The organism is Streptomyces sp. NBC_01334 (assembly GCF_035983595.1).
GTDB classification, from domain to species: domain Bacteria; phylum Actinomycetota; class Actinomycetes; order Streptomycetales; family Streptomycetaceae; genus Streptomyces; species Streptomyces coriariae.
Window position 1 is genome coordinate 4974508 of sequence record NZ_CP130718.1, and the last position, 57671, is coordinate 5032178.

Annotated in this window: 49 protein-coding genes, 2 tRNA genes and 1 pseudogene (2 of these 52 only partly in view); 32 read left to right on the forward strand and 20 right to left on the reverse strand. The window is 68.7% G+C overall.

Annotated features, from left to right (window positions below):
• On the reverse strand, positions 1-1710 hold the 5' portion of the coding sequence (locus OG736_RS22305) for a transglycosylase domain-containing protein (RefSeq protein ID WP_327184010.1). 969 nt of this gene lie to the left of the window's left edge; only the first 1710 of its 2679 coding nucleotides appear in the window; it begins with the start codon at positions 1708-1710; its stop codon lies off the left edge, out of view.
• A 353-nt stretch (positions 1711-2063) separates the two neighbouring features.
• On the opposite strand from OG736_RS22305, the gene OG736_RS22310 reads away from it, so the two are divergent.
• From OG736_RS22310 to OG736_RS22325, 4 genes are all read left to right on the forward strand, one after another.
• Positions 2064-2747 (forward strand): PadR family transcriptional regulator, encoded by a 684-nt coding sequence (locus OG736_RS22310; protein ID WP_020130665.1) that lies wholly within the window; start codon positions 2064-2066, stop codon positions 2745-2747.
• 44 nt (positions 2748-2791) lie between these two features.
• Positions 2792-3874 (forward strand): inositol-3-phosphate synthase, encoded by a 1083-nt coding sequence (locus OG736_RS22315; protein WP_020130664.1) that lies wholly within the window; start codon positions 2792-2794, stop codon positions 3872-3874.
• Positions 3875-3970: 96 nt separating this feature from the next.
• Complete coding sequence (locus tag OG736_RS22320; RefSeq protein ID WP_327184011.1) at positions 3971-5248, forward strand: MFS transporter; 1278 nt, start codon at positions 3971-3973, stop codon at positions 5246-5248.
• Positions 5249-5362: 114 nt separating this feature from the next.
• Positions 5363-5872, forward strand: coding sequence for an LppU/SCO3897 family protein (locus tag OG736_RS22325; protein WP_327184012.1), 510 nt, complete (start codon positions 5363-5365; stop codon positions 5870-5872).
• Positions 5873-5983: 111 nt separating this feature from the next.
• Here the strand turns inward: OG736_RS22325 and OG736_RS22330 are convergent, their stop codons facing one another.
• Positions 5984-7450, reverse strand: coding sequence for a CCA tRNA nucleotidyltransferase (locus OG736_RS22330; protein ID WP_327184013.1), 1467 nt, complete (start codon positions 7448-7450; stop codon positions 5984-5986).
• Positions 7451-7707: 257 nt separating this feature from the next.
• Between OG736_RS22330 and OG736_RS22335 the strand changes: the two genes are divergently transcribed.
• The 7 genes from OG736_RS22335 (at position 7708) to trxA (ending at position 17494) form a co-directional block, all read left to right on the forward strand.
• Positions 7708-10140, forward strand: coding sequence for a DUF6049 family protein (locus tag OG736_RS22335; RefSeq protein WP_327184014.1), 2433 nt, complete (start codon positions 7708-7710; stop codon positions 10138-10140).
• A gap of 44 nt (positions 10141-10184) precedes the next feature.
• Positions 10185-12458: a murein biosynthesis integral membrane protein MurJ gene (gene murJ / locus OG736_RS22340; RefSeq protein WP_327184015.1), complete on the forward strand. Its 2274-nt coding sequence runs from the start codon at positions 10185-10187 to the stop codon at positions 12456-12458.
• Positions 12459-12596: 138 nt separating this feature from the next.
• The gene (locus OG736_RS22345; protein WP_327184016.1) at positions 12597-14312 is read left to right on the forward strand and encodes a protein kinase family protein; all 1716 of its coding nucleotides are present in this window, start codon (positions 12597-12599) and stop codon (positions 14310-14312) included.
• A gap of 28 nt (positions 14313-14340) precedes the next feature.
• Positions 14341-15066: an RNA polymerase sigma factor SigM gene (gene sigM, locus OG736_RS22350; protein WP_327184017.1), complete on the forward strand. Its 726-nt coding sequence runs from the start codon at positions 14341-14343 to the stop codon at positions 15064-15066.
• Positions 15063-15974, forward strand: coding sequence for an anti-sigma factor family protein (locus tag OG736_RS22355; RefSeq protein ID WP_327184018.1), 912 nt, complete (start codon positions 15063-15065; stop codon positions 15972-15974). The genes sigM and OG736_RS22355 overlap by 4 nt, the downstream gene beginning before the upstream one ends.
• A gap of 177 nt (positions 15975-16151) precedes the next feature.
• Positions 16152-17120, forward strand: a complete 969-nt coding sequence (trxB, locus tag OG736_RS22360) for a thioredoxin-disulfide reductase (RefSeq protein WP_327184019.1) — start codon at positions 16152-16154, stop codon at positions 17118-17120.
• A gap of 41 nt (positions 17121-17161) precedes the next feature.
• Positions 17162-17494: a thioredoxin gene (trxA, locus tag OG736_RS22365; protein WP_020130654.1), complete on the forward strand. Its 333-nt coding sequence runs from the start codon at positions 17162-17164 to the stop codon at positions 17492-17494.
• Between the two features lie 91 nt (positions 17495-17585).
• Here the strand turns inward: trxA and OG736_RS22370 are convergent, their stop codons facing one another.
• From OG736_RS22370 to rpmH, 9 genes are all read right to left on the reverse strand, one after another.
• Positions 17586-18203: a GNAT family N-acetyltransferase gene (locus tag OG736_RS22370; RefSeq protein WP_054242119.1), complete on the reverse strand. Its 618-nt coding sequence runs from the start codon at positions 18201-18203 to the stop codon at positions 17586-17588.
• 327 nt (positions 18204-18530) lie between these two features.
• On the reverse strand, positions 18531-19631 hold the full coding sequence (locus OG736_RS22375; protein WP_327184020.1) for a ParB/RepB/Spo0J family partition protein: 1101 nt from the start codon (positions 19629-19631) through the stop codon (positions 18531-18533).
• Complete coding sequence (locus OG736_RS22380; RefSeq protein WP_171402114.1) at positions 19628-20701, reverse strand: AAA family ATPase; 1074 nt, start codon at positions 20699-20701, stop codon at positions 19628-19630. The genes OG736_RS22375 and OG736_RS22380 overlap by 4 nt, the downstream gene beginning before the upstream one ends.
• A gap of 250 nt (positions 20702-20951) precedes the next feature.
• Entirely contained in the window at positions 20952-21668 is a 717-nt protein-coding gene (rsmG, locus tag OG736_RS22385; protein ID WP_327184021.1) for a 16S rRNA (guanine(527)-N(7))-methyltransferase RsmG, read from the reverse strand.
• Between the two features lie 119 nt (positions 21669-21787).
• Positions 21788-22300 carry a Jag family protein gene (locus OG736_RS22390; RefSeq protein ID WP_020130649.1) on the reverse strand — a complete coding sequence of 171 codons (513 nt, stop codon included), beginning with the start codon at positions 22298-22300 and terminating at the stop codon, positions 21788-21790.
• Positions 22301-22315: 15 nt separating this feature from the next.
• Positions 22316-23602 carry a membrane protein insertase YidC gene (gene yidC, locus OG736_RS22395; RefSeq protein ID WP_327184022.1) on the reverse strand — a complete coding sequence of 429 codons (1287 nt, stop codon included), beginning with the start codon at positions 23600-23602 and terminating at the stop codon, positions 22316-22318.
• Positions 23603-23605: 3 nt separating this feature from the next.
• On the reverse strand, positions 23606-23965 hold the full coding sequence (gene yidD / locus OG736_RS22400) for a membrane protein insertion efficiency factor YidD (protein ID WP_078615782.1): 360 nt from the start codon (positions 23963-23965) through the stop codon (positions 23606-23608).
• Positions 23962-24333, reverse strand: coding sequence for a ribonuclease P protein component (gene rnpA / locus OG736_RS22405; RefSeq protein ID WP_078615780.1), 372 nt, complete (start codon positions 24331-24333; stop codon positions 23962-23964). The genes yidD and rnpA overlap by 4 nt, the downstream gene beginning before the upstream one ends.
• A gap of 21 nt (positions 24334-24354) precedes the next feature.
• On the reverse strand, positions 24355-24492 hold the full coding sequence (rpmH, locus tag OG736_RS22410; protein WP_020130646.1) for a 50S ribosomal protein L34: 138 nt from the start codon (positions 24490-24492) through the stop codon (positions 24355-24357).
• Between the two features lie 377 nt (positions 24493-24869).
• Between rpmH and dnaA the strand changes: the two genes are divergently transcribed.
• From dnaA to OG736_RS22460, 10 genes are all read left to right on the forward strand, one after another.
• A complete protein-coding gene (dnaA, locus tag OG736_RS22415; protein ID WP_327184023.1) occupies positions 24870-26891 on the forward strand; it encodes a chromosomal replication initiator protein DnaA in 2022 nt (673 codons plus the stop codon).
• 1165 nt (positions 26892-28056) lie between these two features.
• Entirely contained in the window at positions 28057-29187 is a 1131-nt protein-coding gene (dnaN, locus tag OG736_RS22420) for a DNA polymerase III subunit beta (protein ID WP_020130644.1), read from the forward strand.
• Positions 29188-29388: 201 nt separating this feature from the next.
• Positions 29389-30264, forward strand: a complete 876-nt coding sequence (gene gnd, locus OG736_RS22425; protein WP_327184024.1) for a phosphogluconate dehydrogenase (NAD(+)-dependent, decarboxylating) — start codon at positions 29389-29391, stop codon at positions 30262-30264.
• Positions 30265-30316: 52 nt separating this feature from the next.
• On the forward strand, positions 30317-31438 hold the full coding sequence (gene recF, locus OG736_RS22430; protein WP_020130642.1) for a DNA replication/repair protein RecF: 1122 nt from the start codon (positions 30317-30319) through the stop codon (positions 31436-31438).
• The gene (locus OG736_RS22435) at positions 31435-31968 is read left to right on the forward strand and encodes a DciA family protein (protein ID WP_327184025.1); all 534 of its coding nucleotides are present in this window, start codon (positions 31435-31437) and stop codon (positions 31966-31968) included. The genes recF and OG736_RS22435 overlap by 4 nt, the downstream gene beginning before the upstream one ends.
• A gap of 374 nt (positions 31969-32342) precedes the next feature.
• Entirely contained in the window at positions 32343-34427 is a 2085-nt protein-coding gene (gene gyrB, locus OG736_RS22440; RefSeq protein ID WP_267019402.1) for a DNA topoisomerase (ATP-hydrolyzing) subunit B, read from the forward strand.
• Between the two features lie 42 nt (positions 34428-34469).
• On the forward strand, positions 34470-37064 hold the full coding sequence (gene gyrA / locus OG736_RS22445) for a DNA gyrase subunit A (protein WP_327184026.1): 2595 nt from the start codon (positions 34470-34472) through the stop codon (positions 37062-37064).
• 18 nt (positions 37065-37082) lie between these two features.
• Positions 37083-37874 (forward strand): DUF3566 domain-containing protein, encoded by a 792-nt coding sequence (locus tag OG736_RS22450; RefSeq protein WP_054242107.1) that lies wholly within the window; start codon positions 37083-37085, stop codon positions 37872-37874.
• A 123-nt stretch (positions 37875-37997) separates the two neighbouring features.
• A tRNA-Ile gene (locus tag OG736_RS22455) sits at positions 37998-38074 on the forward strand.
• 143 nt (positions 38075-38217) lie between these two features.
• Positions 38218-38571 (forward strand): VOC family protein, encoded by a 354-nt coding sequence (locus OG736_RS22460; protein ID WP_327184027.1) that lies wholly within the window; start codon positions 38218-38220, stop codon positions 38569-38571.
• A gap of 143 nt (positions 38572-38714) precedes the next feature.
• On the opposite strand, the gene OG736_RS22465 is transcribed toward OG736_RS22460, so the two are convergent.
• Complete coding sequence (locus OG736_RS22465; protein WP_327184028.1) at positions 38715-39080, reverse strand: DUF6344 domain-containing protein; 366 nt, start codon at positions 39078-39080, stop codon at positions 38715-38717.
• Between the two features lie 349 nt (positions 39081-39429).
• On the opposite strand from OG736_RS22465, the gene OG736_RS22470 reads away from it, so the two are divergent.
• The gene (locus OG736_RS22470) at positions 39430-39558 is read left to right on the forward strand and encodes a DLW-39 family protein (RefSeq protein ID WP_003999697.1); all 129 of its coding nucleotides are present in this window, start codon (positions 39430-39432) and stop codon (positions 39556-39558) included.
• Positions 39559-39740: 182 nt separating this feature from the next.
• Positions 39741-41141: a hypothetical protein gene (locus OG736_RS22475; protein ID WP_327184029.1), complete on the forward strand. Its 1401-nt coding sequence runs from the start codon at positions 39741-39743 to the stop codon at positions 41139-41141.
• A 1256-nt stretch (positions 41142-42397) separates the two neighbouring features.
• Here OG736_RS22475 and OG736_RS47300 read toward each other — a convergent pair.
• Together OG736_RS47300 and OG736_RS22485 are read right to left on the reverse strand one after the other, a co-directional pair.
• Positions 42398-43291, reverse strand: a pseudogene (locus OG736_RS47300) (serine/threonine-protein kinase); the annotation flags it as partial.
• A gap of 166 nt (positions 43292-43457) precedes the next feature.
• The gene (locus tag OG736_RS22485; RefSeq protein ID WP_020130633.1) at positions 43458-44006 is read right to left on the reverse strand and encodes a helix-turn-helix domain-containing protein; all 549 of its coding nucleotides are present in this window, start codon (positions 44004-44006) and stop codon (positions 43458-43460) included.
• 180 nt (positions 44007-44186) lie between these two features.
• Here OG736_RS22485 and OG736_RS22490 point away from each other — a divergent pair.
• A tRNA-Ala gene (locus tag OG736_RS22490) sits at positions 44187-44259 on the forward strand.
• Positions 44260-44345: 86 nt separating this feature from the next.
• On the opposite strand, the gene OG736_RS22495 is transcribed toward OG736_RS22490, so the two are convergent.
• Positions 44346-45050 (reverse strand): DUF5324 family protein, encoded by a 705-nt coding sequence (locus tag OG736_RS22495; RefSeq protein ID WP_327184031.1) that lies wholly within the window; start codon positions 45048-45050, stop codon positions 44346-44348.
• 331 nt (positions 45051-45381) lie between these two features.
• On the opposite strand from OG736_RS22495, the gene OG736_RS22500 reads away from it, so the two are divergent.
• Both OG736_RS22500 and OG736_RS22505 read left to right on the forward strand, forming a co-directional pair.
• Complete coding sequence (locus OG736_RS22500) at positions 45382-45915, forward strand: peptidylprolyl isomerase (protein ID WP_327184032.1); 534 nt, start codon at positions 45382-45384, stop codon at positions 45913-45915.
• Positions 45916-46081: 166 nt separating this feature from the next.
• Positions 46082-46972, forward strand: coding sequence for a rhomboid family intramembrane serine protease (locus tag OG736_RS22505; protein ID WP_327184033.1), 891 nt, complete (start codon positions 46082-46084; stop codon positions 46970-46972).
• A gap of 277 nt (positions 46973-47249) precedes the next feature.
• Here the strand turns inward: OG736_RS22505 and crgA are convergent, their stop codons facing one another.
• Entirely contained in the window at positions 47250-47504 is a 255-nt protein-coding gene (gene crgA / locus OG736_RS22510) for a cell division protein CrgA (RefSeq protein WP_054242100.1), read from the reverse strand.
• A 140-nt stretch (positions 47505-47644) separates the two neighbouring features.
• On the opposite strand from crgA, the gene OG736_RS22515 reads away from it, so the two are divergent.
• From OG736_RS22515 to OG736_RS22540, 6 genes are read left to right on the forward strand one after another with little or no spacing between them, the layout of a single operon-like run.
• A complete protein-coding gene (locus OG736_RS22515; protein ID WP_327184034.1) occupies positions 47645-48460 on the forward strand; it encodes a DUF881 domain-containing protein in 816 nt (271 codons plus the stop codon).
• Positions 48461-48493: 33 nt separating this feature from the next.
• Positions 48494-49171, forward strand: a complete 678-nt coding sequence (locus tag OG736_RS22520) for a class E sortase (RefSeq protein ID WP_327187680.1) — start codon at positions 48494-48496, stop codon at positions 49169-49171.
• 52 nt (positions 49172-49223) lie between these two features.
• The gene (locus tag OG736_RS22525; RefSeq protein WP_020130626.1) at positions 49224-49385 is read left to right on the forward strand and encodes a hypothetical protein; all 162 of its coding nucleotides are present in this window, start codon (positions 49224-49226) and stop codon (positions 49383-49385) included.
• Positions 49382-50020: an aminodeoxychorismate/anthranilate synthase component II gene (locus OG736_RS22530; protein WP_020130625.1), complete on the forward strand. Its 639-nt coding sequence runs from the start codon at positions 49382-49384 to the stop codon at positions 50018-50020. Before OG736_RS22525 ends, OG736_RS22530 begins: the two co-directional genes overlap by 4 nt.
• Entirely contained in the window at positions 50017-51072 is a 1056-nt protein-coding gene (locus OG736_RS22535; RefSeq protein WP_327184035.1) for a class E sortase, read from the forward strand. The genes OG736_RS22530 and OG736_RS22535 overlap by 4 nt, the downstream gene beginning before the upstream one ends.
• A 22-nt stretch (positions 51073-51094) precedes the next feature.
• The gene (locus OG736_RS22540; protein ID WP_327184036.1) at positions 51095-51856 is read left to right on the forward strand and encodes a class E sortase; all 762 of its coding nucleotides are present in this window, start codon (positions 51095-51097) and stop codon (positions 51854-51856) included.
• 100 nt (positions 51857-51956) lie between these two features.
• Here OG736_RS22540 and OG736_RS22545 read toward each other — a convergent pair whose 3' ends face one another.
• The 4 genes from OG736_RS22545 to OG736_RS22560 all read right to left on the reverse strand — a co-directional run.
• On the reverse strand, positions 51957-53006 hold the full coding sequence (locus tag OG736_RS22545) for a restriction endonuclease (protein WP_327184037.1): 1050 nt from the start codon (positions 53004-53006) through the stop codon (positions 51957-51959).
• Between the two features lie 220 nt (positions 53007-53226).
• On the reverse strand, positions 53227-55209 hold the full coding sequence (gene pknB, locus OG736_RS22550) for a Stk1 family PASTA domain-containing Ser/Thr kinase (RefSeq protein ID WP_327184038.1): 1983 nt from the start codon (positions 55207-55209) through the stop codon (positions 53227-53229).
• A gap of 169 nt (positions 55210-55378) precedes the next feature.
• The gene (locus OG736_RS22555; RefSeq protein WP_327184039.1) at positions 55379-56848 is read right to left on the reverse strand and encodes a peptidoglycan D,D-transpeptidase FtsI family protein; all 1470 of its coding nucleotides are present in this window, start codon (positions 56846-56848) and stop codon (positions 55379-55381) included.
• Positions 56845-57671: the 3' portion of an FtsW/RodA/SpoVE family cell cycle protein gene (locus tag OG736_RS22560; protein ID WP_327184040.1), read on the reverse strand. Its footprint extends 613 nt past the window's final position; only the last 827 of its 1440 coding nucleotides appear in the window; its start codon lies beyond the right edge, outside the window — the gene reads right to left on this strand; the stop codon is at positions 56845-56847. The genes OG736_RS22555 and OG736_RS22560 overlap by 4 nt, the downstream gene beginning before the upstream one ends.

Sequence of the window (57671 nt, forward strand, 5' to 3'; positions counted from 1 at the left end):
CAGAGAGACGTTGCCGTCATTGGTCTGAAGCCACTCCTCGCCCTTCTCGTTCTTCCAGACCGAACCGTCGTAGTTCTCGATCTTGAGCTTGTTCTTGCCGCTGAACAGGCTCTTGGGCGACACGATGGTGCGTTCGTCCTGCGCCTGCGACGACCCAAGATCCGGATCCCGTACACCCCACGTCATCGCGGCGGCCAGCACGAACGGCTTGAACGTCGAACCGACCTGGGCACCGGTCTGGTCGGCGTTGTCGGTGAAGTGCTTGGTCGCGTCCTCACCGCCGTAGATGGCCCGGATGGCACCGGTGTCCGGTTCCACGGACGCCCCGCCGAACTGGACGTGCGTGTCCGTGTCCGGTCGTTCCTTCGGCTTGATGTTGGCCTTCTGAACCTTCGTGACCGACTCCTCGAGCTCCTTGACCTTGTTCTTGTCGAAGGTCGTGTAGATCGAGTAGCCGCCCTGCTGGAGCAGGTCCTGGGTGATCCCGGTCTTCTTGCTGTTGGTGACCAGGTAACCGTTGGCGAGGTCGACGAGGTAGCCGACCTGGCCCTTCAGGTCGGTGTTGGAGCGGGGGTTCTGCCAGTCGGGGAGGGCGGTGTACCCGGCCCGCACCGAGGCCTTCAGATGGCCGTACTCGACCATCTTGTCGAGGGTGTCCTGCATCTGGAGCAGGGCACGCTTGCTGTTGGCCGCGGGCGTGGCGCCGACCGGGTCGACCGACGTCGAGCCGGCGGGGTCGTAGTACGTGGCGCCCTTCAGCATGGCGGCCAGGAACGCGCACTCGCCGGGGTTGAGCTTGATCGCGTCCTTGTTGAAGTACGCGCGGGAGGCGGCCTGGATTCCGTAGGCGTTGCGCCCGTAGTACGCGGAGTTCAGGTAGCCGGCCATGATCTGGTCCTTGTCGACCTCGGCGCCCACCTTGATGGACACGAAGATCTCCTTGAACTTCCGGGAGATCGTCTGCGACTGGTCGTTCAGCATGGCGTTCTTGACGTACTGCTGGGTGATCGTCGATCCACCCTGCGTCTGGCCGCCCCTCGCCATGTTGAACACGGCACGGGCGATGCCCTTGGGGTCGATGCCGCTGTCGTCGTAGAAGGTCTTGTTCTCCTGCGAGATCACCGCCCAGCGCATCTCCTCCGGGATCTGCGAGAGGTCGATGTTCTGCCGGTTCGTCTCACCACCGGTGGCAACCATCTGGCTGCCGTCCTTCCAGTAGTAGACGTTGTTCTGCGCCGTCGCCGTCTTGGCGACATCCGGGATGCCCACCATGGCGTACCCGATGCCCGCAACGGCCACCAGGCTGCCCACGAAGCCGACGAACAGGCCGGCGACGAGCTTCCAGGACGGCATCCAGCGCTGCCAGCCGTACTTGCCGGCGCGCGGGTAGTCGATCAGGCGCTTGCTGTCGGGCGCAGGGCGCCCTCTGCCCCGTCCGGGGCCGGTCGGGGCTCCGCGGCGGCCCCCTGTGGGCTCGGCCGCTCTGCGCCGCCCGCCCGAGTCCCTCTGGGACGCGCGCCGGGCGTCGGCACGGCTGCCGTGCGACTGCTCCTCGCCTCCGGCCCCGTGACCCAGCCCGTAGTCGGCAGGAGATCCGGTGGCGCCTCGCGGTGCCGCGCGGCGGCCGGAGGACGGACCGGACTGGCCGCGTCGGGCCGCGGCACGTCCGCCTCCCTGCGGCTGCGGCGGTTTGCGACGGTGCTCGCTCATCGAACGATTACTCCTCGGGCAGGCGCATCCGTGCGCGCCTGGAAAAGGCGGCTGGTTTCCTGTCCCCCCGAAGTACGGATGCGGTCGGTCGCGCATTCACCCGTACTGCACCGAGGACCTCGACGCCCCCCGGCGTCTCATGGGTCCCGGTGGTGTGCATGGCGCACAGACTACGCACCGTCAAAACCCGCCTAGCCCCGAAGTTCATCCCAAACCAGGCAACTTGCCCTCAATGAATCGGTGATGTGATCCCGTTCACCTTCTCCCCTCTTGTCGCATCCGGAACGCCGTTCTATCGTCGTGATGTATCGAGTCGATACATCAGCGCGACATAAGGCCGAGAGGAGGCGACGATGAGCCGGCGTGCCGGGATCCTCGAGTTCGCCGTCCTCGGCCTTCTCCGCGAGTCTCCGATGCACGGCTATGAGCTGCGCAAACGGCTCAATACGTCACTGGGTGTGTTCCGTGCGTTCAGCTACGGCACGCTCTACCCCTGCCTCAAGACGCTGGTCACCAACGGCTGGTTGATCGAGGAACCGGGAAACACCCACGAGGACGCCCTCGCCGCTCCACTCGCAGGGCGTCGCGCCAAGATCGTCTACCGGTTGACGGCGGAGGGTAAGGAGCACTTCGAGGATCTGCTCTCGCAGACGGGTCCCGACGCGTACGAGGACGAACACTTCGCCGCTCGTTTCGCCTTCTTCGGACAGACGTCGCGCGATGTTCGCATGCGCGTACTCGAGGGCCGTCGCAGCCGGCTGGAGGAGCGCCTCGAGAAGATGCGCGCCTCCCTGGCGCGCACCCGGGAGCGCCTCGACGACTACACGCTTGAGCTGCAGCGCCACGGTATGGAGTCCGTGGAGCGCGAAGTGCGCTGGCTGAACGAGCTCATCGAGAGCGAGCGGGCCGGACGGGACCTGACAGGTCCCGCTTCCGGGGGGTCCGCTCAACAGAACACCACATCTGGATCGACGGGCGGCCTGCCCCGCCCCGGGGACACCCCCGGGGCGGATCTGCCCGACGAAACCGCCACGTGAGCGCCCATTCAGGGCCTCACTCGTACACACAGGGAGCAACCGGAATGGGTTCGGTTCGCGTAGCCATCGTCGGCGTAGGCAACTGCGCCGCCTCGCTGGTGCAGGGCGTCGAGTACTACAAGGACGCCGACCCGGCGTCCAAGGTCCCGGGTCTGATGCACGTGCAGTTCGGCGACTACCACGTCGGTGACGTCGAGTTCGTCGCCGCCTTCGACGTCGACGCGAAGAAGGTCGGCCTCGACCTCTCGGACGCCATCGGTGCCAGCGAGAACAACACCATCAAGATCTGCGACGTCCCGAACAAGGGCATCACGGTCCAGCGCGGCCACACCCTGGACGGTCTCGGTAAGTACTACCGCGAGACCATCGAGGAGTCCGCCGAGGCCCCGGTCGACATCGTCCAGATCCTCAAGGACCGCCAGGTCGACGTTCTCGTCTGCTACCTGCCCGTCGGTTCCGAGAACGCGGCGAAGTTCTACGCCCAGGCCGCCATCGACGCCAAGGTCGCGTTCGTCAACGCCCTTCCGGTCTTCATCGCCGGCACCAAGGAGTGGGCGGACAAGTTCACCGAGGCGGGCGTCCCGATCGTCGGTGACGACATCAAGTCCCAGGTCGGCGCCACCATCACGCACCGTGTGATGGCGAAGCTGTTCGAGGACCGCGGTGTCCGGCTCGAGCGCACCATGCAGCTCAACGTCGGCGGCAACATGGACTTCAAGAACATGCTGGAGCGCGACCGCCTCGAGTCCAAGAAGATCTCGAAGACGCAGGCCGTCACCTCGCAGATCCCCGACCGCGACCTGGGCGAGAAGAACGTCCACATCGGTCCCTCGGACTACGTGGCCTGGCTGGACGACCGCAAGTGGGCGTACGTCCGCCTCGAGGGCCGTGCGTTCGGTGACGTCCCGCTGAACCTGGAGTACAAGCTCGAGGTCTGGGACTCCCCGAACTCCGCGGGTGTCATCATCGACGCCCTGCGCGCCGCGAAGATCGCCAAGGACCGCGGCATCGGCGGCCCGATCCTGTCGGCGTCCTCGTACTTCATGAAGTCCCCGCCGGTCCAGTACTTCGACGACGAGGCCTACGCGAACGTCGAGAAGTTCATCCGCGGCGAGGTCGAGCGCTAACTCGACCCGACGGAAAATTCGCTCCTGCCAGGGCTGAGAAGGGTCCCCGGGTCACATGTGACCCGGGGACCCTCCCCGTATGTGAGGCTGGGCCCCATGGCCGTCGTCCGTGATCTGCGCATCCTGCTGCGCTTCGGGAACTTCCGGCGACTGCTCGCGGTGCGGCTGCTCTCCCAGTGCGCAGACGGCGTCTACCAGGTCGCGCTCGCCACCTATGTCGTCTTCTCCCCGGAGAAACAGACATCCGCCGGCGCGATCGCCTCCGCCATGGCGGTCCTGCTGCTGCCGTACTCCCTCGTCGGCCCCTTCGCCGGTGTCCTGCTGGACCGCTGGCGCCGCCGACAGGTCTTCCTCTACGGCAACCTGCTGCGCGCCCTGCTGGCCTCCGTGACGGCCGTCCTGATGATCGGCCATGTCCCCGACTGGCTCTTCTACGTCTCCGCGCTGTGCGTCACCGCGGTCAACCGCTTCGTCCTCGCCGGCCTTTCGGCGGCCCTGCCGCGCGTCGTCGATGGCGAGCGCCTGGTGATGGCCAACTCCCTCTCCCCGACCGCCGGCACGCTGGCCGCGGTCGCGGGCGGCGGTCTCGCCTTCGTCGTCCGGCTGGTGGTGGCGGACTCCGATGCCGCGGTGGTGCTGCTGGGCTGCGCGCTGTACCTGTCCGCCGCGCTCGCCTCCCTGGCCATGGCCGCGGATCTGCTCGGCCCCGACCGTGATCTGGTGCAGCCCAGGCTGGCAAGCGCGCTCAGAGGCACCGCCCGCGGCCTTTCGGCGGGCCTGCGTCACCTGGCCGACCCGAAGCGCAGGGAGGCCGCCTGGGCGCTCGGCTCGATCTCCCTGATGCGGTTCTCCTACGGCGCCCTGACCGTCATGGTGCTGATGCTGTGCCGGTACGCGTGGTCGTCCGACCCGGACGACGGGCTGGCCCTGCTGGGGCTGGCGGTAGGAGTCTCCGGCGTCGGCTTCTTCGTCGCCGCTGTGGTCACCCCGTCGGCTGCGGGACGACTGGGCCCGGCCCGCTGGATCGTCGTCTGCTCCGCGGCCGCAGCTGCCCTGGTGCTCGCCCTCATGCCGCCGTTCACCCAGGCCACCACATTCGCCGCGGCCTTCGTGCTGGGGCTGGTCACCCAGGGCGCGAAGATCGCCACCGACACCATCGTCCAGTCGTCCGTGCAGGACGGCTTCCGCGGCCGGATCTTCTCTCTCTACGACGTCCTGTTCAACGTCGCTTTCGTCGGCGCCGCGGCCGTCGCCGCACTGATGCTGCCGCCTGACGGACGTTCCACCGCATTGGTGGTCACGGTCGCCGTTATCTACGGAACAGTTGCTGCCGCTATGGCCCGCTTTGAGCGCCGGAAAGTGTCACATCAATGACACAGACTCCGGCTCCGGCTACAGGGTTGTCAGTGGGGGCCGGTAACTTACGTGAGTCTTACTTCGCGAGTGATTTCGCGCCACACGTCTAAAGTTTTCTAGGGGGACCTCCAAGTGTCGACTCCGCCGCCCCACGGCCAGAACCCGTTCGCGCAGCAGGGCCAGCAGCCCTACGGCCAGCCCCAGGGCCAGCCCCAGGGCCAGGCGCCGTACCCGCCGCAGCCCGGCTACCCGCAGCCGGGCGCCGCTCCCTACGGTGCGGTCCCGCCGGAGCAGCCCCGCCGCAAGGTCAGCTTCAAGCTGATCAAGAACGTCGTCATCGTTCTGGCTGTCATCGGCGTGGGTATCGCCGCCTACATATCCAGCCAGGACGACGCCAACACTGCGGCGGTCGGCGACTGCATGCACCGAGGCAGCAGCAGCGACGACAACCCCGACCTCGAGGTCGTCAAGTGCGACTCCTCGCAGGCGCAGTACATCGTGCTGGCGAAGGTCGAGGGCACGTACACCGCGCTCACGGCCGACAGCAAGTGCGAGGAGAAGGCCAAGGACTTCCAGTACTCGTACACCGAGACCGGTGACGGCAGTAACTTCCTGCTCTGCCTGAAGGACTACTCGAAGTAAGGCAGTTGCTGAGAGGGGCGGTGTTTCACGTGAAACACCGCCCCTTCGCATGTGCGCCTGCCGCGTCGCCGGGGTCATGTTTCACGTGAAACATGACCGCCCTCCCCGGACTCAGCCCTGCTCGGCCCACCACTCCTTGAGCGCCGCCACTGCCGCGTCGTGTTCCATCGGCCCGTTCTCCAGGCGCAGTTCCAACAGGTGCTTGTACGCCTTGCCGATGGCGGGTCCAGGACCGACGCCCAGAATCTCCATGATCTGGTTGCCGTCGAGGTCGGGGCGGATCGCGTCCAGTTCCTCCCGCTCCTTCAGCTGGGAGATGCGCTCCTCCAGCCCGTCGTATGCCCTCGAGAGCGCGGCCGCCCTGCGCTTGTTCCGCGTCGTGCAGTCCGAGCGGGTCAGCTTGTGCAGACGGTCGAGGAGCGGTCCCGCGTCCCGCACATAGCGACGCACCGCGGAGTCCGTCCACTCACCGGTGCCGTACCCGTGGAAGCGAAGGTGCAGTTCGACCAGTCGGGAGACGTCCTTCACCAGCTCGTTGGAGTACTTCAGAGCTGTCATGCGCTTCTTCGTCATCTTCATTCCGACCACCTCGTGGTGGTGGAACGAGACGCGGCCGTCGTTCTCGAAGCGGCGGGTGCGCGGCTTGCCGATGTCGTGCAGCAGCGCGGCCAGCCGCAGAGTCAGGTCGGGGCCGTTCTCCTCCAGGGCGATCGCCTGCTCGAGGACGATCAAGGTGTGTTCGTAGACGTCCTTGTGCCGGTGGTGTTCGTCGCTCTCCAGCCGCAGCGCGGGCAGCTCGGGCAGCACATGGTCGGCGATGCCGGTGTCGACCAGCAGCGACAGCCCCTTGCGCGGGTTCGCGGACAGGACCAGCTTGTTCAGCTCGTCCCGTACCCGCTCGGCGGAGACGATCTCGATGCGGCCGGCCATCTCCTTCATCGCCGTGACGACCTCGGGGCCGACCTCGAAGTCGAGCTGGGCGGCGAAGCGGGCGGCGCGCATCATGCGCAGCGGGTCGTCCGAGAAGGACTCCTCCGGCGTACCCGGAGTGCGCAGCACACGTGCCGCGAGGTCCTCGAGGCCACCGTGCGGGTCGATGAACTCCTTCTCGGGGAGCGCCACGGCCATGGCGTTCACGGTGAAGTCTCGCCGGACGAGGTCCTGCTCGATGGAGTCGCCGTACGACACCTCGGGCTTGCGCGAGGTGCGGTCGTAGGCCTCCGAGCGGTAGGTGGTGACCTCGATCTGGAAGCATCGATCGACGTCTCCGACGCGGGCGTCCTTCTGGACCCCGACGGTGCCGAACGCGATCCCGACCTCCCACACGGCGTCCGCCCATGGCCGGACGATCTTCAGTACGTCCTCGGGGCGGGCGTCCGTCGTGAAGTCCAGGTCATTGCCGAGCCGGCCGAGCAGCGCGTCCCGGACCGAGCCGCCGACCAGGGCGAGAGAGAACCCGGCCTCCTGGAAACGGCGGGCGAGGTCGTCGGCGACAGGGGCGACCCGCAGCAGTTCACTGACCGCGCGGTGCTGCACCTGGTTCAGGACGCTGAGATTGTCTTCATTGGCGTTCGGCACAACAGAAGAGGGTACGTGGCCCGGCCGACCCGGGGCGCCCCGATTTGGGTGAGCGGACATCACTCGCGATAGCCGGGCAAGACGGGCTCTTGGCGTCTACAGCACCACTCATTCTCATACACATAGATAGCGGACGATTCGACCGGCTTCCACGATCTTGTGGAGCAGTCCGCGGCACTTCCCCTCAGCGCGCATCGTTACCATGCGTGGACGCACATTCCGACGACCACTGACGACGACGAGGGACGGGCGAACGCGTGGCCGAGGCGGCAGACTTTCCGGGGATGACTCCCTCACCTGCCCGCCGGTGGCTGCGGCGCACCGGCGCACTGCTCGCCGGGGCGCCCCTGCTGGCCGGTCTTCTCCAGCTGCCCGCCACCCCCGCGCAGGCTGTCGGCCAGACCTCCGCCAAGGAGGCCTCCGACGCCGGCACGGTGGCTGTCACCGTCGACTCGCTCAGCCCCGCCGCTCCCACCGACGGGGACACCCTGACTGTCTCCGGCACGGTCACCAACAACGGCAAGCAGGCGGTCACCGACGCCCACGTGGGTCTGCGAGTGGGTTCCGCGCTCACCACCCGCTCGGCGATCGACAGTGCCGCCAAGCGCGCGGACGCCCTCTCCGGCAATGACGGCTCCGAGGTGGGCGGCAAGTACGTAACCGAGTTCGCCAAGCTCACACCGGGCGTGTCCGAGCACTTCAGCATCTCCGTCCCGGTCGACAAGCTCGACCTGGACGACGACGGCGTCTACCCGCTCGGTGTCTCCCTCGCGGGCGAGACGTCCGCGCAGCCGTGGGAGCAGGTGCTGGGCGTCCAGCGGACCTTCCTGCCGTGGCAGCCCGAGGAGGCGGACACCCCGACCAGAACGACGGTGCTGTGGCCGCTGGTCTCCACCGTCCACATGTCGGCGGAAACCGGTTCCAACGCGCAGCAGACACCGGTCTTCCTCAACGACGACCTGGCCAAGGAGCTCTCGCCCGGCGGACGCCTGGAACAGCTTCTGAGCCTGGGCAAGGAGCTCGACGTCACCTGGGTGATCGACCCGGACCTGCTGGCGTCCGTCGACGCCATGACCGGCAACTACCGGGTCCGGGGCGACGGGGACACCACCACGGCCGGCACCCACCAGGCGGTCGCCAAGCAGTGGCTCGACGATCTCCAGGAGGCGGTGCTGGGCAAGGAGGTCGTGGCGCTGCCCTTCGCCGATCCCGACCTGGCCTCGCTCGCCCACAACGGCACCGGCGTCGCCGGCTCCCTGAGCCAGCTCAAGGCGGCCACCGACGTCGCCGCCACCACCGTGGAGACCGTGCTCCATGTGACCCCGAACACCGACTTCGCCTGGCCGGTGGACGGCGCCGTCGACCCGTCGATCGTCAAGGTCGCCACCTCGGCAGGCGCCGACAAGGTGATCGCGCGCAGCGACAGCCTGGCGGAGAACGGCGATCTCACCTACACCCCCTCCGCGGCCCGGCCCATCGGCGGCGGCACCACGGCGGTGGTCGCGGACGCGCGGCTGTCGACGGCGTTCAAGGGCGATCTGACCAAGGCCTCCACCTCCACGCTCGCCGTGCAGGAGTTCCTCGCGCAGAGCCTGGCCCTGAACCTGCAGACGGGCAAGCAGCGCAGCGCCGTCGTCGCCCCGCAGCGCATGCCGACCACGAGCCAGGCCCGCTCGCTGGCGGAGGCCGTCAGCATCCTCCAGGGCGGCACCTGGTCGCAGTCCCAGCAGCTCGCGGCAGCCGCCGAGGCCAAGCCCGACCCGGGCGCCACCACCAAGGTGCCGTCGAGGTCGGCGTACCCCTCCTCGCTGCGCAAGCAGGAGCTGCCCCGGTCGGCTTTCGAGCAGATCGCGTACACGCAGGACAAGCTCGACAACTTCAAGGTGATCCTCGCCAACGAGGCCCGGGTGGTGACCCCCTTCGGGCGGGCCATGAACCGTGAGATGTCCACGTCCTGGCGGGGCCGGAGCACCGCCGCGAGCTCGTTCCGTCAGGGTGTGCAGGCCTATCTCGACACGCTCACCGGCCAGGTCAAGCTGATCGACAAGTCCGAGACCAAGCTCTCCGGACGAAGCGCCACGATCCCGGTGACCGTGCAGAACAACCTGGTGCAGGGCGTCGACCACCTGGTCCTGCGGCTCACCTCGAAGAACCCGACCCGCCTCGAGATCTCCGACGAGGCCTACGCCGAGCAGCGGGTGACGGTCTCCGGCGGGCACACCACGACGGTGAAGTTCACCACGTCCGCCAAGGTCAACGGCCAGACGACGGTGGTCGCCCAGCTGTACACCGAGGACGGCCAGAAGTACGGCGAAGAGGTCGCCTTCGACGTGCGGGTCACCGAGATCACGGCCACGGTGATGCTGGTCATCGGCGGCGGCGTCCTGCTGCTCGTGCTGGCCGGCTTCCGGATGTACACCCAGCGCAAGCGCGCCGCGGCCCGGGAAGCGGAAGAGACCGACGAGACCGAAGAAGACGGCGAGAACGGTGCCGAAGGCGAGGACGGTGCCGACGAGGCGGCCGAGCCCGCCGACGGCCCGGAGAACGCCGGGGACCGTGAGAATCGTCCCGAGAACGAGTCCGGCGGCCGAGCAGGGGCAGCCGACCCGGAGCAGCCGAGTGACGAGACACCGGACACCGCAGTGGAAAGCGCCGACCCGTCCGGCACGGGTGAGAGAGTGGACCGTTGAGGAAGTCGTGGCCGGTGGGCCCGGGACGATGAGGTGGGGTAACCATGAACGCGCCGTACGACGGTGACCGCGGCCAGGCCGCGGGCGGCTCGGGCCACCCCGAGGGCCCGCCGCCCGAGCATGGCCAGGTGCCGCCGCAGCACCCGGCGGACATGTACCTCCAGGACGCCTACGACCAGGACCCCTACCGGGCCCAGGACCTCACCGCGCAGGACCCGGTCGCCGAGGCGCTCTACGACCGTGCCGCGCACCCCCCGCCGCCGCCGGGCATGCAGCAGCCGCAGCAGCCGCTGTACGGGCGGCCCCCGCAGTCCCCGTACGCCCCCGACCCACGGGTGTGGGCCCAGACCCCGGCGCCCGAGCCGGAGGGCCCCACCCAGTACCTGCCGTACGGCGACGACCCCCGTACGACGCAGTTCGTGGGCGTGGACGACCTGGTCACGCACTCCAGCGAGGAGCAGCACCAGCCCGACGCCTTCGCCCACCTCTTCAGGGACCAGCAGCAGGGCGGCGCCCGCTCCGCGGAGTCCCCTTCGGTACCCGGCCCGGCGCACGCTCCGGGCGGACAGGGAGCCGCACCGGCCTACCAGGCTCCGGTCGCTGCGTCGTCCGCGGCGGACCAGACCATGAACCTCACCGCCACGCCGGCCGCGCCCCCCGCCGCCCCCGCTCCTGCCGCGAAGAAGGGCGGACGCGCCGGTGGCCTGCTGAAGTCCAGCGCCGTCATGGCGGCGGGCACGATGGTGTCCCGCCTCACCGGCTTCGTCCGCTCGGCGCTGATCGTCTCGGCGCTGGGCGTCGGTCTGCTCGGCGACACCTTCCAGGTCGCCTACCAGCTGCCCACGATGATCTACATCCTGACCGTCGGCGGCGGCCTCAACTCGGTCTTCGTGCCGCAGCTCGTGCGGGCCATGAAGGAGGACGAGGACGGCGGCGAGGCGTACGCCAACCGCCTGCTCACGCTGGTCATGGTGGCGCTCGGCCTGCTCACGGTCGCCGCGATCGCCGCGGCGCCCGTCCTGATCCGCCTGCTGTCCGACTCGGTCGCCAGCAACCCGGCGGCCAACGAGGTCGGCGTCACGTTCGTCCGCTACTTCCTGCCCTCGATCTTCTTCATGGGCGTTCACGTGGTGATGGGACAGATCCTCAACGCGCGCGGCAAGTTCGGCGCGATGATGTGGACGCCGGTCCTGAACAACATCGTCATCATCGTGACCCTGGGCATGTTCATCTGGGTCTACGGCACCTCCGCCGACTCCGGCATGAAGGTCACGACCATCCCGCCGGAGGGGGAGCGGCTCCTCGGCATCGGGATCCTGCTCGGCCTCGTCGTACAGGCCCTCGCCATGATCCCGTACCTGCGCGAGACCGGTTTCCGCCTTCGGCTGCGCTTCGACTGGAAGGGCCACGGCCTCGGCAAGGCGGCGACCCTCGCCAAGTGGACCGTGCTGTTCGTCCTGGCCAACCAGGCCGGCGCGCTCGTCGTCACCCAGCTGTCCACGTCGGCGGGCGAGGACTCGCCGGTCGACGGCACCGGCTTTGCCGCCTACGCCAATGCCCAGCTGATCTGGGGACTGCCGCAGGCCATCATCACCGTCTCCCTGATGGCCGCGCTGTTGCCCCGTATCTCCCGCTCGGCGGCCGAGGGCGACGCCGGCGCGGTCCGCGACGACATCTCCCAGGGCCTGCGCACCACGGCCGTCGCGATCGTCCCGATCGCCTTCGGCTTCCTCGCACTCGGCATCCCGATGTGCACGCTGATCTTCGGTTCCTCCGGCACCAGCGAGGCCACGAACATGGGCTTCATGCTGATGGCCTTCGGCCTCGGCCTGATCCCCTACTCCGTGCAGTACGTCGTCCTGCGCGCCTTCTACGCCTACGAGGACACCCGGACCCCCTTCTACAACACGGTCATCGTTGCCGCGGTCAACGCAAGCGCCTCGGCACTCTGTTACTTCGTCCTTCCCGCCCGCTGGGCCGTGGTCGGCATGGCCGCCTCCTACGGCCTGGCGTACGCGATCGGCGTCGGTGTCGCCTGGAACCGGCTGCGCAAGCGGCTCGGCGGCGACCTCGACGGCTCCCATGTCCTGCGGACCTACGCCCGGCTGTGCATCGCCTCCGTTCCGGCCGCCCTGATCAGCGGCGCGGCCTGCTACGGCATCGGCCACAGCCTGGGCCAGGGCGTCCTGGGTTCCTTCGCCGCGCTGCTGGCCGGCGGGGTGCTGTTGCTCGGCATCTTCTTCGTCGCCGCCCGCCGCATGCGCATCGAGGAGCTCAATTCGCTCGTCGGTATGGTTCGCGGACGCCTGGGTCGCTGAGTCAGGGGGTAGGCGCACAACCATCGTCCGCCGCCGCGTGTCGTGCATAGCGGCGGACTGTGGGCACAATTGGGTTCGGCGTCGTACGGCGCGCACGAGGCCGGACGGCGCGCACTGAATGGGGAGGCAGGAACGACGGTGGCGGAACGGAGCACAGCTGCCGTCGACGTGGCAGACAACAGCGGTGACAAGCCGCTGACCGCACAAGCGGACCAGTCCACGGCCGACGGGGTGGTCAAGAACCGGGAGCAGGACACGGACAGCGACGAGGCACAGGGGAGCGGCGGGGCGGAGCGTCCCGGAAAGGCCTCACCGCCGGAACTGCACAGTGGTCACAAGCTCGCCAGGCGCTATCGCCTCGAAGAGTGCGTCACCCGTCTGGACGGTTTCAGCAGTTGGCGTGCGGTCGACGAGAAACTCCGTCGTGCCGTGGGTGTCCACATCCTGCCCGCAGACCACACCCGGGCCCGTTCGGTGCTGGCAGCGGCCCGCTCGTCCGCCCTGCTCGGCGATCCCCGCTTCGTCCAAGTGCTGGACGCCGTCGAGGAGAACGACCTCGTCTACGTGGTCCACGAGTGGCTGCCCGACGCCACCGAGCTGACCGCGTTGCTCGCGGCCGGCCCGCTGGAGCCGCACGACGCCTACCAGATGGTGAGTCAGATCGCCTCCGCCATGGCCGCCGCCCACCGCGAAGGCCTGGCACATCTGCGTCTGAACCCCAACGCCGTCCTGCGCACCTCCTCGGGCCAGTGGCGCATCCGCGGCCTCGCGGTGAACGCCGCCCTGCGCGGCGTCACCACCGACACCCCCCAGCGCACCGACACCGAGGCGATCGGCGCCCTGCTCTACGCGGCGCTCACCCAGCGCTGGCCGTACGAGAACGACGCCTACGGGCTCTCGGGGCTGCCCAAGGACATCGGTCTGATCGCCCCCGATCAGGTGCGCGCCGGCGTCCACCGGGGTCTGTCGGAGCTGTCGATGCGCGCCCTCGTCAACGACGGCGCGACCGCCTCCCGGCACGAGGCCGCCTGCACGACGCCGGAGGAGCTGGTGAAGGCGATCGGCGAGATGCCCCGCATCCGCCCGCCGGAGCCCGCGTTCACCGCCCCGCCCGAGTACCAGCGCACGACGTACCAGCAGGGCACCTACGGCCGCCCCTCGCCGCATCCGGGTGTCACCCAGCAGGTGGCGGCCCCGCCGCCCCCGCTGCAGAGCCGCACCGGCAAGGCGCTGAAGTGGGCGGTCTCCGCCCTCCTCATCGCGGCCCTCGGCCTGGGCAGCTGGCAGCTGGCGGACGCCCTGATGGACCGGGACCGGTCCGACGACCCGAACCAGACCCAGACGACGGACGAGGGCGACAAGAACAGCACCGCGCCCAAGCCGGTCACGACGCTCAAGATCCAGGATGCCGCCGAGTACTACCCGGACGGCAAGCCCCAGCACCCCGACGACGCGAAGCTGACGTACGACAACGACAGCTCCACGTACTGGCGGTCGTACTCCTTCGACGACGGGCCCGTGCTCGCGCCGTTCAAGAAGGGCGTGGGCATCGTCTACGACCTCGGTTCCGAGCAGAGCGTCTCGGCAGCCTCGATAGGGCTTCGCTACGGCGGCGACTACACCGCCGCGAGCCTGTACGCGGCCGATTCGCTGTCGTCGTCGGCGTCCCTCACGTCCATGACGAAGATCGCCGACGCCAAGACGTCCGGTCAGGAACTGAAGATCTCCGCCAAGACACCGGTGAAGACGCGGTACGTTCTCGTATGGATCACCGCCGCGCCGCTCGCGCCGGGCGATCAGTACAGCGACCCCGGCTACAAGCAGGCCATCACCGACGTGAAGTTCACGGGCTGACGTCTCACCGAAGAGGGGAGGGGGTCCGATGGCGGAAGGCGCCGGATATGACGAGGCGAGCGACCAGGACCTCCTCACCCGACACGTAGAGGGCGACCCCGACGCCTTCGGTGAGCTCGTACGGCGTCACCGCGACCGACTCTGGGCGGTGGCCCTGCGCACGCTGGGAGACCGCGAGGAGGCCGCTGACGCCGTCCAGGACGCCCTCGTGTCCGCCTACCGGGCCGCCCACACCTTCCGCGGCCAGTCCGCCGTCACGACCTGGCTGCACCGCATCACGGTGAACGCCTGTCTGGACCGCGCCCGCAAAGCGGCTTCCCGCAAGACCTCGCCGGTCGACGACACCGAGCGACTGGAGCAGCTGCTCGAGCCGCACGAGTCGGCGTCCGCGCCCGCCGAACGCAACGACCTGCACCGCCAGCTCCTCGAAGCGCTCGGCACCCTCCCTCCCGACCAGCGAGCCGCCCTCGTCCTCGTGGACATGCAGGGCTACCCGGTCGCCGAGGCCGCCCGCGTGCTCGACGTGCCGACCGGCACGGTGAAGAGCCGCTGCGCCCGGGGCAGAGCCAGACTCCTGCCGCTCCTCACCCATCTGCGGCCGGCCGGCACCGGCGGCGACAGAGAAAACGGCGCAGGACGGAACCGGGCGCAGGGGACATCCGTCCCACCGGCAGCGGAACCTCGGGACGAGGGGCCGGGCAACGCCGGGACAGGCGATTCAGCTGCTGTGAAGGGCGGAGGTGGGCGAGCGTGACCTCGACGAAGGACACGACCGGGCACCCGGACGTCGCGGAGATCTCCGACCTCACCGAGGGCCTCCTCGCTCCCTCCCGGAGCGCCGACGTGCGTCGGCATCTGGACGCCTGCGAGCTCTGCGCGGACGTCCACGCGTCTCTCGAGGAGATCCGTGGGCTTCTGGGCACCCTCCCCGGCCCACCGCGCATGCCGGACGATGTCGCCCACCGCATCGATGCCGCACTCGCCGCCGAGGCCCTGCTGAACGCCACGACGCCGGAGAACGCGGACACCTCGCCGTCGACCGATGCGGTCACGACCGACACCGACGCGCCCCCTGTTTCACGTGAAACAACGACGGCGGCGGACCGACCCGCCGGGCGCGCCCACGCCGCCACCGGCCCGGGCCGCAAGGACCGCAAGCGGGGCGGCCGCCGCAGGATCGCTGTCCTCGGGACGGTCCTCACCGTCGCGGCGCTGGGACTCGGTTCCGTCCTGGTGTCGTCCCTCACGGACGGCGGGGGGCCGGGCACTTCGGCTCATCAGTCGACCGGACCGGACACCTTCTCCGCGAGCGGGCTGGAGGGGCAGGTCACCGATCTCCTCGCCAAGGCCGCGGACTCCCGTGGCGCGCACAGCCTGGGCATCGCAGGAGAATCCGACGCCGCATCACCCGGTGACCAATCGACCAAGATCCTCCGGCAGCCCGTGGTGCCTGCCTGCGTTCAGCAGGGCATCGGCCGCAGCGACACGGCGCTCGCCGTCGAGGAAGGCACGTACCAGGGGAAGGACGCCCTCCTCGTCGTGCTGCCCGACACCTCCGACAGCACACGGATCGACGCCTACCTCATGGACAAGACCTGTGTGGATCATCCGTCGTCGAGTCCGGCGAAGGTTCTGCTGACGAACTCCTACACGCGTCGCTGACGACCGACGTCCCGTCTCGCTGCTGCGCCATGTCCCCCCGTCATCCCCTACGGTGTGGTCCCTCCGTGTGCCCGGACACACCGGGAATGCACGCCCCTTAGGATCCGTTGGGTGGGGTGAGAGTCCAAGTAGCTCCCACCGCTCAACCGATGCAGTCCAGAGACGAGGAAACAAGCCGTGAGCGACGTCCGTAACGTGATCATCATCGGCTCCGGGCCCGCCGGCTACACCGCGGCGTTGTACACCGCACGCGCGTCGCTGAAGCCGCTCGTGTTCGAAGGCGCCGTCACCGCGGGCGGCGCTCTGATGAACACCACCGAGGTGGAGAACTTCCCCGGCTTCCAGGACGGCATCATGGGCCCCGAGCTCATGGACAACATGCGCGCCCAGGCCGAGCGCTTCGGTGCCGAGCTGATCCCCGACGACATCGTCTCCGTCGACCTCACGGGTGAGATCAAGACCGTCACGGACACCGCGGGCACGATCCACCGGGCCAAGGCGGTCATCGTGACCACCGGTTCCCAGCACCGCAAGCTCGGCCTGCCGAACGAGGACGCCCTCTCCGGCCGCGGTGTCTCCTGGTGTGCCACCTGTGACGGCTTCTTCTTCAAGGACCAGGACATCGCCGTGATCGGCGGTGGCGACACCGCGATGGAGGAGGCCACCTTCCTCTCCCGCTTCGCCAAGTCCGTGACGATCGTCCACCGCCGGGAGACCCTGCGCGCCTCCAAGGCGATGCAGGAACGCGCCTTCGCCGACCCGAAGATCAAGTTCGTCTGGGACAGCGAGGTCGCCGAGATCCAGGGCGACCCGAAGCTGGCCGGGCTGAAGCTGCGCAACCTCAAGACGGGTGAGCTCTCGGACCTCGCGGTGACCGGCCTCTTCATCGCGATCGGCCACGACCCGCGCACCGAGCTCTTCAAGGGTCAGCTCGACCTGGACGAGGAGGGCTACCTGAAGGTCGCCGCGCCCTCCACCCGGACGAACCTGACCGGTGTCTTCGCCGCCGGTGATGTGGTCGACCACACCTACCGCCAGGCGATCACCGCGGCCGGCACCGGCTGTTCCTCCGCTCTCGACGCCGAGCGCTACCTCGCCGCCCTCGCGGACGAGGAGCAGGCCGAGCCCGAGAAGACCGCAGTCTGACCCTCTCCCGCCCCACCGCACAGAGAATTAAGGAGCCCCCTGTGGCCGGCACCCTGAAGAATGTGACCGACGCCGACTTCGACGAGGTCGTCCTCAAGAGCGACAAGCCCGTCCTGGTGGACTTCTGGGCCGCGTGGTGCGGCCCGTGCCGCCAGATCGCCCCTTCGCTCGAGGCCATCGCCGCCGAGCACGGCGACAAGATCGAGATCGTCAAGCTCAACATCGACGAGAACCCGGGTACGGCCGCCAAGTACGGCGTCATGTCGATCCCGACGCTGAACGTGTACCAGGACGGCGAGGTCGCCAAGACCATCGTCGGTGCCAAGCCGAAGGCCGCGCTCGTCCGCGACCTGGAGAGCTTCATCTCCGAGTGACACGCTGGGCCGTCCCGTCGACGGCTGATGTTTCACGTGAAACACGAATGGGCCAGCCCTCAGGGGCTGGCCCATTGCGTTACCGAACTCTTCAGAGCGGGCGCAGCGCCGGCTCCTTCTGGACCGCGCCCAGCAACCGGTCGAGAGCCATCTCCACGTCTTCCTTCCAGGAGAGCGTGGTCCGCAGCTCCAGCCTCATCCGAGGATGAGCGGGATGAGGACGCACCGTCTTGAAGCCCACCGCCAGCAGATGGTCGGCCGGTAGGACACAGGCCGGCTCCTTCCAGCGTGCGTCGCCGAACGCCTCGATCGCCTTGAAGCCCCGTCGCAGCAGATCCTTGGCGACCGTCTGGACCATCACACGGCCAAGCCCCTGCCCCTGGTAGCCCGGCATGATGAACGCGGTCATCAACTGCACGGCGTCCGGCGACACAGGACTCGTGGGGAACGCCGTCGAGCGGGGAACGTAGGCGGGTGGCGCGTAGAGCACAAACCCCACGGGAACGTCGTCCACATAGACGACCCGACCGCACGACCCCCAGTCCAACAGGACAGCGGAGATCCAGGACTCCTTCTCCAGAGCGGGCGTACCCGCTCTTACCGCGGCCGCACTGCTGACGGGGTCCAGCTCCCAGAAGACACACGCCCGACAGCGCTTGGGTAGGTCTTGAAGGTTGTCCAGCGTGAGCGGTACGAGCCGACGCCCCATGAAGGCTGTTCCTCGCTTCCTTCGCTCGCAGCGTCGCGAGCGGCTGTCAGAGCGCTCCGTTCCCTGAGCAGGCTGCCGACGAAGCCGCCGACCGCGCCCAGGCCCAGCCCGGCGCTCACCAGTCCGGTCCGGCTCATCGTTCGCATGACCCCCGCCTCCCGCTCCGAGGTACTGCCAGGTGGATGCGCCACAACCCCATCGCATCGTATCCACGATGCGATTCCATCGATACCGCCTGAAAGCAAAGAGCGAGCCGTGTTCCGGTACACACCGGACACGGCTCGCTCACAGGTTCCACGGCCGACAGGCGCTCGGCCAAGCCGCGGCTCAGTCTTCCGACTCCTCGGCGTCGCCGTCCACGAGGCCCTTCTGCAGGACGGGACCTTCTCCGGGCGCGAGCGAGTCGAGGATGCGCTCCAGGTCCTCCATGGAGGCGAACTCGACGGTGATCTTGCCCTTCTTCTGGCCCAGGTCGACCTTCACCCGGGTTTCGAAGCGGTCCGAGAGTCGGGTCGCGAGGTCGGACAGTGCCGGGGAGACCCGGCCACCGGCCCTCGGCCCCTTGGCACGCTGAGCCGTCTGCGGACGCGAGCCCATGAGGGTCACGATCTCCTCGACGGCCCGTACGGAAAGTCCCTCGGCCACGATGCGGTGGGCCAGCCGGTCCTGCTCCTCCGAGTCATCGACCGAGAGAAGGGCCCGGGCGTGACCGGCGGAGAGCACTCCGGCCGCGACCCGGCGCTGAACCGCCGGCGAAAGCTTCAGCAGACGCAGGGTGTTGGAGACCTGCGGGCGGGACCGACCGATGCGGTCCGCCAACTGGTCGTGCGTGCAGTTGAAGTCCTTCAGCAACTGGTCGTAGGCGGCCGCCTCTTCCAGCGGGTTCAGCTGGGCCCGGTGGAGGTTCTCCAGAAGTGCGTCCAGGAGAAGCTTCTCGTCATCCGTGGCCCGCACGATCGCCGGGATCGCCTCCAGGCCGGCCTCACGGCAGGCCCGGAAACGCCGCTCGCCCATGATCAGCTCATAGCGTGCGGGGCCCAGCTGGCGAACGACGACCGGCTGGAGCAGACCGACCTCCTTGATGGAGGTGATGAGCTCGTGCAGCGCGTCCTCGTCGAAGACCTCACGAGGCTGACGGGGGTTCGGCGCGATGTGGTCGAGGGGAATCTCGGCGAAGTGCGCACCGACGGGCGGCGCGGGCACCTCCACGGAGCCGTTCGCCGTCAGCTCTTCCGTTTCACGTGAAACAGGCAGCAGCGCGGCCACCTTCGCCGCTGCCACCCCGCGGTCGTTCGTCAGAACCGGCAGAGCTGCGGGGGACACGGATCCTCCGCCTCCCACCGCGGCCTGCGCCGGTGTCTTCTCCGTCGGGGCAGCAGGGATCAGTGCACCAAGACCGCGGCCCAGCCCCCTCCGTCGCTCACTCACTGAATGCCCTCCACCATGTTCGCGTTGTTCTGGGCGCCGATATGGGCGTGTGTCGCGTCGTAGCTGACCCCGACACCCCTCAGCGCCAGCTCTCGTGCTGCCTCAAGGTAGGAGAGAGCACCGCTCGATCCCGGATCGTAGGTCAGCACCGTCTGTCCATAGCTCGGCGCCTCGGAGATACGGACCGAGCGGGGAATGCTCGTCCGCAGCACCTCCTCCACGAAGTGGGTGCGCACCTCCTCCGCGACCTGCGACGCGAGACGCGTCCGGCCGTCGTACATGGTGAGCAGAATGGTCGACACATGCAGGGCGGGGTTGAGGTGCCCCCGCACCAGGTCGACGTTGCGCAGCAACTGCCCCAGACCTTCCAGCGCGTAGTACTCGCACTGGATCGGGATGAGGACCTCGGCGCCGGCCACCATCGCGTTGACCGTCAGCAGGCCGAGCGACGGCGGGCAGTCGATGAGAATGTAGTCCAGCGGCTGCTCGTAAGCCTGGATCGCTCGCTGGAGGCGGCTCTCACGTGCCACCAGGGACACCAACTCGATCTCCGCGCCGGCGAGATCGATCGTGGCGGGAGCGCAGAAGAGGCCTTCTACATCAGGAACGGGCTGAACGACTTCCGCGAGCGGGCGACTGTCGACCAGCACGTCATAGATGGACGGAACCTCGGCGTGGTGGTCGATTCCCAGGGCGGTGGACGCGTTGCCCTGGGGGTCGAGGTCGACCACCAGGACCCGGCCACCGTGAAGGGCCAGGGAAGCGGCAAGGTTGACGGTCGTCGTCGTCTTGCCCACCCCGCCCTTCTGGTTGGCGACGACGATCACACGGGTCTGCTCAGGACGTGGCAGGCCCTCGCCGGCGCGGCCCAGAGCCTCCACCGCGAGTTGGGCAGCACGACCGATCGGGGTGTCGTCCATCGGGGGCGGTGTTTCACGTGAAACATCCTCCCCAAAAGACTCGGTACGGGGACCGGGGACCGGATCGGTCATCGGTCCCGCGATGTTGGCGTCGGACCGCAAGGATTCACTCTCCTCGACTTCAGGCTCGCAATGAACAGAGCCTCCCATGCCTTCGGGGTCATGAACCAGTGAGGCCTGTCGTTCTGTGGAGAAATCCACCTCTGTGGACAACTGCCGTCCCTCATCGAGTGAACCGAGAGGCTTACGGTCGCGGGGTTCAGCTGCGGCGCGGCCGCGGCTGATGATGCCGTGGAGCAGAGAGCGACGTTTCACGTGAAACACGATGCACAGCGCTGACCGCCGGATCCCCCGCGACACTCCGTGATGCGTAGGTTTGGCAGCTTGTGTGGAGTACGCCTCAGCGGCGACGGCGCGTTCGGCTGGTACGGGCCGCCTTGGCCCGCTTGGCGGCGAACCTCACACCGCCCGGGCTCTCCCCGACCTCGACCCGCACCACCGTGGACAGCGGATCCACCACACCCTCACCGACGTGCAGGATCGAGGTGCCCACGGCTCCGAGCTTGCTCAGCGCGGTGGACGCGCTCTTCAGCTCCTCCTCGGCGGTGTCGCCCTTGAGGGCGAGCATCTCGCCGTAGGGGCGCAGCAGCGGGATGCCCCAGGTGGCCAGGCGGTCCAGCGGCGCCACCGCACGGGCGGTCACCACATGCACCGGCGGCATCGTGCCCATGACCTCCTCGGCACGACCACGCGCGACCGTCACATGGTCCAGGCCGAGGAGCTCGACGACTTCGGTGAGGAAGTTGGTCCGTCGCAGGAGCGGCTCCAGCAGGGTGATCTTCAGATCCTCCCGCACGAGCGCCAGGGGAATGCCGGGCAGTCCGGCACCCGAACCGACGTCGCAGACGGTCACACCCTCGGGAACGACCTCGGAGAGCACCGCGCAGTTCAACATATGCCTCTCCCAGAGGCGGGGTACCTCTCGTGGGCCGATGAGCCCACGCTGCACGCCTGCCTCGGCCAGGAGCTCGGCGTATCGGACCGCATCATCGAAGCGATCGCCGAATACCTCTCGTGCCACCTCAGGCGCAGGGGGGAGCTCCGCTGCCTCCGTCACGGGGACCGTCCTTCCGTACCGCATCAGCGCTGCGAGCGCCGACCACCAGAACTACCGGGCTGACAAAGTTTCGGCCCCGTCTGCGCAACAGACGGGGCCGGAGACACGTACGTACCGAATCAGTTGGGCAGGACGACGACGAAGCGCTGCGGCTCCTCGCCCTCGGACTCGCTGCGCAGGCCGGCGACCTTGACCGCGTCGTGGACGACCTTGCGCTCGAAGGGCGTCATCGGCTTCAGCTTGACCGGCTCACCGCTGTTCTTCGCGTCGGCCGCGGCCTTGGCACCCAGCTCGGAGAGCTCGGCACGCTTCTGGGCACGGTATCCCGCGATGTCCAGCATGAGCCGGCTGCGGTCGCCGGTCTCCCGGTGGACGGCCAGGCGCGTGAGTTCCTGGAGCGCCTCCAACACCTCGCCGTCCCGGCCGACCAGCTTGAGCAGGTCACGGGTGCCCGCGTCGCTGATGATCGACACAGAGGCGCGGTCGGCCTCGACGTCCATGTCGATGTCGCCGTCGAGATCGGCGATGTCCAGCAGACCCTCGAGGTAGTCCGCCGCGATCTCGCCCTCTTGCTCCAGGCGGGTCAGGGTGTCTGCACCCTCGGCGGCGGCGGAGGTGGTGCCTTCCGTCACGGGATGGGCTCCTTCTTACTTCTTGGACGGGGACTTGGGGCGCTGCGGGCCGCCCTTGCGCTGCCCGGACTGGGCCTTGCTACGGCCTCCGCTGCCGGCGGGCTTGGGAGCGGCCTGCTTGGCCGTACCGGCGGCTCCGGAGGGCTTGGCGTCCTCCGGCTCGTCGGACTTGCTCAGGGAGATGGTCTCGTCGGCACCCTTCGCAGCGGCCGTGGACTGGCGCTGCGACTTCGACTGCCGCTTGGGCTGCTGCCGCTTGGCGGCGGCCGTGCTCGTCGGCGTGCCGTCCTCGGCCTGGGCCGCGGCCTGGGACTCGCTCTTGATCACGGTGCCGTCGGCCTGGGCGGCGAAGCCCACCTTGGTCAGACCGTTGATGAACTTGCGCTCTGCGTCGTTGCGCTCGCGGCCCTTGGCCACGATGGCCTTGACGATGGCCCGCTCGCCGCGGCTGCGGGTCTTGCCGTGGTGCGTGACGTGCTTGTACAGGCGCTCCAGGTACGCGGCCTGAGCCTTGGAACCCGGGGTCGGGTTGTTGCGGATCACGTACATCTGCTGGCCCATGGTCCACACGTTGGTGGTCAGCCAGTAGACGAGCACACCGACGGGGAAGTTGATGCCGAAGACGGCGAACATGACGGGGAAGACGTACATCAGCATCTTCTGCTGCTGCATGAACGGGGTCTTCACCGAGGTGTCGACGTTCTTCGTCATGAGCTGGCGCTGCGTGAAGAACTGCGACGCCGACATCATGATGATCATGATCGCGGTCACGATGCGGACGTTGGTCAGCGAGGCGTCGAACGACACCAGGTCCGACGCGCTGTCCGTGAACTTCGCGGCCAACGGGGCACCGAAGATGTGCGCCTTCTGCGCGCTCTCCAGAAGGCTGTCGTTGATCACGCCAATGGTGTCACCGTTGGCGATGCCGTTGAGCACGTGGTACAGGGCGAAGAAGAACGGGGACTGCGCCAGGATGGGAAGGCACGAGGAGAGCGGGTTGGTGCCCGTCTCCTTGTACAGCTTCATCATCTCTTCGGACTGACGCTGTTTGTCGTTCTTGTAGCGCTCCTGGATCTTCTTCATCTCGGGCTGCAGCGTCTGCATCGCCCGCGTCGCCTTGATCTGCTTCACGAAGAGCGGGATCAGGCAGATACGGATCAGAATCACCAGGGACACGATCGACAGGCCCCAGGCCCACCCGGTGTCAGGGCCGAAGATGGCCCCGTACACCTTGTGGAACTGGACGATGACCCAGGAGACAGGTGTCGTGATGAAGCTGAAGAGGCTGGCAATCGTGTCCACTAATCATGCTCCTTGGGCATGGGACGGTGTCTCTGCGGCCGGGCTCGAAGGAGAAGGGAGTCCCTCTTCGGTGGCCGTTTCGGCGGCGGAGGTCCCGCCCCTGCGTGCACGCCAGGCGTCACGCAACATTTCGTGCCACCGCGGGCGCTTGCGCGGCGGAACATGGTCCACGCCACCGAGCGACCACGGATTGCACCGCAGGATCCGCCAGGCGGTAAGTGCCGTTCCCTTGATCGCGCCGTGCCGGTCGATGGCCGTGAAGCCGTAGTGGGAGCACGACGGGTAGTACTTGCACACCGGCCCGAGCAGCGGACTGATCGTCCACTGGTAGAGCTTGATCAGAGCCAGCAGCGGGTACTTCATCGCGCGCCCCCTCCCAGTAGCCGTTGAAGGGCGGCATCCAGGTCTTGGGCCAGCTGTGCGTGGTCGGCGTCGCCCGCCCCGGGCAGCGCCCGTACGACTACCAGGCTACCGGGGGGGAACAGGGTGACTCGGTCGCGCATCAGATGACGCAGTCTGCGCTTCACCTTGTTGCGTACGACCGCGCCGCCCACGGCCTTGCTCACGACGAAACCCGCACGCGTCGGGGGAGCGCTCTCCCCAGGCGCGTGCGGGTCCGTGGCACCGCTTCGAAGATGGACCACGAGGGTCGGGCGGCCTGCCCGACGACCTCGTCGTACAGCGGTCGCGAAGTCCTCGCGCCGCCTCAGCCGATGCTCGGTAGGCAGCACGACGTCATGACCTGATCAGGCTCAGGCGGACAGGTTGGTGCGACCCTTGCTGCGGCGGTTCGCGAGAATCGCGCGACCGGCACGGGTGCGCATCCGCAGGCGGAAGCCGTGGGTCTTGGCGCGACGACGGTTGTTCGGCTGGAAGGTGCGCTTGCTCACTCGGGGGCTCCAGAAATCAATCGGTGGTGGCGGGGTGCCGTCCTGGCTGTCACCGTGCGCCCACGAGGTAGCTCGCGGTTAAACGCCCGAGTGCACCGCTTCCCGATCACCTGACGTGATCTGTGCCCATCGGAGGCAGGCGGCAGCAGCCATCGACAACTCGACCTGGTTACGGTACGCGCGGCTGCGCCATTCGGTCAAACCGGCGGTCACGGGAGACACTATCCACAGGCTGGGGACAACAACTTGAACCGTAGCCGTCGCCCTGACTACCGTGGCTGAACTCCGATTCGTTCCTTTGTCCCTGCCCCCACCCGATATGAATCCCGACCGTCCCACAACCACACGTTCGTGGGACCCACGAGAGAGCGTGCCCTGTGGCTGACGTGCCTGCCGATCTTGCCGCAGTGTGGCCACGAGTACTGGAGCAGCTCCTCGGGGAGGGCCGCGGCCAGGGTGTCGAGGTGAAGGACGAACACTGGATCCGGCGCTGCCAGCCGCTGGCGCTGGTCGCCGACACCGCCCTGCTCGCCGTCCCGAACGAGTTCGCGAAGGGCGTCCTCGAAGGCCGCCTCGCCCCGATCGTCAGCGAGACGCTGAGCCGCGAGTGCGGTCGGCCGATCCGTATCGCGATCACCGTCGACGACTCTGTCGGCGAACCCCCGGCCCCGCCGGCACCTCCCGCGCAGCAGCAGTCGCGCTACGAGGAGGCCGAGCTCCCCGCCGGCCCCTACGACGGCCAGGACAGCCGGTACGAAGGCCAGGGGGACGGCCGGTACGACAACGGCTACGACACGTCGCACGAGAGCCAGTACGAGGGCTACGGCCGGCACCGCGCCGAGCAGCTGCCCCCGACGCCCGGCGACCAGCTGCCCGGCTCGCGCCCGGACCAGATGCCGACCGCGCGGCCCGCGTACCCGTCGGAGTACCAGCGCCCGGAGCCCGGAGCCTGGCCGCGACCGCAGCAGGACGAGCACAGCTGGCAGCAGCAGCGGCTCGGCTTCCCGGAGCGCGACCCCTACGCGTCGCCCTCGTCGCAGGACACGTACGGCGGGCCCGCGTCCCAGGCCCCGTACGGCGCCCCGCCGCAGCAGGACTCCTACGGCCCGCCGTCGCAGGACTACCGTCCCCAGTCGATGGAGCGGCCGCCGTACGACCCCTCGCCGTACCGGCAGAAGCGCTCGGAGTACGAGCAGTCGCGCTCCGACTACGACCAGCGCGACACCGGCCGACGTGACCTGTCCGACCCGTCGGCCGGCCCCGGTCATCCGCACCGCGGCGGCCCGGCCGGTCCCGGCCAGCCCGGCGTCGGCGGGCCCGGTCAGTCGGCCAAGCAGTCCTCGCCGACGCCCGGCCCCGGTGAGCCGACCGCGCGCCTGAACCCGAAGTACCTCTTCGACACCTTCGTCATCGGCGCCTCCAACCGGTTCGCGCACGCGGCCGCCGTCGCCGTCGCCGAGGCGCCCGCGAAGGCCTACAACCCCCTGTTCATCTACGGGGAGTCGGGCCTCGGCAAGACGCACCTGCTGCATGCCATCGGGCACTACGCGCGGAGCCTCTACCCGGGCACGCGCGTGCGCTACGTGAGCTCCGAGGAGTTCACCAACGAGTTCATCAACTCCATCCGCGACGGCAAGGGCGACAGCTTCCGCAAGCGGTACCGCGAGATGGACATCCTGCTCGTCGACGACATCCAGTTCCTCGCGGACAAGGAGTCGACGCAGGAGGAGTTCTTCCACACCTTCAACACGCTCCACAACGCCAACAAGCAGATCGTGCTGTCCAGCGACCGGCCGCCGAAGCAGCTGGTGACGCTGGAGGACCGGCTGCGGAACCGTTTCGAGTGGGGCCTGATCACCGACGTGCAGCCGCCCGAGCTGGAGACGCGGATCGCGATCCTCCGCAAGAAGGCGGTCCAGGAGCAGCTGAACGCGCCGCCGGAGGTGCTCGAGTTCATCGCGTCCCGGATCTCTCGCAACATCCGCGAGCTGGAGGGCGCGCTGATCCGGGTGACGGCGTTCGCCTCGCTCAACCGGCAGCCGGTGGACCTGGGCCTGACGGAGATCGTCCTGAAGGACCTGATCCCCGGTGGCGAGGACTCCGCCCCCGAGATCACCTCGACGGCGATCATGGGCGCCACCGCCGACTACTTCGGGCTGACGGTCGAGGACCTGTGCGGCACCTCGCGCGGGCGCGCGCTGGTGACGGCCCGGCAGATCGCCATGTACCTGTGCCGCGAGCTGACGGACCTTTCGCTGCCGAAGATCGGCGCGTTGTTCGGCGGCCGCGACCACACGACGGTCATGCACGCGGACCGCAAGATCCGCAATCTGATGGCCGAGCGGCGCTCCATCTACAACCAGGTGACCGAGCTGACCAACCGCATCAAGAACGGCTGACGGCGCCGTAGAACGCCTCACAGACGTCGCTGAGGGCGCCCCCGGAGGGAGATCCGGGGGCGCCCTCCGTCGTTCCGGGACCTGACCGGCGCGGGACGGACGGGGCGGGACGCCAGCGCGGGACGGACGGCGCGGGACGCCAGGCGGACGCGAGGCGACAGCGGCCGAACCCGGGCTTGGTCCGGAGCCCGGGTTCGGGCTCGAACCGGGGCCCGGCGCGAGGCGGACGCGGGGTCGATCCGCGGCCGATCCGAGGCCGACCCCGGGCTGTTCCCGAGCCGATCGCGAGCCGATCGCAAGGTGATCGCGAGCCGATCCAGGCCGATCCCGCGCCGAACCGGCACCGAACCGCGCCCGCCAACGGTCGTCCACCGCTCACCCGTTGTTCGATTAACGGCCGGGTTACGGCCACTCTCCACAGATTCGGTGACTTTTTCCCGTCCACACCCTGGGGACCGGGAAGTTGTCCAGACTGTGTCCACAGGCGCTGCCGGTGCGGGACCATCGGACCAGGTCACCTGGCTGTGGATTAGTGGACGAAGGATCTCCACAGGCTGTGGACAAAAAAATGATCCACAGGCTGTGCACGAAGTTGTCCACCGACAACCCACAGGCTGTGGCCCGTTGTCCCCAGTGATCTCGGGCTTCTCCACATGTCTGTCCACTGTTCGGCAACACGACGCGCCTCCTCACCGAGTCGAGTGAAAGCCGTCACACGAAGGTGCCGGGTTGCCCTGTGGGAAACGTGGGTAGACCTGGGGACGCCGCTGGGGAGAACTCGCCTCAGCCTGTGCACGGCGTGTGCAGAACTTTCTGTTCTCCACAGAAGGCCCCGGTTGTCCACCGCCTCCGCCCACAGGCCCGGTGGATAAAATTCCGCCTCTGAGCTGCGAAAACACGGTTATCCACCGTTTCCACAGCCCCTACTACTACTCCCGACTAGAGAGAGCGAGAAATCCGTTTAGAAGGGGGTCCTGTGCACAACTCGCTCCTCGGTGCCCGGCTGCCCCTCGTCACGACTTGACCCCGAGGGGCACCGACTGTCAGTGCGGTGCGTCAGACTGGTCCCCGTTGGTCCTGCCCCTCGTCGGGGCCGACCACACCGAGACAGACGACGAAGGCCAGGCAGGGCGAGAAGCGCCGGCAACAGCAGGAGGCGGCAAGAGTGAAGATCCGGGTGGAACGCGACGTACTCGCGGAGGCCGTGGCCTGGGCGGCACGCAGCCTCCCGGCCCGTCCGCCGGCGCCTGTCCTCGCCGGCCTGCTGCTGAAGGCGGAGGACGGCCAGCTGAGCCTGTCCAGCTTCGACTACGAGGTCTCCGCGCGGGTCTCCGTGGACACCGAGGTCGAGGAGGAGGGCACGGTCCTCGTCTCCGGCCGCCTGCTCGCGGACATCTGCCGTGCCCTGCCCAACCGCCCGGTGGAGATCTCCACAGACGGTGTACGGGCGACGGTGGTCTGCGGTTCCTCGCGCTTCACCCTCCACACACTGCCTGTGGAGGAGTACCCGTCCCTGCCGCAGATGCCGAACGCGACGGGCACGGTCCCCGGCGAGGTCTTCGCCTCCGCCGCCGCCCAGGTCGCCATCGCCGCAGGCCGTGACGACACGCTGCCGGTCCTCACCGGTGTGCGCATCGAGATCGAGGGCGACACGGTCACGCTGGCCTCCACCGACCGCTACCGCTTCGCGGTCCGCGAGTTCCTGTGGAAGCCGGAGAACCCGGAGGCCTCCGCGGTCGCCCTGGTGCCCGCCAAGACGCTCCTGGACACCGCCAAGGCACTCACGAGCGGCGACAGCGTCATCCTGGCGCTCTCCGGGTCCGGCGCGGGCGAGGGCCTGATCGGTTTCGAGGGCGCGGGACGGCGTACGACGACCCGCCTCCTGGAGGGCGACCTCCCGAAGTACCGCACGCTGTTCCCGACCGAGTTCAACTCCGTCGCCGTGATCGAGACCGCCCCCTTCGTGGAGGCCGTCAAGCGTGTGGCCCTGGTCGCCGAGCGCAACACCCCGGTGCGGCTCAGCTTCGAGCAGGGCGTGCTCATCCTGGAGGCCGGCTCCAGTGACGACGCACAGGCTGTGGAGCGGGTCGACGCCCAGCTCGAGGGCGACGACATCTCGATCGCCTTCAACCCGACCTTCCTGCTGGACGGCCTGAGCGCCATCGACTCCCCGGTCGCCCAGCTGTCCTTCACGACGTCCACGAAGCCCGCGCTGCTCAGCGGCAAGCCGGCGCTGGACGCGGAGGCGGACGAGGCCTACAAGTACCTGATCATGCCGGTGCGTCTCAGCGGCTGACGCCCGTGCCGTGATCCGACCGGTCGTCCACAGGCGGTGGACGACCGGGGCGGTTCCTGGGGACAAGCCACCGGTGAACCCCCAGGTGGGGTCGTACGTCTGAGCGCGTATGCCCACAGGTGTGCGTGACCGTCCGGGTTTAGGCTCGGACATGGGTACGAAGGTGCCCCACACGCCACACAGCGACCTAAGGAACAACTGATGGAGCTCGGTCTCGTCGGCCTCGGCAAGATGGGCGGCAACATGCGCGAGCGGATCCGCCGCGCCGGCCACACCGTCGTCGGATTCGACCGCAACCCGGACCTCGCCGATGTCCACAGCCTCGAAGAGCTTGTGGGCAAGCTCAAGGGCCCGCGCGTGGTCTGGGTGATGGTCCCGGCAGGCGCCGCCACCCAGTCGACCGTCGACGAGCTCGCCGAGCTGCTGGAGCCGGGCGACGTCGTCGTGGACGGCGGCAACTCCCGCTGGACGGACGACGAGAAGCACGCCGGGGAACTGGCCGCCAAGGGCATCGGCTTCGTGGACTGCGGCGTCTCGGGCGGCGTCTGGGGCCTGGAGAACGGCTACGCGCTGATGTACGGCGGCGACGCGGAGCACGTGGCCAAGGTGCAGCCCGTCTTCGACGCGCTCAAGCCCGAGGGCGACTTCGGCGCGGTGCACGCCGGCAAGGTCGGCGCCGGCCACTTCGCGAAGATGGTCCACAACGGCATCGAGTACGCCATGATGCAGGCCTACGCCGAGGGCTGGGAGCTGCTGGAGAAGGTCGACTCCGTCACGGACGTGCGCGAGGTCTTCCGCTCCTGGCAGGAGGGCACGGTCATCCGGTCCTGGCTGCTCGACCTGGCCGTCAACGCCCTGGACGAGGACGAGCACCTCGACAAGCTGCGCGGCTTCGCGCAGGACTCCGGCGAGGGCCGCTGGACGGTCGAGGCCGCCATCGACAACGCCGTGCCGCTGCCCGCCATCACAGCCTCGCTGTTCGCGCGGTTCGCCTCCCGCCAGGAGGACTCGCCGCAGATGAAGATGATCGCGGCGCTGCGCAACCAGTTCGGCGGCCACGCGGTCGAGAAGAAGTAGTCCACAGGGTCGCCCCGCGATCCACAACCCTGGGGGAGGTCGGCGAACGACCATGCACGTCACGCATCTGTCGCTGGCCGACTTCCGCTCGTACGCCCGGGTCGAGGTTCCGCTCGACCCGGGCGTCACCTCGTTCGTGGGCCCCAACGGCCAGGGCAAGACGAACCTCGTCGAGGCCGTCGGCTACCTCGCCACCCTCGGCAGCCACCGGGTCGCCTCGGACGCGCCCCTGGTGCGCATGGGCGCCGACCGCGCGATCATCCGGGCGCAGATCAGGCAGGGCGAGCGGCAGCAGCTGGTCGAGCTGGAGCTGAACCCGGGCAAGGCCAACCGTGCCCGCATCAACAGGTCCTCGCAGGTCAGACCCCGTGATGTGCTGGGCATCGTACGGACCGTGCTGTTCGCGCCCGAGGATCTCGCGCTGATCAAGGGCGATCCCGGTGAGCGGCGCCGTTTCCTCGACGAGCTGATCACCGCGCGCTCCCCGCGGATGGCGGGCGTGCGCTCGGACTACGAGCGGGTGCTCAAGCAGCGCAACACGCTCCTCAAGTCGGCCGCGCTCGCCCGGCGGCACGGCGGCCGCTCCATGGACCTGTCGACCCTCGACGTGTGGGACCAGCACCTCGCGCGCGTGGGCGCCGAGCTGCTCGCCCAGCGCCTCGACCTGGTCGCGGCGATCCAGCCGCTCGCCGACAAGGCGTACGAGCAGCTGGCGCCCGGCGGCGGTCCGGTGGCCCTGGAGTACAAGCCGTCCGCGCCCGGTGAGGCACACACGCGTGAGGACCTCTACGGGCAGCTGATGGCCGCGCTCGCGGACGTCCGCAAGCAGGAGATCGAGCGGGGCGTGACCCTGGTGGGCCCGCACCGGGACGACGTGATTCTCAAGCTCGGCCAGCTGCCCGCCAAGGGGTACGCCTCCCACGGCGAGTCCTGGTCGTACGCGCTGGCGCTGCGGCTGGCCTCGTACGACCTGCTGCGGGCCGAGGGCAACGAGCCGGTGCTGGTTCTGGACGACGTCTTCGCCGAGCTGGACGCCCGTCGGCGGGAACGGCTGGCCGAGCTGGTGGCGCCCGGTGAGCAGGTGCTGGTGACGGCGGCGGTCGACGACGACGTGCCGCATGTGCTCGCGGGGGCCAGGTACGCCGTGGCCGAGGGGACGGTGGAGCGCGTATGACCGCCGAAGAGACCCCGAAGCGGGCCCCCGAGCCGTCCGGCGTCGACCTCGCGCGGGTGGCCCTCAGGGCGGCCCGAGAGCAGGCACGCGCGCGTGGGGACGCGGCTCAGCAGAAGAAGCAGGCACGGCGCGGTGGCGGGCTGCGCTCCGGCGCGCGCGCGGACGGCCGCGACCCCATGGCGTTGGGCGCGGCGATCAACCGGCTGCTCAACGAGCGCGGGTGGGAGGCGCCGGCGGCGGTGGGCGGTGTGATGGGCCGGTGGCCGCAGATCGTCGGCGAGGACGTGGCCAAGCACTGCGTGCCGGAGAAGTACGACGAGGACGAGCGGGCGCTGATCGTGCGCTGTGACTCCACGGCCTGGGCGACGAACCTGCGGCTGCTCGCGCCGACTCTGGTCGCCCGCCTCAACGAGGATCTGGGCCACGGGACGGTGCGTCAGATCAAGGTGCTCGGCCCCAACGGCCCCGCACGCCGCTACGGCCCCCTCAGGGCCCCTGGGAGCACCGGTCCCGGCGATACCTACGGGTGACGTGCGTCACGCTTTTCAAGGCCGGGAGGTTCCTGTGGGGACCGCCCGGCCTTCGTCGCGTGTGCCTGCGTGCGGGTGCGAATTCGGACGTGACTCCCAAGTAGCCAAGGGTTGACACCCGGAAGCGCTGAGTGCCTCCGTGAGCCTCTTGGAGCCCCCTTCCGTATATCGGGACCCGGAAGAGACCGGTTGAGGGCGGCACATGCGGACTCAGGTACCGGCAAACCCCCATCAGTGTCAGTGCTACCGGTAGACTGGAAGCCAATCCCGCCCCGAACGTGGGGACCGCCCGGGAGAAGCTGAGCAACGCTGATCAAGGCTTACCAACGCAACATGCCGCAGCCGCTCCGGCAACCTGCCGACGAGCCTGGCTGGTGCTGTGCCAGAAAGGGCGCTTCGTGGCCGATTCCGGCAACCCCAACGAGAACATCCCGTCCACCGACGCCGGCGCGAGCGGCGGGGCAGCCGCCTCGACCAGCGAGGTCACCACCTCGTACGACGCCAGCGCCATTACCGTCCTCGAGGGTCTGGACGCGGTCCGTAAGCGACCCGGTATGTACATCGGCTCGACCGGCGAGCGCGGCCTGCACCACCTCGTGTACGAGGTCGTCGACAACTCGGTCGACGAGGCGCTGGCCGGCCACGCGGACACCATCGACGTGACGATCCTGGCCGACGGCGGTGTCCGCGTCATCGACAACGGCCGCGGTATCCCGGTGGGCATCGTGGCGTCCGAGGGCAAGCCGGCCCTCGAGGTCGTGCTGACCGTGCTGCACGCGGGCGGCAAGTTCGGCGGCGGCGGCTACGCGGTCTCCGGTGGTCTGCACGGCGTCGGCGTCTCGGTCGTGAACGCCCTGTCGAGCAAGGTCGCGGTCGAGGTCAGGACCGACGGCCACCGCCACACGCAGGACTACAAGATGGGCGTCCCGACGGCCCCCCTCGTCAAGCACGAGGCCACGGACGAGACGGGCACCTCGGTCACCTTCTGGGCCGACGCCGACATCTTCGAGACCACGGAGTACTCCTTCGAGACGCTCTCGCGGCGTTTCCAGGAGATGGCGTTCCTCAACAAGGGTCTGACCATCAAGCTCACCGACGAGCGCGAGTCGGCGAAGGCCACCGCCGGTGCGGACGAGGCGGGTGCGGACGAGAAGGACGAGGTCAAGACCGTCACGTACCACTACGAGGGCGGCATCGTCGACTTCGTGAAGTACCTCAACTCCCGCAAGGGCGACGTGGTGCACCCGACGGTGATCGACCTCGAGGCGGAGGACAAGGAGAAGAGCCTCTCCCTCGAAGTCGCCATGCAGTGGAACAGCGGTTACAGCGAGGGCGTGTACTCCTTCGCCAACATCATCCACACGCATGAGGGCGGAACCCACGAGGAGGGCTTCCGCTCGGCGCTGACGAACCTGGTCAACAAGTACGCGCGGGACAAGAAGCTGCTGCGTGAGAAGGACGACAACCTCACGGGTGACGACATCCGCGAGGGCCTGACGGCGATCATCTCGGTCAAGCTGAGCGAGCCCCAGTTCGAGGGCCAGACGAAGACCAAGCTGGGCAACACCGAGGCGAAGACCTTCGTCCAGAAGGCGGTCTACGAGCACCTCAACGACTGGCTGGACCGCAACCCGGTGGAGGCGGCGGACATCGTCCGCAAGGGCATCCAGGCGGCCACCGCGCGCGTGGCGGCCCGCAAGGCCCGCGACCTGACCCGCCGCAAGGGGCTGCTGGAGTCGGCGTCCCTGCCGGGCAAGCTCTCCGACTGCCAGTCGAACGACCCCATCAAGTGCGAGATCTTCATCGTCGAGGGTGACTCCGCCGGCGGTTCGGCCAAGTCCGGTCGCAACCCGCAGTACCAGGCGATCCTCCCGATCCGGGGCAAGATCCTCAACGTCGAGAAGGCGCGGATCGACAAGATCCTGCAGAACCAGGAGATCCAGGCGCTGATCTCCGCCTTCGGCACCGGTGTGCACGAGGACTTCGACATCTCCAAGCTCCGCTATCACAAGATCATCCTGATGGCGGACGCCGACGTCGACGGCCAGCACATCAACACCCTGCTGCTGACCTTCCTGTTCCGCTTCATGCGGCCGCTGGTCGAGGCCGGGCACGTGTTCCTCTCCCGCCCCCCGCTCTACAAGATCAAGTGGGGCCGGGAGGACATCGAGTACGCGTACTCCGACCGGGAGCGCGACGCGCTGCTCGAGATGGGCCGCCAGCGTGGCAAGCGCGTGCGCGAGGACTCGATCCAGCGCTTCAAGGGCCTCGGTGAGATGAACGCCGAGGAGCTGCGCATCACGACCATGGACCAGGAGCACCGCGTCCTCGGCCAGGTCACCCTCGACGACGCCGCCCAGGCCGACGACCTGTTCTCGGTCCTGATGGGCGAGGACGTCGAAGCGCGTCGCGCGTTCATCCAGCGCAACGCCAAGGACGTCCGGTTCCTCGACATCTGAGTCGGTCTCAGCTGACCGCACCAGAAAGGATTCCCACCAGCAATGACCGACGAGAACACTCCCGTCACCCCTGAAGAGGGCGGCGACGTCGTGATGCGCATCGAGCCCGTCGGGCTCGAGACGGAAATGCAGCGCTCTTACCTCGACTACGCGATGTCCGTCATCGTCTCCCGCGCGCTGCCGGACGTCCGGGACGGCCTCAAGCCCGTCCACCGCCGCGTGCTGTACGCCATGTACGACGGCGGCTACCGCCCCGAGAAGGGCTTCTACAAGTGCGCCCGCGTCGTCGGCGACGTCATGGGCAACTACCACCCGCACGGCGACTCCTCGATCTACGACGCGCTGGTCCGTCTCGCGCAGCCGTGGTCGATGCGGATGCCGCTGGTGGACTCCAACGGCAACTTCGGCTCTCCCGGCAACGACCCGGCTGCCGCCATGCGGTACACCGAGTGCAAGATGATGCCGCTGTCCATGGAGATGGTCCGCGACATCGACGAGGAGACCGTCGACTTCACGGACAACTACGACGGCCGCTCCCAGGAGCCGACCGTCCTGCCGGCCCGTTTCCCGAACCTGCTGATCAACGGTTCGGCCGGTATCGCGGTCGGCATGGCGACCAACATCCCGCCGCACAACCTGCGCGAGGTCGCGTCCGGCGCCCAGTGGTACCTGGAGAACCCGGAGGCCTCGCACGAGGAGCTCCTCGACGCCCTCATCGAGCGCATCAAGGGCCCCGACTTCCCGACCGGCGCGCTCGTCGTCGGCCGCAAGGGCATCGAGGAGGCGTACCGCACGGGCCGTGGCTCCATCACGATGCGCGCGGTCGTCGAGGTCGAGGAGATCCAGAACCGCCAGTGCCTGGTGGTCACGGAACTGCCGTACCAGACCAACCCCGACAACCTCGCGCAGAAGATCGCCGACCTGGTGAAGGACGGCAAGGTCGGCGGCATCGCGGACGTCCGTGACGAGACCTCGTCCCGTACGGGCCAGCGCCTGGTCATCGTCCTGAAGCGGGACGCGGTCGCCAAGGTCGTCCTGAACAACCTGTACAAGCACACGGACCTCCAGTCGAACTTCGGCGCCAACATGCTGGCCCTGGTCGACGGTGTCCCGCGCACGCTCTCGCTGGACGCGTTCATCCGCCACTGGGTGGCGCACCAGATCGAGGTCATCGTCCGCCGTACGCGCTTCCGGCTGCGCAAGGCCGAGGAGCGGGCGCACATCCTGCGCGGCCTGCTGAAGGCCCTGGACGCCATCGACGAGGTCATCGCGCTGATCCGGCGCAGTGACACCGTCGACATCGCGCGCACGGGCCTGATGGCGCTCCTGGAGATCGACGAGATCCAGGCCAACGCCATCCTCGAGATGCAGCTGCGCCGACTGGCCGCCCTGGAGCGCCAGAAGATCATCCAGGAGCACGACGAACTCCAGGCGAAGATCACCGAGTACAACGCGATCCTGGCCTCGCCGGTCCGCCAGCGCGGCATCGTGAGCGAGGAACTGGCCGCGATCGTCGAGAAGTACGGCGACGACCGCAAGACGATGCTGGTGCCCTACGACGGTGACATGTCCATCGAGGACCTGATCGCCGAGGAGGACATCGTCGTCACCATCTCGCGCGGTGGCTACGTCAAGCGCACGAAGACGGACGACTACCGCTCCCAGAAGCGCGGCGGCAAGGGCGTGCGCGGGGCGAAGCTCAAGGAAGACGACATCGTCGACCACTTCTTCGTCTCCACCACGCACCACTGGCTGTTGTTCTTCACCAACAAGGGCCGGGTGTACCGGGCGAAGGCGTACGAGCTGCCCGACGCCGGTCGCGACGCGCGTGGACAGCACGTGGCGAACCTGCTGGCCTTCCAGCCGGACGAGGCGATCGCCGAGATCCTCGCGATCCGCGACTACGAGGCGGCGCCCTACCTGGTCCTGGCCACCAAGGGCGGTCTGGTCAAGAAGACGCCTCTGAAGGATTACGATTCGCCGCGTGCCGGTGGTGTCATCGCGATCAACCTCCGTGAAACGGAGGACGGTTCCGACGACGAACTGATCGGAGCCGAACTCGTCTCGGCCGACGACGATCTGCTTCTGATCAGCAAGAAGGCGCAGTCGATCCGGTTCACCGCCACGGACGATTCCCTGCGGCCCATGGGCCGTGCCACCTCGGGTGTCAAGGGCATGAGCTTCCGTGAGGGAGACCAGCTGCTCTCGATGAATGTTGTTCGACCCGGTACGTTCGTGTTCACTGCCACAGACGGTGGGTACGCGAAGCGGACCGCCGTCGACGAGTACCGCGTCCAGGGTCGCGGCGGCCTGGGTATCAAGGCTGCCAAGATCGTCGAGGATCGCGGTTCGCTCGTCGGCGCGCTGGTGGTCGAGGAGACCGACGAGATCCTCGCCATCACGCTGTCGGGCGGTGTGATTCGTACGCGAGTCAACGAGGTCAGGGAGACGGGCCGTGACACCATGGGCGTCCAACTGATCAACCTGGGCAAGCGCGATGCCGTCGTCGGTATCGCACGTAACGCCGAGGCGGGGCGCGAGGCGGAGGAGGTCGACGGCGAGGTCGCCGTGGACGAGACCGCCGAGGCAGCCACGACCACCGGCACGGACGAGGGTGAGTCGCCCTCGTCCGAGTAGCACGAGGAGAGAGTCATCGTGAGCGGAGCCACGGGCGCCGGTACGTCTGCCGGTACGGGAAAGAACGGCGGCGGCCGTGGCTCCGCCGCGCCGGCGGGGGACGCGCGTACGACCGACGCGCGGGGCGCGGGGGGTGCCGAAGGGCGTGCGGCGGACACCCACACGACCCAGTTGAAGGCCATCAAGCCCCCTGCGGCCGACTCGCCCTCACCCTCGACCGACACGCAAGGATCGAAGGGATCCCAGGGGGGAACCGTGACGGACACCAGAGGCACGCAGGCCAAGCAGGAGGCATCGCCGCTCCCCGGTGACCGGCAGCCGCCGCAGCAGCCCGCCGGGCCCTACCACCCGCCGCAGGCCTACCCGACGCAGGCGCCCGCGGCGCCGGCCGCGGCCGGCGCCGTACGCCGTCCGCGGACCGGTGCCCGCACCACGCCCCGGGTGCGCAAGGCGCGGCTGCGGGTGTCGAAGGCCGACCCCTGGTCGGTGATGAAGGTCAGTTTCCTGCTCTCCATCGCCCTGGGCATCTGCACGATCGTCGCGGCCGCCGTCCTGTGGATGGTCATGGACGCGATGGGTGTCTTCTCGACGGTCGGCAGCACGGTCTCGGAGGCGACCGGCTCGAACGAGTCGAACGGCTTCGACCTCCAGTCGTTCCTGTCGCTGTCCCACGTCCTGATGTTCACGTCGATCATCGCGGTCATCGACGTCGTCCTCGCGACCGCGCTCGCGACGCTCGGCGCGTTCATCTACAACCTGTCCGCGGGCTTCGTCGGAGGCGTCGAGCTGACGCTGGCCGAGGACGAGTGACCTCTGCCGTCGTAGCGGTTCCAAACCCTGCTGGGCGTCCCGCGACTATCGATTTTGGGACTGCCCACGTCGTGCGCTAATCTTCAGGAGTCAGCGCGCGGGACACACACCGCAGAGCGCGGCGGGGCTATAGCTCAGTTGGTTAGAGCGCATCCCTGATAAGGATGAGGCCACAGGTTCAAATCCTGTTAGCCCCACCAGACACGAAGGCCCTCGACCGATCATGGTTGGGGGCCTTCGGCATGCGCGGCTGACATCAACGGCCGGGAACGGCGGCTGCCGGTCGACGAGCGGATCTTCCCCGGCCGGTTCTCCGGGCTCCGGTAGCCCCTAGGCTCGGCGGATGACCTTGGAATGGGAACAGGTAATCGTTCACTCGGCAGATCCGGAAACCCTGGGGCAGTGGTGGGCCGAGGCTCTTGGCTGGGTCGTGGTCCACTCCTCCGAAGACGAGTTCGAGATCCGCCGGGAGCCGGACCGCCTGCCGGGGTTGGATTTCGTCCGGCTCGAGGAGAGCAAGCAGGGCAAGAGCCGGCTGCATCTCGACTTCAGGCCTGATGACCAGGACGCCGAGGTGGCTCGCCTCGAGGCTCACGGTGCGAAGCGTGTGGACATCGGCCAGGGCGACCGGTCGTGGGTCGTCATGGCAGACCCCGAAGGCAACGAGTTCTGTGTCCTCGCCCCACGGCGTGGGTGAGAACTCCTGACCAGGGACGAGTGAGTGCTGTGGGGGCACGGCGAAGGCCCGGTGGCTCCTGGGGAGCTGCCGGGCCTGCTCGTGCGGGCTGTACGCAAGTTCGCCGTTACGTCGGGGGAGGCGGCACGTGGCGTGCCGGGGGCTCAGCGTTGCAGCGGGGTGGCCGGCTCGGCCGGGTCCGCGGAGTCGCAGGAGGCGGTGGTGTGCTCGGCCGCTTCCGTGTCCGGGAGACCGCGGTGGCGGCAGCTGGGTGACTTGCCGTGTGCCTCGGCGCGGATGCGCTGCTTCATCGTGGGGGGCAGGGAGCGGGCTTGGGCCCAGACCCAGGGAGCCGCGGCCGTCGGCCACGCCGTCGTGTCCGTGGTGGTCACGCTCTCGCTGCTGCGCGTCGGAGCGGTCTGCGCCGCCGCCGTGGTGGCGGTCGTCGTGATGAGTCCGAGCGCCGTGCACAGCGCGAGGAAGGCGGTGACGATGGCGGTCCACAGCTTCATGACCCGGTTCTCGGGCATGGCCCCTCACTTTCGGGTTGGGCGATTTGCGTACTTTCCTCATGATGTGTAGGGAGGGCGCGAAGTGGTGGACCGACGCTCGTGGCGTGGCGTTGTTCTGATGAACACCACCCGGATGGCCGCAAAGGCCCCTAAGAGCAGAGAAGTGGGGATCAGATGGGATGAGGGCGGACAAAAATCACCGTCCGTACGGATGTGATCACCCTCCGATCGGAGTGGTGTGATCCGCTCCTACTGCGCTGCCGAGGGCGGGAGTTGAGGGGCGGACGCAGGTCACCGATCGGTATCGGTCGGTGTGTATAGTCGGGCGCCAGAGGTCCCCTACGTCAAGGAAAGACGAGGTCGCGCGGTGAAGAAGCTTCTCCTGGTCGCACTGGCCGCCATCGGCGGGCTCCTCGTGTACCGCCAGATCCAGGCGGATCGCGCCGAGCAGGATCTGTGGACGGAGGCGACTGACTCCGTGCCCACGGGTTCGTGAGTATCGATACCGAAGACTGAACAGACCCCGGCCGCCGCTCGCGGTCGGGGTTTTGTGTTGCGGATCCCCCGGCCCGCGGTTAGAGGCGGGCTTTTCGGACGCGCGTACGGAATGCGGGGGTGGCATGCGCGCGTGCGGGGGAGGATGGCCCACGTTCGGTCGAACGCGAGGGGGCGGGGTCGATGGGCCGGCGTACGGGGCGTGGAGCGGCCGTGTGGCGGGCCGTCGTGCGGAGCGCGGTCGTAGGAGCGCTGCTCTGTGTGTCGTCGGCGGTGCTGCCCGGACGGGTCGCCGTGGCCGCGCCGGACGTCCCTTCGTACGCCTTCGCCGACGACGTCCGCAGCGCCCCCGCGACGACGGGCACCACCGGCGCCGCCCGGCTGGAACCCGGCGCCACCTACCGGAGTTCCCTCCGGGGCGAGGACAAGGCCTACTACCGCCTCGAACTCGACGGCATGTCGGACGTGTACGTCTCCGTCACGGCGATCCCGCGCGCGGGATCGCCGCTCTCCGCCGGGGACGGGATCAGCGTCGCCGTGCAGGACGCCGACAGCGTCACGTGCTCCTCCGACTCCGTGACCGTCGGAACCGCCGTGAGCCCCCAGCCGCTCACCGCCTGGGGAGCGCGCGAACTCCTGCCGGGCAAGGGGCTGTGCCAGAAGGCCGGTACGTACTACGTCGTCGTCGAGCGCACCGACACCGGAAGCGGCACCGGCAGTGGTGAGGAGGACACGGACCTCTCCGACGGCCGGTCCTGGGACCTGGAGCTCGCGCCCGTCTCCGAAGCGCCCCTGGCGAAGGCGGCCGCCACACGCGTGCCCGAGGTGTGGGACTCGTCCACGCCCACGCCGCCCGTGGACGAGCCGGTCTCCGTCCGGGGCGGGGCAGGCTTCGCCGAGGCGGCCGCCGTGACGCAGGGCGTCCGGAGCGACGAGATCGTCCCCGGGCAGACCCTCTTCTACAAGGTGCCCGTCGACTGGGGGCAGCAGCTGTCCGCCACCGTCGACCTGGGCAGTGCGGAGAAGAACTCCGGGTACGTGGTCGACGCCCTGGAGATGACGCTCTACAACCCGGTGCGCGCCTCGGTCAAGGACACGGGCATCGGTTACGGCGGCAGCCAGAAGTCGGCCTCGCTGCCCCCGGCCCCGCCGGTCGGATACGCCAACCGGTACGCCCCCACCGACCCGACGAAGTCCCTGCGGTTCGCCGGCTCGTACTACCTGGTGGTGCACCTCGCCGCGCAGGTCGCCGATCGTTTCGGTGAGGGGCCGTACGGGCTGACCCTGCGCGTCCGGCTCGGCGGCAGCACCCAGGCCGGTCCGGGCTACGCGCGGCAGTCGGTCCCGCGCGGATTCTTCGACGTCGGCGCGCCGGACCCCGTGCCCTCGGGAGACGGGGGCTTGGCGGGCGCCGACGCCTCGGGTGGCGGAGCACCGGGCGGCGACCCCGCGATGAAGGCGGTCGCGGTGGGCGGCATCGGCACCGGAAGCGTGCTGTTGATGGTGCTCGGGGTGTGGACGCTGACCGCCCGGCGCCGGGCGGCGGCTCAGATGCGCGTCAACGCCCAGAACCCCACGGCGTAGCAGGCCAGCGCGAGGAAAAGCAGCGGCAGCGCGACCCTGGCGGGCGGACCGGGACGCCCACGGCGGGCGGCACGATGCCCTCGGCGTCGGCCGTGCGGCGAGACGACCTGCGGCGAAGACGGGACCTGCGGGGCTTGTGCGGCTTGAGGGTCGTGGGCGGTGTAGGAGGCGGTGGACACCTCACCGTGCTGCCCGCGGGTGGGCAACACGAATGTCGGCTCGTACGGGGGCGCGGTCATGGGGCCGGGCGTCGGCGCGTAGGCGGGGGGACAGGGAGCGGAGGGCTCCGGGGCTCCGGGTTCGGTGAAGGAACCGGCCGCCGGTTGCGGGGGCGGCAGGTGGAAGCTGCCGGTGTCCGACATGGAGGGAGCGGGCGCGGGGGCGGAGGTGGCCGACCGTGGTGTCGGTCCTGTGGGCCGACGCGGATCGGTAGGCGTCGAATCCGGTTGCTGCCGCGGGTCGTTCGGCACGGAGCCCGGCGCGGATCCCCCGCCCGACCACGCAGACCCGGCACCGGTGCTGGGTCCCACGTCGCCGCGGGCGCCCGACTCCGACCCGGTACCCGACCCCGAGCCAGTGCCCGAACTCGCACCAGTGCCAGTGCCAGTGCCAGTGCCAGTGCCAGTGCCAGTGCCCGTGCCTGGGCGAGCCGGATCAGGCGCTCCGTCCGGCCGGGAGGGCAGGCCGCCTGTGCCCGGACGGGCAGGAGCGGCGGGAGCCGCTGGACCGGAGGGGAGAGATCCAGTGCCCGCAGGGGCTGCACCGGGAGCCACTCCCGGACGGGCGGGCAGCGAACCGTTGCCCCGGCCGGCCGGCCGGGGAGCGCCGTCCGGCAGAGCCCAACCGGGTGCGGCACCGAGACCGGCCGACTCGGGCGGAGTGATCGGGCGGACTGGGGCAGGTGTGGCGCCCGAGCCACCGGGACCGGGTGCGGGGCGCGGGCGGCCCGGATCGGAAGCGGTGCCCGAGCCACCGGGGCTGAGAGCGTCACCCTGGCCCGGATCGGGAGCGTGACCGAGGCCGCCCGGATCGAGAGCGTGACCCAGGCCTCCCCGATCGGGCGCGGCGTCCAGGCCGCCCCGCTCAGGAGTGGTGCCCAGGCCGCCCCGCTCACGCGCGGTGTTCAGATGGCCCGTATCGGAGGTGGTGTGCGGGCGGTCCGGGTCGGGTGTGGTGTGTGGCCGGCTCTGTTGGGCTGTGGTGTGCGGGCTGCCCTGTTCGGCTGTGGTGTTCGGGTGGGAGGCAGGGGAGTTGGGGGGCCTTGGCCGTCTTGGCGGGCCGTCGGGGCCGAACCCCGGGGGCAGCGGGCCGAGTTGGTCGAAGATCTCGATCAGCTCGTCGTCCGGGCCGGGCTCGGGCAGCAGCTCGACGGCGGCCGCGAGCGCCTTGCGCGCCCCCGTGGCCGTACGGAAGCGGGCCTGCGGGTCCGGCTGGAGCAGGGTGGCGACCACCTGCCACAGCGGCTCCGGCACACTCTTGGGGGCGCCCGGAGTCCCGTGCTCAGCGAAGAACTGGACGAGGGCCTTGGCGTCCGGCTTGGCGCCTTCCAGCAGATACAGCGCGACCAGGCCGACGGCGAACAGGTCGGCGGGGAAGTCCGGTTCAGCGCCCATCATCTGCTCCGGCGCGAGGTAACCGGGTGTTCCGACCACGAGGTTGGTCTCGGTCAGCCGGGGCTCGCCGAGCCGCATCGCGATGCCGAAGTCGGAGAGCCTGAGGCGCGGCCGGGCCGTACCGGTGGCCTCCAGCAGGATGTTGGCGGGTTTGATGTCGCGGTGCACGACACCCTCCGCGTGGACCGCGGTGAGCCCGGAGAGCAACTGGTCGAGCAGCGTGCACACGAAGACCGGGGGCAGCGGGCCGTAGTCGCCGACGAGATGGACCAGCGAACCGCCGGCCACCAGATCCATGGTGAACAGGACCTTGTCGTCGTCGGCGGCCCAGCTGGCGGGCGCGAGCACATGGGGGTGGTCGATCCGCAGCGCCTGCTCGCGGACGAACCGCAACAGCGCGTGCGCGTCGCTCTGCTGGAGCACCTTGGCGGCCACGTAGCGACGGCGGCGGTGGTCCCAGGCACGCCAGACCGCGCCGACCCCTCCGCGACCGATCGGGTCGGCCAGTTCGTACCGTCCGGCGAAGACCTCACCCATGGCTGTGCGTCGCTCCTCCCCCTGGTCCCGCTCGGGTCTCCCCCTCTGCCCCTCTGTCTCCCCCGCGATGAGCGATACGACCCCCGTGTGCCCCGCTGCGTCCTGATGCCCCCCGAGCTGCCGACCGCCCGGCTGCCGAACCCCCTTCGGCGACCGGGCCGAGGGCTCAGTTCTGGTGGGACTGGTAGTGCGTGACCGCGTCGGAGGTACGGCCGGCGCCGTACACCCGGAGGAACTCTGCCAGTTCCGGGTGGGTCGGGGCGAGAGTGTCGGCGGCGTCGATGATGTCGCCGGCGGCGGCCACCGAGCGCAGCAGGGACTGGATCTCGCGGACGACCCGCTTGACCGTGGGCGCTCCCGAACCACTCGTCGTCTGTGTGGTGTTGCTGAGCACCGAGCCCCCCTGGGACCGCTTGATCTCGTCCATGCGCTCGGTCGCCTCGGCGGCGCTGACGCTGCCGTCCGCGACCTGTGCCGCCAACTCCTGGAGCAGCTGCACCCGCTGCACCACGGCCGGATTGCCGATCTTCGCCCGCTGACCGCTCATCAGCTGCGACAGCATCGGCGCCGAGAGTCCCAGTACCCCAGCGAGACGAGCCTGGTTGAGGCCAAGATCGTCGATGAGCTTACGGAAGAGCGCCCCCAGCGGCTCCCCGTACCAGTTCCGCTGAAGTTCCCGCGCTCTCGCGGTCGCTTCCTGCTGTGCGGCGTCCATTGCGTCTCCCCATCGCTTCCCCAGAAACCGCGGTTCGCTGTAGCGAACCGCGTCCGAGCATCTTACGGAGAGTGGTCATCCGCGGGGACCCCCAATCTTTTTGCGAGATACCCCGGGTGACCCGGTACTCTGGTCTGCGGCGCCCGCCGGTACGAGGTTTTCCGGCCGGACGTCTCTTGCGGGGCCTTAGCTCAGTTGGTAGAGCGCTGTCTTTGCATGGCAGATGTCAGGGGTTCGACTCCCCTAGGCTCCACATGAAAGACCCCGCCCACCTGCGGAAACGCAGGTGGGCGGGGTCTTTTTCGGTGAGCTTGGGGGCACAGGCGGGCCGTCGGCCGCTCAGCTGCGGTCGTCGCGGTTCGCGGCCTCCTCCTCGGCCTCCTTGGCCTGTACCTCGGCGTCGAGGACCGACGGGTCGCCGCTGCCGTCCACCGAGGTGAGGCCGCCCGAGGCGGGTACCTCCGTGGCCGCCGGCGGCTCGACCAGCCAGTCCGGGTTGGCCTGCTTGTCCCACCACTTCCAGGCCGCGTAGGCACCGCCGGCGACGGCACCGAGGACGATCAGCGCCTTGGCGAGCTTGCCCGCCTTGGCCCGCCGCCGGTGCTTGCGCGTCAGCTTCTCGATCTCCTTCGGCGTCACCTGGCCACGCAGGGCGGCCAGCGCGGCGACGCCTCGGGCGGCGGCCTCGTCCTTCACGGGCCCGGCCGCGGCCACCGCCTGTTCGATCCTCGGCCGGGAGTAGTCGGCGGCCTGGCGTGCGACCAGCCGGGTGCGGGCGGCCGCTTCCTGCGCGGCCAGGTCCACCTTCGGCGGGACATGGGTCTTCGCCTGTTCCAGACGCGGGGCGACGTGGGCGTCGTACTGCACGCGGGCCTGTTCTGCGGCCAGCGACACCTTGGGCGCGAGCCGTACACGGGCCTCATGCGCGTAGAGCGCGGCCCGTTCCTTGGCCGTGTCGGCGTAGGGCGCCACCACTTCCGCGGCGTGCAGCACGCTGTCCTTCGCCGAGCCGGTCGCGGCGCGCACGCTGTCGATGCGGGTCACGGGTTCCTCCTCCTCGGTGGCGTACGGTATTTCGACTTTCCACCCTTTTACGGATCATGCCTGTCAATGACCGTCCCGGCACGCGTGGACGGGCATACGGGTACTGATCACATGCGATAGGGGACGGATCGGGTCAATGGCAATAGAGGGTCGACAGGGCGACAAAGCCGACGATGCCACGGATCGGCGCCGCCCGCTCCCGTCCCGGACGAGTCGGATGCTTTTGTGTACCCGATCCGTCGGTTCTGATGCCGGAACGGGCTGTCGGACGTTGACTGACCCGGACCGTGCGAGGATCTGTGGGTCACAGAGAGACAACGGAAGGCAGACCGTGGCCGAGCACCTGTACGCCACCCTGAAGACCAACCACGGCGACATCGAGATCCGGCTCTACCCGGACCACGCCCCGAAGACGGTCAAGAACTTCGTCGACCTCGCGACCGGCGAGCGTGAGTGGGTCAACCCGGAGACCGGCGTGCGGTCCAAGGACAAGCTGTACGACGGCACGGTCTTCCACCGCGTGATCAGCGGATTCATGATCCAGGGCGGCGACCCGCTGGGCAACGGGACCGGCGGCCCCGGCTACCAGTTCGAGGACGAGTTCCACCCGGACCTGCGCTTCGACAGGCCCTACCTGCTGGCCATGGCGAACGCCGGCCCGGCGACCAACGGCTCGCAGTTCTTCATCACCGTCTCCCCGACGGCCTGGCTGACCCGCAAGCACACCATCTTCGGCGAGGTCGTCGACCCGGCCGGCCAGAAGGTGGTGGACGCCATCGCGGCCGCCCAGACCAACCCGCGCACCGACCGTCCGCTGAAGGACGTCGTCATCGAGTCGGTCGTCGTCGAGAGCCGCAAGAGCTGAGGCGACGCCCCGGCACACCGTCGGGGGCCACCGGCGCCCCGTCGGGAACCAAACGCCCTGCTCGTCCGTAAGGATGAAGCAGGGCGGTTCCTTTCCGACTCCGCCGACTGCTCCGATACTCGACCGCTCGACCACGACAACTCGGACGACTTACCTGGGGGAGCCCATGGACCAGGCGCCTGGCAGCCGGCAGGACGACGCGCAGAGCGGCCTGCCCGTCTGCTACCGGCACCCCGACCGGGAGACCGGCATTCGCTGCACCCGCTGCGAGCGCCCGATCTGCCCGGAGTGCATGGTCAGCGCCTCCGTCGGTTTCCAGTGCCCCACCTGCGTCCGCGAGGGCTCCGGTACGGGGCACGCGCCCAGTGCCTCGCAGCCCCGCACGCTGGCGGGAGGCGTCGTCACCGCCGACCCCCGGCTGCTCACCAAGATCCTCATCGGGATCAACGTGGCGGTGTTCCTCGCCGTGCAGGTGCGGTCCTCGTTGCTGGACAGCCTGGTGCTGATCGGCCAGTGGCCGCCGGCCCCCTTCAACCCGACGGAGGGGGTGGCCGAGGGCGAGTGGTACCGCATGGTCACCTCGATGTTCGCGCACGAGGCTCCCTGGCACCTCGCCTTCAACATGCTGGGCCTGTGGTGGCTCGGCGGCCCGCTGGAACAGGCGCTCGGCCGGGCCCGCTATCTGTCGCTCTACCTCGTGTCCGGTCTCGCGGGCAGCGCCCTGAGTTATCTGCTCGCCCCGCCGAACACCGCGATGCTGGGCGCCTCCGGCGCGATCTTCGGTCTGTTCGGCGCGACGGCCGTCCTCATGCGCCGACTGCGGCAGGACATGCGGCCGATCATCGTCCTGCTGGTGATCAACCTGGCCTTCACGTTCGGGTGGAGCGGCATCTCCTGGCAGGCGCACATCGGCGGTCTGGTCGCCGGGGTGGTGATCGGCATCGGGATGGTCCACGCCCCCCGCGAGCGCCGGGCCCTCGTCCAGTTCGGGACCTGCGCGTTGATGCTGGCCGTCGTCGTGGTGGTGACGCTCCTGAGGACCGTCCAGCTCACCTGAGCGCGCTGTTGTCCACAGTCTGTGTCGAATCTTGTGCACAACGTGCGGGAACAGCTGTGCCCCCTGCTATCGACCTGCGTTTGTGCAGGTCAGGCAGGGGGCGAACAGCCTTTCGAGTGAGGGTGACAGCCGGTAGTTACGTCACACCGGCGTCAACCTCCGATGAGTTATCCACAGATCGTCTTTCTTTTCCCCATGTGGAAAACTGCTGTGGATAACTCAGGGGATAGTCCTGGGGAGAGCTACTCGCCCCGCGCCGGCCCCGCTGCTGTCATCGCTACTTCCACTGCGTGGAGACGCCGAATCCGGCCGCGATGAACCCGAAGCCGACGACGATGTTCCAGTTGTCCAGCTTGTCGATGGGCAGCGAGCCGTCCGTGACGTAGAAGACCACGATCCAGGCGAGTCCGATGAGGAACATGGCCAGCATCACCGGCGCGACCCAGGCACGGCTGTTCAGCTTGATGGCGGTCGCCTGCTTCGCCGGGGGCGGCGTGTAGTCGGCCTTCTTGCGGATACGTGACTTCGGCACGAGGGTCTCTCCTGTCGATGCGCTGCGTGGCCGCGCAGGTGCTGGATCGGGCTCGGGGGCTGCGTGCCAGGGGACTGAAGGGCTCCCCCGGGCGTCCGTTAGCGTAGTGCTTCTACGGCGCCGAAGGAGATAAGGGTACGTTGAGCAATTCTGCCGACTCCCCCGGGACGGGTACAACGGGTTCCGACCCCGAGTCCGCCGGCGACTCCTCCTCGTCCGACCGCCGGGGTGGCTTCCGGCCCGTACGGGTGCTCACCGTGGGGGTCTTCGCCCTCGCGGGCCTCCTCTTCTTCACCAGTTTCAACACGGCCAAGGGCACCAACATCCGCACGGACGCCTCCCTGCTGAAGCTGTCCGACCTCATCCAGGAGCGCAGCCAGAAGAACGGCGAGCTGGACGAGACGAACGGGGCCCTGCGCGACGACGTGGAGTCGCTGGCCGAGGCCGACGACGGCAGCACCCAGGCCCAGGACGACAAGCTCGCGGGCCTGGAGAAGGACGCCGGGACCCAGAAGGTCAAGGGCAAGGCCATCACGGTCACCCTCAACGACGCCCCGCCGAACGCCACCGCCAAGCTCCCCGGCTATCCGGAGCCGCAGCCCGACTACCTGGTCATCCACCAGCAGGACCTCCAGGCCGTCGTGAACGCGCTCTGGCAGGGCGGTGCCCAGGGCATCAAGGTCATGGACCAGCGGCTGATCTCCACCAGCGCCGTGCGCTGTGTCGGCAACACCCTGATCCTCCAGGGCCGCGTCTACTCACCGCCGTACAAGATCCAGGCGGTCGGCGACCCGGATAAGCTTCAGCAGGCGCTCGCCGAAGCCCCGGCGATCCAGAACTACATGGTCTACGTGAACGTCTACGGGCTCGGCTGGAAAGTCACCGAGGACGGGGCGGTGACTCTGCCCGGCTACTCGGGCACAGTGGATCTGCACTACGCCAAGCCTGTGGAGTAGTGGAGCAGCGGCCGCCGGGGGGCGCCTGTGTCGGTGCGCGTGATCGTCAGGACGTTCAGCGAGCTGTGCATCACCGTCGGCACCGTCATCGTCCTCTTCGTCGTCTACGTGCTGTTCTGGACCGGTGTACAGGCCGACCGCGTCATGGGCGACCAGATCGACGACCTCCACGACCAGTGGGCACAGGGGACCGTGGCCCCCACCCCCGGAGCGAGCGCCACCGCGCAGTCGGCGCCGTACCGTGTCGGCAGGCCCTTCGCGGTGATGTACATCCCGCGTCTTGGTTTCACGTGGAACAAGCCGGTGCTCGAAGGCACGGCGACCGGCACCCTGAAGAAGGGGCTGGGGCACTACGCGGGCAGCGCGCGGCTCGGGCAGACCGGAAATTTCTCCGTCGCGGGTCACCGCCGTACCTATGGGGACCCTTTCAAGGACTTTCCCGAGCTCAGGCGGGGTGACGCGGTGGTCCTGACGGACGGGACGACCTGGTTCACGTATCGGATCGACAAAGGGCCTTACAAAACCGTGCCCTCGGACGTCGAGGTGATCGACGCTGTGCCACGTAAGTCGGGGTACACGCGTCCGGGCCGGTACCTGACGTTGACCACGTGCGATCCGGAATGGGGGCACAGTCACCGGCTGATCGTCTGGGCGCACCTGGACTCCACACAGCCCGTGGAGGCAGGCGAACCGAAGGCCCTGCGCCGTTAGTCTGGTGGCGTACGGCGTGAGTCAGGTGCCGTGATGCGACGGAAGGGACGGCATGTACGGCTGGATCTGGCGGCATCTGCCGGGAAACGCGTGGGTCAAGGCGCTGATCTCGATCATGCTGGTCGTGGCCGTGGTGTACGCGCTGTTCCAGTACGTCTTCCCGTGGGCCGAACCGCTGCTTCCCTTCAACGATGTGACGGTGGACAACCAGTGAGCGCGCGCATTCTCGTCGTCGACAACTACGACAGCTTCGTCTTCAACCTGGTCCAGTACCTGTACCAGCTGGGCGCCGAGTGCGAGGTCCTGCGCAACGACGAGGTCTCCACGGCCCACGCCCAGGACGGCTTCGACGGTGTGCTGCTCTCCCCCGGGCCCGGTACGCCCGAGGAGGCCGGCGTCTGCATCGAGATGGTCCGGCACTGCGCGGCCACCGGTGTCCCCGTCTTCGGCGTCTGCCTGGGCATGCAGTCGATGCAGGTGGCGTACGGCGGTGTCGTGGACCGGGCGCCGGAGCTGCTGCACGGCAAGACCTCGCTGGTGGAGCATGAAGGCCGGGGCGTCTTCGCCGGCCTGCCGACCCCCTTCACGGCGACCCGCTACCACTCGCTGGCCGCCGAGCCGGCCACGGTCCCGGCCGCACTCGAGGTCACGGCCCGTACGCACGACGGGATCATCATGGGCCTGCGCCACCGTGAACTGCCCGTCGAGGGCGTCCAGTTCCACCCCGAGTCGGTGCTGACCGAGCACGGGCACCGGATGCTGGCCAACTGGCTGGTGGAGTGCGGCGACCAGGGCGCGGTGGCGAGGTCGGCGGGGCTCGCCCCGGTGGTGGGCAGGGCCTCGGCGTGACCGCGCTGCGCCCCGAGCGCGAGGACTCGTACGGCACCGCGCCGTACGAGTCGTTCGGCGGTGATGCCTACGGAGCCGGTCCCTATGCCGGGGAGCCGTACCAGCCGCCGATCGACGAGGAGACGGTGGCGCTGCGGATACCGCCGGCGTCCATGTTCGGCGGCGGCCCCATATCCGCTTCTGGCGCCTCGGCGGCCTCTCCTGCCCCTGGAACCCCGGCGGGAGGTCGTGCGGCCCGCAGAAAGGCTGCCAAGGGCCGTCACGGCCGTCATGGGGGCCCGGGTGAGGTCTCCGAGTCGTACAACGGGGCCGACGCGCCAGCCCAGGACGAGCGGCCGCTGTCACGCGTCGAGGCGCGCCGTCGGCAGCGGGCCCGTAAGCCGAGCGCCGCGGTGGTCGTCAGCCGGGGGGTCGGCGAGGTGTTCATCACCACGGGCGTTCTGATGCTGCTCTTCGTCACCTACCAGCTGTGGTGGACGAACGTGCGGGCGCACGCGCAGGCGGACAAGGAGGCCAGCAGCCTCCAGGACGACTGGGCGAACGGGAAGGGTGCCCCCGGGGTGTTCTCGCCAGGGCAGGGCTTCGCGATCCTGCACATCCCGAAGCTGGACGTGGTGGTGCCGATCGCGGAGGGCGTCAGCAACAAGAAGGTGCTCGACAAGGGCATGGTCGGGCACTACGGCGAGAGCCCGCTGCAGACGGCGATGCCCGACGCGAAGACCGGCAACTTCGGGCTCGCGGGCCACCGCAACACGCACGGCGAGCCGTTCCGCTACATCAACCGGCTCCAGGCGGGCGACGACATCGTCGTCGAGACGCAGGACGAGTACTTCGTCTACAAGATGGCGTCCTCCCTGCCGGTGACCGCGCCGAGCAACACGAGCGTCCTCGACCCGGTGCCGGCGGAGTCCGGATTCACCGGGCCGGGCCGGTACATCACCCTCACCACCTGCACCCCGGAGTTCACCAGCAAGTACCGCCTGATCGTCTGGGGCAAGATGGTCGAGGAACGGCCGCGCAGCAAGGGAAAGCCGGATGCGCTCGTCGAGTAGGCGTGCAGTCGAGTAGGGGCAGATGAACGTGGCAGCGACCACCGGCGACACCGAGCACGAAGAGCACGCGCGCGTGGATGCGCCCGATCCCGCGCCGCGGCGCCGCGGTGGCGGCCGGATCGCGTTGGCCGTCAGCGTCTTCGGCGAACTCCTCATCACGGCCGGCCTGGTGCTCGGCCTCTTCGTCGTCTACTCCCTGTGGTGGACGAACGTCGTGGCCGACCGGCACGCGGACCGGCAGGGCGACAAGGTGCGCGACACCTGGGCCCGGCAGGACGGCGGTCCCGGGGCGCTCGACACCAAGGACGGCATCGGCTTCCTGCACGTGCCCGCGATGAGGAACGGCGAGGTGCTGGTCGAGAAGGGCACCTCGTCGAAGATCCTCAACGACGGCGTCGCCGGCTACTACACCGACCCCTTCAAGGCCGCTCTCCCGACGAGCGGCAAGGAGGGCAACTTCACGCTCGCCGCCCACCGCGACGGCCACGGTGCGAAGTTCCACAACATCGACAAGCTGGAGAAGGGCGACCCGATCGTCTTCGAGACGAAGGACGACTGGTACGTCTACAAGGTGTACGCGGTCCTCCCCGAGACCTCGAAGTACAACGTGGAGGTCCTCGGCCAGATCCCCAAGGAGTCCGGTAAGAAGAAGGCCGGCCACTACATCACCCTGACGACCTGCACGCCGGTCTACACGAGCCGCTACCGGTACGTCGTGTGGGGCGAGTTGGAGCGCGTGGAGAAGGTGGACGCTGACCGGACGCCGCCGAAGGAACTGGGCTGAAGTGACAGAGCCCTTCTTCAAGGGCTTTGTCGCCTAGCATGACGATGGCCCGAAGCCGCAACTTGCCTTTGCGGCTTCGGGCCATCTGCCTGGCTCCTGGTTACTCGAGAACCGCCAGGGCCGCCCCAGCGCTCCACTCCTCCAGCAGCCCCCGGTGCACGGCGGTGATGCCGGTCTCGGCGGCGATGTTGAGGGCATCACGCGTAAAGGGGCAGGTCGCTACGAACAGCGCCACCTCGGAGTCGTGCAGGACCTTGGCGGCCCCGAGGAACTTCTGGAGCTCGGGGCTGGTGATGGAGATGTGGGGTGCGAACCTCTTGCATTGGACGACGAGGCGTCGACCGTGGGCCGTGAGGGCGGTGATGTCGACTCCGCGGTCCCTTCCGCCGCCCTGCACGACGACATCGGTGCAGCCGTCGCGGCGCAGCAGTGTGGCGATGTGTTCCTCGAACTCGCGTCCGTTCATGGCGTCCATGGAAGCCATGACTCCGGCGAGGGGTCGATCGTCGCGTGGGGCTTCCAGCCGCTGCAGCCGGGCGTGGTGCTGCCGGAGCCGCTTTTCGACCTGCTGGACGCCTGCTCGGAGGGCGATCAGCTCCCGTTGATGCTCGCCTGCTGTTTCGATCAGGGCGTTGAACATGGGTACGACGGTCTGGCCGAGGATGTGGGTGATGCGCTGGTCGATGCGGTCGTCGAGGGACACGGAGTGCGAGGGGGCCGGGTTGTCCCCGGGCTGCGTCCGAGCCCGGTACTCCATGTCGAGGAGGTATGTGCGCACCTGACGGGCGATTTCACTGTCACGGAGGAGCATCGCGACGTTGAGGACCGCGCGACGGGAGTAGAGAGTGAGGCTGGACCGAGGCTGTGGATAACCCCCCGGATAGCGTGACAGGACGTCACGCTTAAATTCTGCCAGGTCAGGGCCCTGCAGGGTTGCCATTCCGTTGCCCGACAGCTCGTCGTGGTGTCGTGCTTTGAGCTGGCGGATGGCCTCGGCGGTGACGCCGAAGTACGCCGCCACCATCGCCGTGGTCACGTGCATCCCGTCCGGCAGCAGGGACAGTGCCTTCACCCTGTCGAGTACATCGGTGCGGTCGAGCGCGCTGTCGCGCAGGCTCTGGGATTCCAGCAGTGCCGATTCGTCGATCATGTCTGCCCCTCTGTTCTGGTCGGGCCGTGCGGCCAGGGCAGAGCTGTGACATGACACGCCACCCCAAGCGATCAACGAGTCAGCCGATATGAAGACACGATCGTTGTCGGCGTGGGCTCGGTCGGGTGAAGCAAAGGCGTGGGCCCCACCGGACGCATCCGATGGGGCCCACGCTCCTGCCATGTGCGGTCGACCGCCGCCGTGCGGTCCACCGCGGCGGTCAGCCTCCGGTGCCTCCGAAGAAGTTGACGCCGCCGTTGTTGCCGCCGTTGTTGTTGTCACCGTTCTTGAAGGCGACCAGGTTGACCGTCTGCCCCTTGTTGACGGTGCTGCCGGGGGCCGGGTCCGAGCTGATGACCTGGGCGTCGTCGTCCGAGTTGCCGGTGATGTTGCCGACGTTCAGACCCGCGTCCTGGAGCGCCTTCTTGGCGTCCTTGACGCTCAGGCCCTGGAGGTTGGACGGAACCTGGGTCTGGGTGCTCTTGCCGATCTGGATCTGGACCGTGGAGTCCTTGTCGGCCTGGGAGCCGATCGCCGGGACGGTCTGGATGACCTTGCCGACCTGGTTCTGGTCCTGGGTGTCGACCTCGACGCAGTTGCCCTTGAGGTCGTTCTGCTCCATCTGCGCCTTGGCCTCGTCGCAGCTCTTGTTGGAGACGTCCGGGACGGTGGCCTTCTCCTCGGCCTTGGCGATGGTGAGGGTGATGGTGGTGCCCTTCTCCACCTCCTTGCCGAGCTTCAGGCTCTGCTCCAGGACGGTGCCTTCCGCCTCGGTGGACACCTGCTGCTTGGTCTCGACGACGAGCCCGTACTGGTCGCCTTCCAGGAGCGCCTTGGCGTCTTCCAGGCTCTTGCCGAGAACACTCGGCACGGCCACCTTCGGAGCCCCGGTCGACACGACGAGGTTGACGGTGGAGTCCTTGTCGACCTTCGTCGCGGCCTTGGGGTCCTGGTCGCAGATCTTGCCCTTGGGCTGGTCCTCGCAGGCCTTCTGCGTGACCGTGCCCAGCTTGAGGTCGCTGTTGGTCAGCTGTTTCTCCGCGTCGGCCTGGACCTGGCCGAGCAGGTTGGGCACCGCCACCGACTCGTTGTTCACGCCGCCGCTGAACACCCACTTGCCGATCAGCACCGCGCCGACGAGCACCAGCACGGCGGCGACGACCAGCAGGATCGTGGAGGCGTTGGACTTCTTCTGGCGGCGCCGGTCGGGACGGTCGTCGTAGCCGTAGCCGCCGTCGTCCGGGTTCATGGGCGGCATCATCGACGTGGCCCCGGCGTCCGCGGAGCGCATGGCCGTGGTCGCCTGGTCGTCGCCGTAGCCGCCGTAGCCGACCGAGCCCATGGCCGCCGTCGCGCCGACCGGCTGGCCGTCGAGGCAGGCCTCGATGTCCAGGCGCATCTCGTCGGCGGACTGGTAGCGGTAGTTCGGGTCCTTGACCAGTGCCTTCAGGACGATGGCGTCCATCTCGGGGGTGATCTCGGGGTCGAAGACGCTCGGGGGCTGCGGTTCCTCGCGGACGTGCTGGTAGGCCACGGCCACCGGGGAGTCCCCGACGAACGGCGGGCGGACCGTCAGCAGCTCGTAGAGCAGGCAGCCCGACGAGTACAGGTCGGAGCGCGCGTCGACCTGCTCGCCCTTGGCCTGCTCCGGCGAGAGGTACTGGGCGGTGCCGATGACCGCGGACGTCTGGGTCATCGTCATCCCGGAGTCGCCCATGGCGCGGGCGATACCGAAGTCCATGACCTTGACCTGGCCGTTGCGCGTCAGCATGACGTTCGCGGGCTTGATGTCGCGGTGGACGATGCCGGCTCTGTGCGAGTACTCCAGGGCCTGGAGGATGCCGATGGTCATCTCCAGCGTCCGCTCCGGCAGCAGCTTGCGGCCGGAGTGGAGCAGCTCACGGAGTGTGGAGCCGTCGACGTACTCCATGACGATGTACGGGATCGAGACCCCGTCGATGTAGTCCTCGCCCGTGTCGTAGACCGCGACGATCGCGGGGTGGTTGAGCGAGGCGGCAGACTGGGCTTCCCGGCGGAACCGGGCCTGGAAGGAAGGGTCGCGCGCGAGGTCCGCGCGCAGCGTCTTCACCGCCACGGTGCGGCCGAGGCGGGTGTCATGCGCGAGATAGACCTCGGCCATGCCACCACGGCCGAGCACATGGCCCAGCTCGTACCGGCCGCCGAGGCGACGCGGCTCTTCCATAGCTACCTACCAGCCCTCTCCGTCGGTCCCGACCGGCACACGTGTGCGGCCGGAGGCTACCGTCCGGGCATACCGTACCCGGACGGCGCTGTGTGACCTGGCCAAGCCCGTCACCCGATACAGGACCGGTATCGCAACGTGCACCGATGTGTAGGCGACGTGATGGGGGTCACTTCTTGCTGTCGATGACTGCCTTCATCACGTCCCTTGCGATCGGGCCGGCGAGACCGCCGCCGGTGATGTCGCCGCGGTCGGCGGCGCCGTCCTCGACGACGACGGCGACGGCCACCGGCGCGCTGCCGTCGGACAGCTTCGCGTACGAGATGAACCAGGCGTACGGCTTCTCTTTGTTGTTGAGGCCGTGCTGGGCGGTACCGGTCTTGCCGCCGACGGTGACGCCGTCGATCTTGGCCTTGCCGCCGGTGCCCTGCTGGTCGTTGACGACCGACTCCATCATTTCCTGGAGCGCCTGCGCCGTCTTGGACGAGACGGCCTGGGACAGCTGCTGGGGCTCGGTCGTCTCCAGGGTGTCCAGGTTGGGGGCCTTGAGCTGGTCGACCATGTACGGCTTCATCAGCTTGCCGTCGTTGGCGACCGCCGAGGCGACCATGGCCATCTGGAGCGGGGTGGCGCGGTTGGAGCCCTGGCCGATGCCGTCCAGGGAGTTCTGCGGCCGGTTGTCCTCGGGGTAGATCGACTCGGCGGCGCGCACCGGGGTGTCCAGTTCGGCTTCGTTGAAGCCGAACTTGCCGGCCTGCTCGATCATCTTCTCGTTGCCGACGTTGTCGGCCATCTTCGCGAAGACGGTGTTGCAGGACACCGTGAGCGCGTAGCGCAGCGTGGCGTCCTCGCAGGCGCCGTGCTCGTTGGTGAGCTTGCTGGAGGACTGCGGCAGCGGGAACGGGTCCGGGGTGTCGGTCTTCTCGTCGACGCCGGAGACCTCGCCGTTCTCCAGCGCGGCGGCGGCCGTGACCACCTTGAACGTGGAGCCGGGCGGGTAGGTCTCGCGCAGCGCGCGGTTGAGCATCGGGTCGTCGGCGTCGTTCTTCTTCTGGACCGCGTTCCACGCCTCCTGGTCCGTGTCGGAGGACCCGGCGAACTTCGACGGGTCGTACGACGGCGTGGAGACCAGCGCCAGGATCTTGCCGGTGGACGGCTCGATCGCGGCGACCGCGCCCTTCTTGTCGCCCAGGCCCTTGTAGGCGGCCTTCTGCGCGGCGGCGTTGAGGGTGGTGACGACGCTGCCGCCCTCCTTCTCCTTGCCCGTGATCATGTCCAGGGTGTTGCGGAAGAAGAGCCGGTCGTCGTTGCCGCTGAGGATGCCGTCCTCGAGCTTCTCCAGCTGGTTGGCGCCGAAGGCCTGCGAGGAGTAGCCGGTGACCGGTGCCCACATCGCGCCGTTGGACCAGGTGCGCTTGTACTTGTAGTCGCCGGTGGTCTCGACCGAGCCGGTGATGGCCTTGCCCTCGACGATGATGTCGCCGCGCGGGGTCGAGTAGCGCGTGATGTTGACGCGACGGTTCTTGGTGTCGCTGGCGAGGCTGTCCGCCTTGACGTACTGCAGGTAGTTGTCGCGCAGCAGCAGGGTGAGGACCAGGAGGCCGCAGAAGATCGCGATCCGGCGCAGGGGCTTGTTCATGACGGGCGGACCACCTGGGTCATCTCGGCGTCGGGGTTCGAGGCGGGGGCGGGCGCGGGGCGGCGCGCGGTGTCGCTGATGCGGATCAGGATGCCGATCAGCGCCCAGTTGGCGATGACGGAGGAACCGCCGTAGGCCAGGAAGGGCATCGTCATACCGGTGAGCGGGATGAGGCCCATGACACCGCCGGCGACGACGAACACCTGGAGGGCGAAGGCGCCGGAGAGGCCGATGGCCAGCAGCTTGCCGAAGGGGTCGCGGGCGGCGAGGGCGGTGCGCACACCGCGCTCGACGATCAGGCCGTACAGCAGCAGCAGCGCCATGATGCCGGCCAGGCCGAGCTCCTCGCCGAAGGTGGCGAGGATGAAGTCGGAGTTGGCGGCGAACTTGATCAGCTCGGAGTGGCCCTGGCCCCAGCCGGTGCCGAGGGTGCCGCCGGAGCCGAACGCCCACAGGGCCTGCATGGCCTGCTCGGAGTGGCCGGCGACGCCGTCCTGGGAGAGCGTGTACTCCTTCATCGGGTCGAGCCAGGCCTGGACTCGCTGCTGGACGTGGCTCTCGAACTGGGCCACGCCGACCGCGCCGGCTGCGGACATCAGCATGCCGAAGACGATCCAGCTGGTCCGCTCGGTGGCGACGTACAGCATGATGACGAACATTCCGAAGAACAGCAGCGAGGTGCCGAGGTCCGTCTCGAAGACCAGGATCAGGATCGAGATGATCCAGACGACGATGATCGGGCCGAGGTCGCGGCCGCGCGGCAGGTACAGGCCGAGGACGCGGCGGCTGGCCAGGGCGAGCGCGTCGCGCTTCACCATCAGGT

Coding starts and splice junctions, on each gene's coding strand:
- murJ (WP_327184015.1), top strand. CDS start 10,185: ATGAACGCGCCGTACGACGGTGACCGCGGCCAGGCCGCGGGCGGCTCG.
- OG736_RS22315 (WP_020130664.1), top strand. CDS start 2,792: ATGGGTTCGGTTCGCGTAGCCATCGTCGGCGTAGGCAACTGCGCCGCC.
- OG736_RS22555 (WP_327184039.1), bottom strand. CDS start 56,848: ATGAACAAGCCCCTGCGCCGGATCGCGATCTTCTGCGGCCTCCTGGTC.
- recF (WP_020130642.1), top strand. CDS start 30,317: ATGCACGTCACGCATCTGTCGCTGGCCGACTTCCGCTCGTACGCCCGG.
- OG736_RS22460 (WP_327184027.1), top strand. CDS start 38,218: ATGACCTTGGAATGGGAACAGGTAATCGTTCACTCGGCAGATCCGGAA.
- OG736_RS22545 (WP_327184037.1), bottom strand. CDS start 53,006: ATGATCGACGAATCGGCACTGCTGGAATCCCAGAGCCTGCGCGACAGC.
- OG736_RS22465 (WP_327184028.1), bottom strand. CDS start 39,080: ATGCCCGAGAACCGGGTCATGAAGCTGTGGACCGCCATCGTCACCGCC.
- OG736_RS22380 (WP_171402114.1), bottom strand. CDS start 20,701: ATGGGAGGCTCTGTTCATTGCGAGCCTGAAGTCGAGGAGAGTGAATCC.
- OG736_RS22370 (WP_054242119.1), bottom strand. CDS start 18,203: ATGGGGCGTCGGCTCGTACCGCTCACGCTGGACAACCTTCAAGACCTA.
- OG736_RS22435 (WP_327184025.1), top strand. CDS start 31,435: ATGACCGCCGAAGAGACCCCGAAGCGGGCCCCCGAGCCGTCCGGCGTC.
- OG736_RS22485 (WP_020130633.1), bottom strand. CDS start 44,006: ATGGACGCCGCACAGCAGGAAGCGACCGCGAGAGCGCGGGAACTTCAG.
- yidD (WP_078615782.1), bottom strand. CDS start 23,965: ATGAAGTACCCGCTGCTGGCTCTGATCAAGCTCTACCAGTGGACGATC.
- gnd (WP_327184024.1), top strand. CDS start 29,389: ATGGAGCTCGGTCTCGTCGGCCTCGGCAAGATGGGCGGCAACATGCGC.
- OG736_RS22310 (WP_020130665.1), top strand. CDS start 2,064: ATGAGCCGGCGTGCCGGGATCCTCGAGTTCGCCGTCCTCGGCCTTCTC.
- OG736_RS22540 (WP_327184036.1), top strand. CDS start 51,095: ATGAACGTGGCAGCGACCACCGGCGACACCGAGCACGAAGAGCACGCG.
- OG736_RS22525 (WP_020130626.1), top strand. CDS start 49,224: ATGTACGGCTGGATCTGGCGGCATCTGCCGGGAAACGCGTGGGTCAAG.
- pknB (WP_327184038.1), bottom strand. CDS start 55,209: ATGGAAGAGCCGCGTCGCCTCGGCGGCCGGTACGAGCTGGGCCATGTG.
- OG736_RS22475 (WP_327184029.1), top strand. CDS start 39,741: ATGGGCCGGCGTACGGGGCGTGGAGCGGCCGTGTGGCGGGCCGTCGTG.
- sigM (WP_327184017.1), top strand. CDS start 14,341: ATGGCGGAAGGCGCCGGATATGACGAGGCGAGCGACCAGGACCTCCTC.
- OG736_RS22320 (WP_327184011.1), top strand. CDS start 3,971: ATGGCCGTCGTCCGTGATCTGCGCATCCTGCTGCGCTTCGGGAACTTC.
- OG736_RS22505 (WP_327184033.1), top strand. CDS start 46,082: ATGGACCAGGCGCCTGGCAGCCGGCAGGACGACGCGCAGAGCGGCCTG.
- gyrA (WP_327184026.1), top strand. CDS start 34,470: ATGACCGACGAGAACACTCCCGTCACCCCTGAAGAGGGCGGCGACGTC.